Source organism: Pseudomonas sp. TE3911, from assembly GCF_054062775.1.
On record NZ_JBSSFP010000001.1, the window covers coordinates 2,518,280 to 2,575,043 of the forward strand.

Here is a 56,764-nt window from a genome sequence, read left to right on the forward strand (position 1 = left end):
TTTCCGGTGTGCGCCAGCTGTCGGTGCGCGCTTTGCGTTTATCACTCCAGTACAGGAAAAACGCGATCACGCTGACCACGCCATAGGCCACCAGCGGGATCACGGTTTCGCCGCGCTGCCACACCAGCACCGACCCCAACAGCGGCGCGGCGCACAGCAGCACAAAGATCGCCGCCTTCAAGCGCGGGTGCTGGATGATCATGCCGTTGCCGCCGCCCAGTCGATCCAACCGAACTGCCAAGTCGCCAGGATCAGTAGGCCAAACCCGATGCGGTACCAGGCAAACGCCGCGTAGCTATGGCTGGCGATGAACTTGAGCAGGCCCTTGACCGCGATCATCGCGAAGATGAACGAGGTGATAAACCCAATGGCAAAGACCGGCAGGTCCGCTGGCTGAAACAGGTCGCGGTACTTGTAGCCCGAGTACACCGCAGCACCGACCATGGTCGGCATGGCGAGGAAGAACGAGAACTCGGTAGCGGTCTTGCGCGACAGGCCGAACAGCAGGCCGCCGATGATGGTCGAGCCGGAGCGCGAAGTGCCCGGGATCATCGCCAGGCACTGGGCAAAGCCTACCTTGAGTGCATCTTTCCAGGTGATGTCGTCGACGGTCTCGGCATGCACTTCATGCTCGCGGCGCTCGGCCCACAGCATGATGACGCCGCCCACCACCAGCGCTGTGGCGACAGTGATCGGGTTGAACAGGTAGTGGTGAATCAAGTCGGCGAAAATCACCCCAAGGACCACGGCCGGCAGGAACGCAATCAGCAGGTTGATCGTGAAACGCTGCGCATTGCGCTGGGTTGGCAAGCCGGTGACAACGTCGAGAATCTTGCGCCGAAACTCCCAGACCACCGCCAAAATGGCGCCGAGCTGAATAATGATGTTGAAGGCCATCGCACGTTCACCGCCGAAATCGAGCAAGTCGGCAACGATGATCTGGTGGCCGGTACTGGAGATCGGCAGGAACTCCGTCAAACCCTCCACTACGCCGAGAATCAATGCCTGAATGGCGGTCCAAAAATCCATGCTTCCCCCAAAGGTCATGCGCTATGGCACGCCTTGTTAGTCTTTTTTAATGGTTCACTGACGACGAGCGCGCTGAAGGCCCAGTGTTGATGATGATCAACACCAGTCTGCAAAAATTCTGTGAAAATCAGGCAGTACTCAGGTTTTTCGATTACGGGCCGAAAGCCTATCAGACAAGGCGTAAAAGTCGATGCGACGCCCACAATTATAAAAAGCCCGGAGTGACAGGACGATGAACAGTTTGCGCAATATGTCGATCAGCCGACGCCTATGGCTGATCCTGATAGTCGCCCTGCTGATGCTGCTGGCCCTGGGTTTGCTGATGCTCAAGCAGATCCATGACGACCTTTACCAAGCCAAACGCCAACAGACCCAACACGTGGTCCAGACCGCCAGCGGGATCCTGACGTTCTATCACGGCCTGGAAACCACCGGTGTGATGACCCGTGACGCCGCCCAGAAACAAGCCCTGAGCGCGGTGCGGGGGTTGCGTTACGACCATGACGACTATTTCTGGATCAACGACCTCACGCCCGTGATGATCATGCACCCGGCCAACCCCAAGCTCGATGGCCAGAACCTTTCGGCTATCCGCGATCCCGATGGGTTTGCCGTGTTCAACGAGTTCGTCAGCCTGGCAAAAGCCAAGGGCGCCGGGATCGTCAACTATCGCTGGCCCAAGCCCGGCGCACAGGCCCCCGTGGCCAAGACTTCCTATATCCAGCTGTTCGAACCCTGGGGCTGGATTATCGGCTCCGGCGTCTATGTGGACGACGTGCAGGCCGAGTTCAGCGGCCAAGTGTGGAAAGCCTCCATGATCGGCCTGGGCATTGCGCTGGTGATGGGCCTGCTGGTGTCGCTGATTGTGCGCAGCATCGTGCGCCCGTTGCAGGCGGCGGTGAATGCCATGGGCAATATCGCCAGCGGTGAAAGCGACTTGACCCGCAGCCTCGACACCCACGGCCGTGACGAAATCACCCAACTGTCCCAGCACTTCAACAGTTTCACCGCCAAGCTGCGTCAGGTGGTAAGCCAGTTGCAGGTGTGCGCGAACGCCCTGGGCCAGTCCTCTACCGACCTGGGCAACAACGCCAGCTCGGCCCATGACCGCAGCCAGCAGCAGTCGCAGCAGATGGAGCTGGTGGCCACTGCCATCAACGAAGTCACCTACGGCGTGCAGGACGTGGCCAAGAACGCGGAACATGCCGCCAGCGAAATGCGCGATGCCCAGGCCCAGGCGCACCAAGGCCAGGTCAATATCGACAGCAGCCTGCAACAGATCGACCAACTCTCCAGCACCATCAGCCAGGCGGTGGAAGTGATCCGCACGCTGTCCAGCGAAAGCACCCAGATCGGTGGCGTGCTGGAAGTGATCCGCTCCATCGCCGACCAAACCAACCTGCTAGCGCTGAACGCTGCCATCGAAGCGGCTCGCGCCGGGGAGCAAGGCCGAGGGTTTGCGGTGGTGGCCGACGAAGTGCGCCTGCTCGCCCAACGCACGCAAAAGTCCACCGCCGAAATCCAGGTGATGATCGAGCGCCTGCAAGGACACTCGGAAGCGGCGGTCAAGGTGATCAGCGACAGCCACAGCGCCTCCCAACTGACCATTGAGCAGGCAGGTCAGGCCGGTGCCAGCCTCACTGCGATTGGGCAAGCCTTGCACAACCTCAACGGCCTGAACGCGTCCATCGCCAGTGCCACCCTGCAACAGGCCCATGTGGTGGAAGACATCAACCAGAACGTCACCCAGGCGGCGGGCTTGTCCCACAGCACGGCACTGGCAGCAGAACAGTCCAGTGTGGCCAGCGCGCATTTGCGCGGGTTGAGCGAGCAGCTCGACGGCCTCTTGCGCCAGTTCAAGGTCTAACACTGCTCCAAATGTAGGGGGGCTTGCCCCCGATGGCGATATATCAGTCTGCATAGGTGCAACTGACCTTTCGCTATCGGGGGCAAGCCCCCTCCTACATTTGCCCTACTGTGTTTTGAAGATTGCTGGCCTGTGGTTACAATCCCCGCCCTCTCCCACTCCCCCAAGGAACCGCCATGTCCGGGCTTGAATTGTTCGCCGCTGCCCTGGGGGTGATCGCTGTCTGGCTGACGGTCAAGCAAAACCCATGGTGCTGGCCCATCGGGCTGGTGATGGTGTTGCTGTACACCTGGGTGTTCTACGACGTGAAACTCTATTCCGACATGCTGCTGCAGGTGGTCTACGCCGCGCTGCAAGTCTATGGCTGGTGGCAGTGGACCCGCGCGGGCGAGGTCAAGCAAGGCCGCCAGGTCACGAGCCTGGGGGTGCCGGCAATCATGACCAGCCTCGCGATCGGCGCGGTGGGCAGCCTGCTGCTCGGTGCCGCCATGGCCCACTGGACCGATGCTGCGCAACCCTGGCTCGACGCGGCCCTCACCGGCTTCAGCCTGGTGGCGCAAATGTGGATGGCGCAGAAACGCGTGCAATGCTGGCCGTTGTGGATTGCCGTGGATGTGATCTTCGTCGGGCTGTTCCTCTATAAAGGCCTGTACCTCACCGCCGGGCTCTATGCCTTGTTCACCGTGATCGCCGTGCAGGGCTGGCGTGAATGGCGCGCCGATCCGGCGTTGCGCACATGAAAGTAGTGGTTTTGGCGGGGCCTGAATCCAGCGGCAAAAGCTGGCTCGCAGCGCAGTTGCACGCGCACTTTGGTGGGTTGATGGTCGGCGAGTATGTGCGCTATTTCATTGATCACCATCAGCGCGATACCTGCCTGGCGGATATCCCGGCCATCGCCCACGGCCAACTGGCCTGGGAAGACGCGGCCCGCGCCGAACAACCTCGCCTACTGGTTCTCGACACCCATCTGCTCACCAACAAGCTGTGGAGCCAGACCCTGTTCGGCGACTACCCGGCGTGGCTCGACGATGAGTTGTTGGCACGTCATTACGACCTGCACCTGTTGCTCTCCCCCGAAGATGTGGAGTGGACGGCCGATGGCCAACGCTGCCAGCCGGAACTGGAGGATCGTCGCGCGTTTTTCCAGCAAAGCCTGGACTGGATGCATCAGCATCAACAGCCGGTGGTGGTGATTCGCGGGAATTGGGAGGAACGCTACAAAGCCGCGTTTGCTGCGGTAAAACAGCTGTTGCAGTGAGCGAGCTTGTCGAATCGTCGCATCGCGCGAACCGGGTGGCGAAGCCGCCCAAAAACAAACACCGCGATCTGCCTGGCAGACCGCGGTGTTTTTTATTGGGAACCGAGGCGTTTAGTAGCCCAGGGAAAGCCCAGTATTACGACGCGGGTCGTTAGCCCCGTAGAAGCGATTGTTACCCACCGGCTTGCCACCCAGGGACGGCGCACCTACCAGGATCGCCGCCAAGTGGTTGGCATCCTGCGGCCCTGCAAACTTATGGCCCCAGCTTTCCAGAAGCTTCTGGGTATCCGGGCTGACCGCGAAGGTCTCAAGGTTGGTGGTTTCCGGCATCCACTGCTGGTGGAAACGCGGCGCATCCACGGCTTCCTGGATGTTCATCTTGTAGTCGATCACGTTCAAAATGGTCAGCAGGGTCGCGGTGATGATGCGGCTGCCACCCGGCGTGCCCACCACCATGACGGCCTTGCCATCCTTGGTCACGATGGTTGGGCTCATCGACGACAACGGCGCCTTGCCCGGGGCGATGGCGTTGGCTTCACCCTGCACCAGCCCGTACATGTTCGGCACGCCGACCTTGACGGTGAAGTCGTCCATTTCATCGTTGAGAATCACCCCGGTCTTGCTCGCCATCACGCCCGCGCCGAACCAGTCGTTGAGGGTGTAAGTGACGGACACCGCATTGCCCCATTTGTCGACGATGGAGTAGTGGGTGGTGTTATTGCCTTCATGGGGCGAGACACCTGGTTTGATCGCCTGGGAATCACCGGCCTTTTGCGGCTCGATAGCATCACGCAGCTTGGCGGCGTAGTTTTTATCCAGCAGATGCTCGATCGGGTTCTTCACGAAATCCGGGTCGCCGAGGTAGCTGTTGCGGTCCACATAGGCGTGGCGCATGGCTTCGATCTGGTAGTGCAGGCCTTGGGCCGAGTGATAGCCCAGGTCGGCCATCGGGTAGCCTTCGAGGATATTCATGATCTGGCAGATCACTACACCGCCCGAGCTCGGCGGCGGCGCGGAAACGACGTGGTAACCCCGGTAGTCGCACTCGATGGGCGCCAGTTCGCGGGTCTTGTACTTGTCGAGGTCGGCCTGGGTGATGATGCCTTTGCCTGCCTGGCTGGAATCTACCAGGGCCTTGGCGACCCAACCTTTATAGAAACCGTCCGAACCTTTGGCGGAGATTTCCTTCAGGGTCTTGGCCAGGTCTTTCTGCACCAGTTTCTGTCCGACCTGCATCGGCTGGCCGTTGTGCAGGAAGATGGCGCGCAGGTCCTTGTCTTTTTCGAACTCGCCGGTTGCGGTGTGCAGCAGGTCGATGTCGCCTTGTTCCAGGGCGAAACCGTTTTCTGCCAGCTTGATCGCCGGGGCAATCACCTGGGCGCGCTTGAGGGTGCCGTACTTGCTCAAGGCCAGTTCCATGCCCGACACGGTCCCCGGCACGCCGACAGCCAGGTGACCCTTGGCGCTGAGGCCTTCGATGACGTTGCCGTCCTTGTCCAGGTACATATTGGCGGTAGCCGCCAGCGGGGCTTTTTCGCGGAAGTCGAGGAAGGTCTTGCGCCCGTCCGCCAGTTGCACGGTCATGAAACCGCCGCCGCCCAGGTTGCCCGCCGCCGGGTACACCACCGCCAGCGCATAGCCTACGGCCACGGCCGCATCCACCGCGTTGCCCCCGGCCTTGAGCACATCCACGCCCACATGAGTTGCCAAATGCTGAGCCGTCACCACCATGCCATTTTCACCGGCCACCGGAGCTTGGGAAGCAGCTTGTACACCACTGACCGTCAACACCAGGGCAGTGGCAATCAAGGTACGGCTGAAGGGTTGGTATTTCATCCATGGCTACTCGGGTTGTTGAGATGCACCAAAATAGCTCGTCGGCAATTTAATCCCCAGCGCAATGGCGTTTTTATTACAGAACTTGTCGGTCATAGAACGGACCGGAAAAAACCAATCTTCAGCTGACCCACTGCAATCGTGGGACAAGCTCCCCTCCCACACTTTTTTAACCGCGTTTAATCAGTGAGTGCCGGGGTTGGCTCGCAGAGTTGCGGTGGTGCACACCAATATCCGCTACCATCCCGGCCACTTCGTCGAGGGCGGGATCTAGGTCAAGAAGGCCTCGGTGATGAAAGACATGGTCGAAGGCAACCCACTGGCAGCGTTCTGCGCCGAGGTGTTGCCTCTGGCGCATGAAGCGGTGATTACCAAGCAGTACGCCAGCGCGCAGCTCGCGCCTACAACAACTGCCGACTGTATAAAAACCATAAGTCACCGCCAGGAGACACCCAATGCCCAGTGCGAATCCAGTGCCCGCAAACACAGTCGCCGACCCGGTCAACACGCTTTACCACAAGATCACTTGGAAGCTGATTCCCTTCCTGTGCTTCTGTTATCTGGCCGCGTACCTGGACCGAATCAACATCGGCTTCGCCAAGCTGCAGATGCTCGACCAACTGCACTTCAGCGAAACCGCGTTCGGCCTCGGCGCTGGCCTGTTCTTTGTCGGCTACATCATCTTTGAAGTGCCGAGCAACCTGGTGCTGGAGCGGGTCGGCGCGAAGATCTGGATCGCACGCATCATGATCACCTGGGGTCTACTCTCGGCCTGCACCATGCTGGTTACGTCCACGACCCAGTTCTACATCCTGCGTTTTTTGCTCGGCGCCGCCGAAGCCGGGTTCCTGCCGGGCGTGCTGTACTACCTGACCACCTGGTTTCCCACCCATCGACGCGGGCGCATCATTGCGCTGTTCATGATCGGCCTGCCGCTGTCCAGCGTGATCGGCGGCCCGCTGTCCGGCTGGATCATGGGCCACTTCGACCACGTGGGTGGCCTGCGCGGCTGGCAGTGGCTGTTCCTGATCGAAGCGGTGCCCAGCGTGTTGCTCGGCGTGCTGACCTTCTGGGCACTGCCCAACACCTACCAACAAGCCAAATGGCTGTCGGATGAAGAAAAAGCCCTGCTGGAAAGCGAACTGCGCAAGGACGACGCCGATGGCGCCGGCAGCAAGCACAGCTTCCGTGACGGCTTCTTCAACCTCAAAGTGTGGATGCTCGGCGGTATCGACTTCTCGATCCTGCTCAGCGCCTATGCCATGGGTTTCTGGATGCCGACCTTTATTCGCAACGCCGGGGTCACCGACACCTTCCATATCGGCGTGCTCACCGCACTGCCGAGCGTGGCCGCGCTGCTGGGCATGCTCTTGATCGGCGCCAGCTCCGACAAACACCGCGAACGCCGTTGGCACATCATCGTGCCGTTTTTCATCGGCGCAGCGGCGATGGCCGCCAGCACGTTCTTCACCCATAACGTCGCGGCCACCGTCGCCCTGTTCGCGGTTGCCTCGGCCGCAATCATCGGCGCAGTGCCGGTGTTCTTCAGCCTGCCGGCGACCTTTCTCAAAGGCACTGCGGCAGCCACAGGTTTTGCCCTGGCGTGCTCGTTGGCGAATATCGCAGGTCTGGTGAGTAACTCGTTGATGGGGGTGGCGATCGACGTCACCGGCAGCAGCGCGGGCGCCTTGTGGTTCTTTGCCGGCTGCCTGATTCTCAGCAGTTTCCTGGTCATCGCCTTGCCGGCGAAACGGGTGAATCGTTGATAACACGGTCGCGTAATGCGCCACGCTAGGCACGCAAAACGCTAAAGCGGTGTTGAAATAGATCGACAGTGATTTCGGGCTGGCTGCCCTGACATGGATCACGCGGCCAATATCCTTAAAACCAGTGAAATAAAATGCATTTTAAACCGTAGGAACAACCCGAACTCTCGGACCACACAGGGAAGACTTCGCCTGTCAGAAGCCTCCCTACTTCTTATCCGAGAGATCAGTGTTCATGCCATCTACTTCCGCCGTCGTCGATCACACCTCCCGCGCCCAAGCACCTTTGCTGCATTCGCAAGCTGTGCAGCCTATTCAGCGTTTGCAGCAAGCACGCCCTGAAAATCAGAGCCCCCTAAGGCAGGAAAAATCGGAGGAACACGCCAACCTGGACGACCGAAAATCATTGCTGGATGCCTTGGGCAAAACCCTGAACAGCGCCTCAACTGATATGCCGGATCTTGGCCTGACCCGCTTTGCAGTCTCGCCAGACTCTTCGCTGGGTCGCGAACTTAAACTCATCAACCCGGCGCACGTCAGCTTGAACTGGTTTATCAAACACCAAGGCTGGATAGCCCCAACAAACAAAGAAGCGCTGCAGAATCTCTACGACGCAATCACCTACGCGCCCCCTCCACAACCCGCTCACCGGGACTATTGGGGAATGTTGTCGCGCGAGGTGCCCCTGACACTGGAGCAGCGCCAACGAATCAATGAGATTGTCGAGGGCTGGCTGGACAAAACCAAGGGCGGACTCATCGAGAACCTGGTGGGGCTTGCGACGACAGATGCACACACGCTTGACTCGTTATCCAAAATGACCGGTGTTCAAACCAGGATTGGGAGTACCACCCAAACCACAAAAACCTTCGGGCCCTACACCCAAACCGAAACATGCACCGAGTCCCCCCTATACGCCCAGACTTATCCCGCCTGGGTAATGGGCACTAGTCGGTCGTGCTCAAAGAAAATCACCGCTGAGCCACGCTACGCGTTGTATCGACTGCTGTTGGAGCCCAAAGCCATTGAGCTAGGCAAAAAGCTGGAGGCCGAACTCGGCGTCTTGCCCACAGTGACAAGTGCCGCTGAACTGGTCCTTAGCGCACTGGTGTTATCCGTGATGCCTCAGCTCCCCACCACACGCAACTTGATCGGCAATGATTTTGCCCTTGATGCGCCTGATCATTTACGCAAGTCACCAGAAGCCATCGTCGAAGCACTGGACCTCTACCTGCTGCGCACCCACCAACATCTGAAGGCCGATAACGTCCGCACAGTCAGCTACTTGATGCTGTCCCGTATCGCCCCACAGTTTCTAGTCAAAGACCTGCCTGACTCGTTGCTGTATGGAACCCATCAGTGGGCCACATTCAGCGCCGCTGTCTCACGCATCGAGCACTCCGCGCCTGGCACAAGCGCCACCATGAATTATCAACAAGTGATGAACTATGACGCGACGACACCGATCACGGAGCAGGACAAGGCCTTCGCCACCATTGCTCTAAGAGACGCCTTAGTGGATTGGGCGATTACCAACGGTCGACTCGACAAGCGCGCCGATAACAACTATTCAGAGTCCGAGATACAGCAGGCACACCAGGATTTTCAACATCAGCCCTCATCTCTGGTCCGAGCGGGCCAACAATTGGCCACCCCCCTCCCAAACCGCGAACAGATTGCCCTGGATGACCTTAAACGGGTCTTTGGCAATCAAATCGATTTTACCCGCAAAGTGCTGCAAGCCACGCCGGACAATCTGGAGTCCGACAAGAACCATTTCTACAGCCTGCTGGACGTGCATATGTCGGGAAAACTCCAGGCAGGTATGTGGCGATCAATCAGTTCCGACTTTTCCATGGCCCCCATCGAGAAGGAACTCCATCGGCTTCATAGCATTGAGTGGCTGTTCACCCAGACATTCAACAACTACTACACCGACCTGCTGCAGGGCCAAACCGCGGTGGTCCGAAACCTGCTTTCGCAGCTTCCAGAGGAACATCGAAGCAGCCTGCAATGGGGCGAGCAGAAATTTTATGCGTTGAGAAAAGCCGTTACCTCGCACTATGCCCACCTCATCCCCAAGGCCGAAAAAGAAGCCAGCAAAGGTCGACAAGGGTTCATCATTCGCTCCGAACACCAGTCAAAAGTCACCTACTATGAAGTCTTCCCACAGCAAGGGAAAATCCAGATCCGTACCGATCTTCCAGCAGAGTGGCCTGAAGGTATCAACACCAGGGCCGTGGGTAACGTGGAGAACAATATCCGGCAACCGTTTGATTGGGAGGCTTACAACAGTGGGACTCCCCCTCGCGAGAATGAATTTTCTGAGGTGGTGATCGAGCACATACCAACGCCGGATAAGTGGCAACGTGGCGCCAGCGACAAGACGCCCGACCTCTCCTTCCTCGGCGGAAAAAGTTTTGATCTGGCCAGGACAGCCGCGTCCAAACATCTGGCCTACGATGAGGAAACCCTGCGTCAACAGGCTAGTGGCGAAAGTGCCGTCGAATTAACAGAGCGCTATCAGAAGACCGGAGCGGCAGCGGTGCTGAGCTTGGTACCGTTTGCAAATACGTTGAAGCACGCGATCAATGGTGAAATAGCAGAAGCCTTCACCGGTTTTATTATCGACGGCGTATCGACCGCCATACCTGTTTCGCAACCACTTCGTGCATTCGCCCACAGCATCAAGTCCAGCAAAACCCTGTTTAACATGCTGAGAAAAGCCAGCCACTCTACAGATGATCTGGTCGGGTTGCTGGGCAGCGCAGGCAAGACAGCGAAACCCTTTTATTCCACCATTCCGTCGTTTGGCGGCTTGCGACCGACAAGCAATGGCCTAGTCCAGAGCTTGGGTGTCAGCACGGCGGTCAGGATCGGAAGAGCCGAGGGGGTGGACGCCGCCGGTGGTGGTGCACGTACCCTGGCCAAAATCATCGACGAGAAGTGGTACCCCGTGGACGCAGCCTCCGGTAAGGCTTACGGCACCCCCATCGAAGGCTTTGCACCGGAGGGTGGCATTGGCTTTTTTGAGCGACCCGCTTCGCCACAACGCGATCCGGATGCGCTGGCACAATATGAAGCCAACGTCATCAACGCTAAGTACTCGGAACCAACCAGCTTCCCGGAAGGTTTCAAACACCTGAGCCCCGATACGGTTCCTGGCTACAAGCCGTCCATGGGGGTACAGGAAATCGAGGACCTTGTTGCAACGTCCAACTTTTCAACAGAGCAAATCGGCAGTCTTGTGCGCCAGCGAGAAAGACTTTTGTTGGCCCATACTCAACGCAGCGCACAGATATTCCAGCGTGAAGTCACCGCCGCCGGTGGAACCACCCGAGGCATGCCGCAAACGTATTACCTGAGCCAGACCAGCCCTGACATTGCCGGTGAATGTGCGGCCCTTTCCACCGCCATGGGCCTGGCGCTGCTCGAAGGCAATGAAGACACGCTGCTCGACAACCTGGTATTTGCCATGGCAAACCCGGAAGCTGAAAACTCAGCCAAATTCATCAGAAACCTTTCAAGCCTGCAGTCCACCGTCGGCAACGAGCTGGGATTTCATAGCAGTGCCGTGGGTAACCCGATTTCTTATAAGTCGATCATTAAAGAATTGAGCGAAGCCACTTCCTCAAAGACGCTGATGATCAGCAGCACTAACCATGGAATGCTTGCGGGCGTGAAGATCGACCCCACGGGCATCACCCCAAAGAGCTGGTTTTTTTACGACCCCAACTACGGCAAAGCGATATTCCCCACACAAGAATCAATGGCCAAGGGCCTGGAAAAGACCCTTAGCAACGGCATCACCGGCAAAAACCTCGATGCATTTGGTACGATCCTGACCGGAAAAAAATACAAAGTCAGTGCCTTTGATGCCGACGTGGTTGCCAGCAAATTCAATATCGATCGTGTCAGGGGATTAACCCAGCCTATCTGATAAAAACCCGTCTATTTGCGCACGGCCAGGCAAAAGGTTTTCAACACCATGGCCGTCGCGCAGGGCATATGACTTGATTGGGAGAACCACGGCCTTTGGGCCCGGCCTCCATACAATTATTCAATTAATGGCGCTAGAATCAGCGCCATTCTTGCACCCGCCCCTCTGACACGAGCCCCTCCATGAGCTTTGATTTCGACACGATCCACCCTCGCCTCGGCACCGGCAGCACCAAGTGGAACCGCTACCCGGCCGACGTGCTGCCAATGTGGATCGCCGACATGGACATCGCAGCGCCGCCCGCCGTGCTGCAAGCCCTGCACGAGCGCCTGGACCAGCAGATCCTCGGCTACAGCGTGGCCGGCCCGGATGTGCGTGAAGCCGTCGTGGCCGACCTGTGGGCCAAGTACGCCTGGCGCGTGCAGCCCGAAGAGTTGCTGTTTTTGCCCGGCGTCGAACCCGGTTTCAATATGGCGCTGCATGCCTTTGTAAAACCGGACCAGCCGGTGGTACTGCAAACCCCAAATTATCGTCCGATTCGCTTGGCGCCAGGCAACTGGAACCTACCGCGCATCGAAGTGCCGTTCCAATCGACCGCCGGTGAATACATCACCCCAATGCCCGCCATGCGCGAAGCACTGACCGGCGCCGGCGCCTTGCTGTTGAGCAACCCGCACAACCCCATCGGCAAGGTTTTCCCCCGCGAAGAGCTGCTGGCCTTGGCCACTGCCTGTCTGGAAAACGACGCGCTGATCATCAGCGACGAAATCCACGCAGAACTGTGCTTCGACGGTCGTCGCCACATCCCCACCGCGAGCCTCAGCCCGGAGATTGCCCAGCGCACCATCACGCTGATGTCGGCGAGCAAGGCCTACAACGTGGCCGGCTTGAAGACCTGCTTTGCCGTGATCCAGAACGCCGAGATCCGCGAGCGCTTCAACCAGGCCCGCTGCGGCATGGTCGACAGCGTCAGCCCCCTGGGCCTGGAAGCCACCCGCGCGGCCTACAGCCAGTGCGGCCAATGGCTGGAAGCATTGAAGCAGTACCTGCAAGCGAACCGCGATTACCTGCTCGACGCCGTGCAAACGCGCTTGCCGGGCGTGGTGATGCATGCGCCGCAAGGCACCTTCCTTGCTTGGCTCGACTGCAGCGCCCTGGGCTTGGATGACCCGCAGCAGTTTTTCCTGGAACAGGCCAAGGTCGGGTTGAGTGCGGGTATCGAATTCGGGGATGACAGCCAGCAGTTCGTACGCCTGAACTTCGGTTGCCCGAGGGCGATGCTGGAAGAGGGTCTGCAGCGCATGGAGCGCAGTTTGCGCAACCGCTGAAGCGCGCAAAAAATGGCCCCCGCTGCAAAGGCGGGGGCTGACGTTTACAACTTGGCGATAGACACTTCAGTGGACTTCACGAAGGCAATCACTTCGCTGCCCACTTTCAATTCCAGGTCACGCACCGAACGGGTGGTGATAACGGACGTCACGATGCCGGACGCGGTTTGCACGTCGATTTCCGACACCACTTCGCCCAGCAGAATCTCTTTGATCACGCCCTTGAATTGGTTGCGCACGTTGATCGCTTTAATGGTCATGTCGGGTTTCCTTTTGGCTGTTGGGTCAATCCGCACGAATGCGCAGGCCCTCAAAGTGCGCTATCCGAGAGAACATTAAAAGGAATATATAACTCTTTATTTATTCCATAAAAACATATGAAAACTGTTGCTCAGGAAACATCGGTTCAACAATTTGCCACCTCCTGCAACAACCGCACATGCCCCTGACCCGGTAAATCCGGGCTCCTGCCCGATGGCACAGAGACTGCATATTCCTGTAAAGCATGATTGAGCGCACCCAATCAGTTTTCTGAATATAAGAAAAACCTTCTCTCAACGCCTTGTCCGGAGCTGTTCCATGAAACCCTTCACCCAACGTCTACTCGGCGCCTGCGCCCTCGCCTTATGCCTGCAACCGCAGGTATTCGCGGCCGAAACCGACCCCGCCGAAGTCAACCTCGACTACGCCTACTACTCGCCGGTCAGCCTGGTGCTCAAGCACTTCGGCTGGCTGGAACAGGCCCTGCCCCACAGCAAGGTCAGCTGGGTACTGAGCCAAGGCAGCAACCGGTCCCTGGAATACCTCAACAGCGGCGGCGTGGATTTCGCGTCGTCCGCCAGCTTGTCCGCCGTACTGAGCCGGGCCAACGGCAGCCCGATCAAATCGGTGTATGTTTACAGCCGCGCGGAATGGACCGCACTGGTGGTGCGCAAGGACTCGCCACTCAACAGCGTCAACGACCTCAAGGGCAAGAAAATCGCCGCCACCAAAGGCACCGACCCTTACCTGTTCACCCTGCGCAGTCTGCAACAGGCCGGGCTGAAAAAAGACGACGTCGAGTTGGTGCACCTGCAACACCCGGACGGCCGCACCGCTCTGGAAAAGGGTGACGTGGACGCCTGGGCCGGTCTCGATCCACACATGGCCGCCAGTCAAATCCAGGCCGGTTCGCGCCTGCTTTACCGCAACAAGGACTTCAACAGCTATGGCGTGGTGAGCGTCACCGAGAAGTTCGCCAAGGCGCATCCACAGACCATCACCAAGGTGTTGGGCGCTTATGAAAAAGCGCGTGACTGGGCAGTGAAGCACCCGGATGAATTCGCCAAGTTGCTGGCCGACGAATCCGGGCTGCCATTGGAAGTGGCCAAGCTGCAATTGTCGCGCACTGACCTGAGCACGCCGTTGTTGAGCGCCAAGGATGTGCAGTCTTCCAAGGCGGCGGCGCCGATTCTGGTGTCCGAGGAATTGGTGCGCCGTGGGGTGAATGTGGACCAGGTGATCGATCAACTGATCGACCCTTCGTTTGGCCAAACCCTGCCGCAGCAGTAAGGGGCGTTTGATGAGCAGCAAAAGCCAAGCATTGCCCCTGCCGGCGCCCGTGGTCAGCCAGCGCAGCGCCTGGCCACGGCGGTTAAAAGGCCTGGTCTTGCCGGTGCTGATCCTCTTGATCCTGGAAGTGGTCGTACGGGTGGGCTGGCTGCCTTCCTACCAGATGCCTGCGCCCAGCGAGATCGCCGTGACCCTCACCGACCTGGCCGAAGGCGTGTTGTGGAAACACATCAGCGCCAGCCTCGCACGGGTGCTGCTGGGCTTTGCCATCGGCGCTAGCCTGGCCCTGGTGTTCGCCGCCTGGGTCGGTTTGAGCCGTGAAGCCGAAGCCTACCTGGAGCCGACCTTTGCCGGCCTGCGTTCGATCCCGAGCCTGGCCTGGGTACCCCTGTTGCTGCTGTGGCTGGGCATCGATGAAACCTCCAAGGTTGTGCTGATTGCCATTGGCGCGTTTTTCCCGGTGTACCTCAATGGCGTCGCGGCGATTCGCGACATCGACCGCAAGCTGGTGGAAGTCGGGCAAATGTACGGTTTCAGTCGCCGCCGCCTGGTGCGGCGCGTCCTGCTGCCCGCCGCCCTGCCCGGCCTGTTCACTGGACTGCGCAGTGGTTTGAGCCTGGCGTGGATGTTCCTCGTGGCGGCCGAGCTGATAGCGGCGACTAAAGGTTTGGGTTACCTGCTCAGCGATGGGCGGGAAACCTCGCGACCCGACATTGTGCTGGCCGCCATTATCGTGTTGGCGCTGCTGGGCAAGGTCAGCGACGGCCTGCTCGCGGCGCTGGAGAAACGCTGCCTGGCCTGGCGCGACACCTTCACTGGCCAAGGAGCGGAACAATGAGTGCGCCGTCGCTATTGGACATCCATGTGGTGCGTAAAAGCTTCGCCAGCACCACCGTATTGAAAGACGTGCGCCTGGCCTTGCAGCCTCGCGAAGCGGTAAGCCTGCTGGGTCCCAGTGGCTGCGGCAAAAGTACCTTGCTGCGGATCGTCGCCGGTTTGGAAACGGACTTCCAGGGCGAACTGCGCAGCCCCGACGGCCAAGTGGCCTTTGTGTTCCAGGAACCGCGGCTGATGCCATGGCTCACGGTAGAACAGAACATCGGCTTCAGTGATGACAACCACTACGACAAAGCCTGGGTCTCACAGTTGATCGAGGAAGTCGGCCTTAAGGGCTTCGCCCAGGCGCTACCCAAAGCGTTGTCAGGTGGGATGGCGCAGCGGGTGGCGATCGCTCGCGGCCTGTATTCACGCCCCCAGGTGTTGTTGCTGGATGAGCCGTTCAGCGCGGTGGATGCCTTCACCCGCATGAAACTGCAGGACTTGCTGCTGCAACTGGCGGCGCATCACGCCATCGCTTTATTACTGGTGACCCATGATGTGGACGAGGCGCTGTACCTGAGTGACCGGGTGCTGGTGATGGACAACCGGCCCAGCAGCATTCGCCAGGAACTGGCGGTCGACTTGCCGCACCCGAGGGATCGGCGTGACCCGCTGCTGGCGCAGCTCAAGGCGCTGGCCTTGACCGAGTTGCAGCGGGCCCATGTGATCTGAGGACTACTCGTAACCCGAGACGAGCGAGGTTTTCATGGCCCACAGGTTGTTGTGGCGAGCCCGCTCGCCACAACGCGCATCACGCCTTGCGCAGGCTCACCCAATAACGCGTTCGGTATTGCACGTCCAGCGCCAGGGTCGAGGCCAGCAGGTTGAGAATGCGGTCGGTGTCATCCAGGCGGAAACTGCCGATCACCCGTAGCGTTTCCAGGCGCGGCTCCCAGCGCAACACGCCAGGGCGATAGCGCTCCAGCTCCCTGAGGAAATCCCCCAGTGGCTGGTTCTGCGCGGTCAGTACACCGTCGCGCCAGCCCAGTTGCAGCACATCAAACAACGCCCGGGCACCCAGGCCGCCGGCCTTGAGCGGCGCTTGCTGGCCTGCTTGCAAGGTCGCCATCTGGCCGCTCAGGTCGCGCACCTGAACCGTGCCCTTGAGCACCGAGACCAGACAACCGGACGCCAGTTGCCGTATGCACACGTCAGCCTGACTGACGAGCAATTGGCCGTAGCGGGTTTGCACCGTCATTGCCGCCGCGCCCGGCACCGTCAGCGCCAGTTCACCGTCGACCAAGCTGACCCGTCGCTGGGCCATATCTACGTCTACCGCCGTGGCGGTGTTGAGTTGCAGACTGGCACCATCGGCCAGCGGCAGGCGCTTGCGCTCGCCAGTAGCGGTACGCAGGTCGGCACGCCAAGTGTCGATGGGTAATTGCCGGCTGATCAGCCACGCCGTCGGCAACAGTGCCGCCACACCCAACGCACGCTTGAGCACCGCACGCCGGCCCGGTTGCGGGCGGTCGAGGCTGGCCATGGCCAGAGCCTGGGGCAAAGCGCTGAAGCGTTGGCGCAGGGATTGGGCTTTCTGCCAAGTCTGTTCATGCTGGGGATGGCTGTCGCGCCAGTGCTGCAGCGCGGCATGATCACGCTCGGTGGCGGCGCCGGACTCCAGCAGCGCCAGCCACTGGGCAGCAGCGCGGGCGACGTCGCGGCTCAAAGCTCCACCAGCAGGCAATGTTCATACGCCTGGGCCATGTAGCGCTTGATCGTGCGTTCGGACACCTCAAGCCGTTCGGCAATCTCGCGATACCCCAGACCCTCCAACTGGCTCCATAGAAAGGCGCGGCGTACAAGCACCGGCAAGCCATCGAGCAACTCATCCAGGGCTTGCAGGGTTTCCAGCATCAGCCAGCGCTGTTCGGGGGACGGCACGCAAGCTTCGGGCAAGTTGGCCAGGGCGTTCAGATACGCCTGTTCCAGGCTGCGGCGCTGATGGAAGTTCACCAGCAGGCGCTTACCGACCGTCACCAGGTACGCCCGCGGCTCCTGCATCTGTGCAATCGGCTGCGCACTGGCCAGTACGCGCAGAAACGTATCCTGGCTCAGGTCGGCCGCATCCCAGGCATTGCCCAGGCGCCGCCGCAGCCAGCTTTCCAGCCAACTGCGATGGTCGCGGTATAGGCTCGATAGCGTCAGTTCGGGGGCGTGCGTGGGGACAACAGCATCATTCATGGCAACAACCTGCACGGCGCGATTGAGTCTCAAATGAGATTCATTCTATTTAATATCGTGCCGGGACACCATGATCTTTTCAACCTCGCGTTTACAGCATCGCCGCCCTCTGCCGCAGCAGGTCAATAAACAAGCCCAGTTCGCGGCTCACCCCCTCGCCCTTGCGCAACAAGATGCCAAACGGCGCCAGCCGCACGTCCAGGGCCACCGGCAGCGCGACCACCAGGCCCATTTTCAGATAATCACGCAAGGCACTTTCCGACAGCACCATCACCGCGTCCGTCAGTTGGATCAACTGCTGCATGGAGTACACCGAGCTGCATTCGATGATGTCCGCCGGGCTTGGCAGCGCCAGGTCTTGCAGGGCCTGGTCGAAACCGATGCGCGCCGGGCTTGTTTGCGGTTGCAGGATCCACGGCCAGTCGCGCACCAGCTCTGCCAGGGATAGCCGGCCGCGTCGGACCAATGGGTGGCCGGCATGCACCACCACCAGCAGGCGCTCGTTGCCCAGGGGTTCGAAGCTGTAGTGCTCGCTGTCGGTGGCGGCGGTGCGCCGGGAGATGGCCAGGTCGATGCGCCCCTGCTCCAGCAGTTGGATCACCTGGTCGCTGGTGTCGCCCATGATGCGGATACGCAGTTGCGGATTGAGCGCCTTGATCTGCGCAATGCAGTCCATCACCAAGTCCGGCGCGGCGCCCATGATGGTGCCGATGGACAAGTAGCCATACCCGCCCTGCTGGCGCGCCATCAGGTCTTCGGCGCAACGGTCGAGGCCACTCAGCGCCGACTCGGCAAAGTTGATCAGTTGCTGGCCCAGCGCCGTTGGCCGCATCCCCCGTGGCAAGCGCTCGAACAGGTCGCAGCCGAACATATCTTCAATCTCGCGCAGCATGCGCGTGGCCGCCGGTTGCGACATGTTCAGGGCCTGGGATGCACGGTGCAGGTTCTGACTGGAACTGAGCGCTACCAGCATATGCAGATGCTTGTAGCGCAGGCGGTTGAACAAGCTGCGGGAGAGGACGGGACTACTCATAAATTCCTTATTACCGATACCCTGAGGGTATCACTTGTAAGCGAGATTCGATTTGTAGCGTATTGCTCGGCCGCCGTACAGTCCGTTCCATAAGAACAAAACAACGGACTCCATCATGAAAACCCTGCCCGCGCCCCTGCTCGCCAAGATTTCCTGGCGACTGCTGCCCTTCCTGCTACTGATGTACATCATGGCGTTTCTTGACCGTGCCAACGTCGGCTTTGCCAAACAGGCCTTCCAGGCCGATACCGGCTTGAGCGATGCCGCGTTTGCCTTCGGCGCCGGTGTGTTCTTCGTCGGCTACGCGCTGCTGGAAGTGCCGAGCAACCTGATCCTGCACCGTGTCGGCGCCCGTCTGTGGATGTGCCGCATCATGGTCAGTTGGGGCCTGATTTCGGCGGCGATGGTGTTTGCCCATAACGAAACCAGCTTCTACGTGCTGCGTTTTTTGTTGGGCGTGGCCGAAGCCGGATTCTTCCCCGGCGTGATCCTCTATCTCACCTACTGGTTCCCCCAGGCCGTGCGCGGCAAGGCCATGGGCTTCTTTTACTTCGGCGCCCCCCTGGCATTCATTGTCGGCAGTCCGTTGTCCGGCCTGCTGCTGGAGATGGACGGTTTCGGCGGTATTCACGGCTGGCAATGGCTGTTCGCCGTGGAAGGCTTGATGGCCAGCGCCGTGGGGATCTGGGCCTACTGGTACCTGGACAACCGCCCCGCCGACGCCAAGTGGCTGAGTGTGGATGAACGCCAGCAAATCCAGACCTTGCTGGACACGGAAGACCAACACAAAACCTCCCACGGCCGCAGCCTGCTCAACGTGCTGTGCCAGCCGTCGGTGCTGTACCTGTGCCTGGTGTATTTGCTGATCCAGGCCAGCGTGTACGGCGTGGTGTTTTACCTGCCAACCCAAGTGGGCGGCCTGCTCGGCACCAAGGTCGGCTTGATGGTTGGGCTGGTCTCGGCGATTCCCTGGATCTGCGCACTGTTTGCCGCCTGGTGGATTCCCGGTTATTCCGACCGCACCGGCGAACGCCGCCGCACCGCTTGCCTGACCTTATTGATGGCCGCCGCCGGCATTGCTTGCTCGGTGACCTTCGCCAACCCGCTGCTGGGCATGCTCGCCTTGTGCTTTGCCGCCTCGGGTTTTATCGCGGTGCAGCCGGTGTTCTGGACCTTTCCTTCCAGCTACCTGGCCGGCAGTGCCGCTGCTGCGGGCATTGCGCTGATCAACTCATTCGGTGCCCTCGGCGGCTTCATCGCGCCGGTCATCAAGCACTGGGCCGAAGGCGCCTTCCATTCTCCGGCAGCCGGTTTGTACCTGCTGTCCGCCACCACGGTACTGGCTGCATTGCTGGTACTGGGCATCCATTCACCCGGCCGCACTGCATCGAACACGCAGGCCACTGTTTAACGTCAGGAGTCACACCATGGGTCATCTCACCATCAAACACGTGCGCGCCTTTGTATTGCGAGGCGGCGGCGCCGATTACCACGACCAGGCCGACGGCCACTGGATCGACGATCACATCTCGACGCCCATGAGCAAATACCCCGAGTACCGCCAGAGCCGCCGCAGTTTCGGCATCAACGTACTCGGCACGCTGGTGGTGGAGATCGAAGCCAGCGACGGCACTGTCGGGTTTGCCGTGACCACTGGCGGCGAACCGGCGGCGTATATCGTCGAGAAACACCTGGCGCGCTTTATCGAAGGCGCCCGCGTCACTGATATCGAAAAGATCTGGGACCAGATGTACCAGTCCACCCTCTACTACGGTCGCAAGGGCCTGGTGATCAACACCCTTTCCGGCGTCGATCTGGCGTTGTGGGACTTGCTCGGCAAAATCCGCCAGGAGCCCGTGCATCAGTTGCTCGGCGGTGCGGTACGCGACGAATTGCAGTTCTACGCCACCGGCGCCCGCCCGGACTTGGCGCAGAAGATGGGTTTTATCGGCGGCAAGATGCCCCTGCACCACGGCCCCAGCGAAGGCGAAGAAGGCCTGCGCAAAAACCTCGAACAATTGGCCGACATGCGCGAAAGGGTCGGCCCGGACTTCTGGCTGATGCTCGATTGCTGGATGAGCCTGGACCTCAACTACGCGACCAAACTCGCCATCGGTGCCCATGAACACGGGCTCAAATGGATCGAAGAAGCCCTGAGCCCGGACGATTACTGGGGCTACGCAGCCCTGCGCAACAATGTGCCCAAGGGCATGCTGGTGACGACCGGCGAACACGAAGCCACTCGTTGGGGCTTCCGCATGCTGCTGGAAATGGGCTGCTGCGACATTATCCAGCCGGATGTCGGCTGGTGCGGCGGCCTCACCGAGCTGGTGAAAATCTCGGCCTTGGCCGATGCCCATAATGCGATGGTCGTGCCCCACGGCTCGTCGGTGTACAGCTACCACTTCGTCGCCACCCGCCATAACAGCCCGTTCGCCGAATTCCTGATGATGGCGCCGAAGGCCGATGAAGTGGTGCCGATGTTCCACCCGCAACTGCTCGGCGAACCGGTGCCGGTGAATGGCCGCATGCGCTTGTCGGTGCTCGACAAGCCCGGTTTCGGCGTAGACCTGAACCCGGATTGCCAACTGCACCGTCCGTACAATCGCTGAGGAAAACGCCATGAATATGCCCCGTAATGGCTTCAAGGCTGCCCTGGCCAAGGACGCCACCCAATACGGCATCTGGGCCGGTTTCGCCACCGGCTACGCCGCCGAGATCGTCGCTGGCCTCGGTTATGACTGGATGCTGATCGACGGTGAACACGCGCCCAATACCGTGCCCAGCGTGCTCAACCAACTGCAGACGGTGGCGCCCTACGCTACCGCGCCGGTGGTACGCGCGGTGAATGGCGATGCCAGTCTGATCAAGCAACTGCTCGACGTCGGCGCCCAGACGCTGATGATCCCCATGGTGGAAACCGCCGAACAGGCTCAAGCCCTGGTGCGCGCCATGCGTTACCCACCCCATGGCATTCGCGGCGTCGGCGGCGGTTTGACCCGCGCCACACGCTGGGATGGTGTGGCGAACTACCTGCAAACCGCCCACGAGGAGCTGTGCCTGATCGTCCAAGTGGAATCACGCCTGGGCGTGGAAAACGTCGCAGCCATTGCCGCCGTGGAAGGCGTGGACGCGGTGTTTATCGGCCCCGCCGACCTCTCCATCGGCCTCGGCCACGCCGGTAACCCCGGCCATCCCGAAGTTCAGGAACGCATCAAATACGCGGTGAACGCCACCCTCGCCGCCGGCAAAGTCAGCGGCATCCTGGCGCCTAACGAAGACGACGCTCGCCGTTACCAAGCCTGGGGTTGCCGTTTTATCGCAGTGGCCATCGACATCAGCCTGTTACGCCAGAGCGCGTTGGCCACCCTCGCCCGCTATCGCCCGGTTGCCGACGCGCCCACACCATCACGTACTTACTGAGGAGCTGCCCATGTCATCCGTTCCCGTGTACCAGAACTTCATCAATGGCCGCTTCGTCCCCAGCGAAGCCCATCTGGATGTACTCAATCCGGCCAGCGGCGCCTTGCTGTCCAAGGTGCCCGCCTCTACCGCCGCTGACGTCGACCAAGCCCTCGCTGCGGCGCGCGGTGCGCAAAAAGCGTGGGCGCGCAAGCCGGCCATCGAACGCGCCGGGCACTTGCGCCGCATCGCCGCCAAGCTGCGGGAAAACGTCGCGCACCTGGCGCGCACCATCACCCTGGAACAGGGCAAGGTCACTGGCCTGGCCGAAGTCGAAGTGAATTTCACCGCCGACTACCTCGACTACATGGCCGAATGGGCGCGGCGCATTGAAGGCGAGATCATCACCAGCGATCGGCCCAACGAAAACATCTTCCTGTTCCGCAAACCCTTGGGCGTAGTGGCGGGCATCCTGCCGTGGAATTTCCCGTTCTTCTTGATCGCCCGAAAACTGGCCCCGGCGTTGCTCACCGGCAACACCATCGTGATCAAGCCCAGCGAAGAAACCCCGAACAACTGCTTTGAGTTCGCCAAGCTGGTGGCCGAGACCGACCTGCCCGCCGGTGTGTTCAACGTGGTCTGCGGCGACGGCCAGGTCGGCGGCGCACTCACCGCCCATAAAGGCGTGGACATGATCAGCTTCACCGGTAGCGTCGCCACCGGTTCGCGCATCATGGCCGCCGCTGCGCCAAACATCACCAAGCTCAACCTGGAACTGGGCGGCAAGGCTCCGGCCATCGTGCTGGCAGACGCCGACCTGGAGCTGGCAGTTAAAGCCATTCGCGACTCGCGCATCATCAATACCGGGCAAGTGTGCAACTGCGCGGAGCGGGTATACGTGGAGCGCAAGGTCGCCGACCCGTTCATCGAGCGCATCAGCGCGGCCATGTCAGCCACGCGCTACGGCGACCCGATGGCCATGGCCGACGCGGAAATGGGCCCACTGATCAACCGCCAGGGCCTGGAAAACGTCAACCGTAAGGTGCGCACCGCACTGAGCCAGGGTGCCACGCTGATCAGCGGCGGACAGATTGCCGACCTCGGCGCGGGCTTTCACTTCCAGCCGACGGTATTGGCCGGGTGCCGCGCCGACATGGAGATCATGCGCGAAGAAATTTTTGGCCCGGTGCTGCCGATCCAGATTGTCGACGACCTCGACGAAGCCATCGCCATGGCCAATGACTGCGACTACGGCCTGACCTCATCGATCTACACCCGCGACCTTGGCAAGGCCATGCACGCGGTGCGCGAGATCGACTTTGGTGAAACCTACGTCAACCGCGAAAATTTCGAGGCCATGCAGGGCTTCCATGCCGGGGTGCGTAAATCCGGGATCGGCGGCGCCGATGGTAAGCATGGCCTGTACGAATACACCCATACCCATGTGGTGTACCTACAGAGCTGAGGTGGTGAAGCGGGCCAGTGCGCGTTAGCGTGCTGGCCCTTCCTGAGAAAATCCCACAAGGATTGCGCAATGCCTCTGATGCCTTACAGCGGCCCCATCATCGATAGCCACTTGCACCTGTTCGACCCGCGTCGCCCCCAAGGCATTCCGTGGCCCGAGCCGGGCAATCAACTGTATGCCGCCCATTTACCGAGCGATTATTGGGCCTTGGCCAGCTCACACAATGTGGTCGGCGCCATTGCTGTGGAAGCCAGCCCATGGCGTGACGACAACCGCTGGTTGCTCGAAACCCTACGCAGCGACCCGCGTATGCTCGGGTTCGTTGGCAATCTGGACCCACTGCACGCCGACTTCGCCGCCGACCTCGATGCCTTGGCGCAAGAGCCGCTGTTCCTCGGCTTGCGCTACGGCAACCTGTGGGACCGCGACCTGCTGCAAGACCAGACGCGCCCCGGTTTTATCGACGGTCTGCGCCAACTGGCCGCCTGTGGTCGGGGCCTGGACAGCGCCAACCCGAACCCGCGTTTGATCAAGGGTTTGTTGCACCTCAGCGATACGCTGCCCGAGCTGCGCATCATCGTCGACCACTTGCCCAATGCTCAGGTACCGGCCGGTGAAGAGGCGGCGTATCACGCCGACCTGTTGCGCCTGGCGCAGCGGCCGAACGTGTTCGCCAAACTCGCGGAAATCCCACAGCTCGGCCCCCAAGGTCTGATCGTCGATACGGCGTTCTACAACGACCGCCTGGCGGTGTTGTGGGAGGCGTTTGGTGACGAGCGCTGCTTCTTCGGCAGCGACTGGCCCAACAGCGATCACCTGGCCGATTTCGCCACCACCCTGGGGCTCGTAAAAAGCTGCATGGCGGACAAATCCGAGGCGGTGCAAGGCCAGTTTTTTCTGCACAACGCAGTGCGTATCTACACCCCGACCCATGGAGCGCCGTGATGCAGACCCGTGCCTTTCGCATGAACCTCAACCCGGGCCAGGCCGATGAATATCGCCGACGCCACGACGAAATCTGGCCGGAACTGGCCCAAGCCCTGCTGGACGCCGGCGTGGTGGACTACCGGATTTTTTTTGACGAGCCCGCCAACACGCTGTTCGCCGTCCTCACCCATGAAGACGCCCACGGCCTGGATGAGCTGCCCGGCACCGCGCTGATGCAACGCTGGTGGACTTACATGCAGGACATCATGCCCAGCCACGCGGATGCCTCGCCGATCAGTGTCGACCTGCTGCCCATGTTCCACCTGGCCCGCCCCTGATCTAACTGACCCACACAACAATAAAAAGGATTCGACTACGTGGAAATCATTCTCCTCGGTGTGATTCTGCACTTCATCGGCGGCTTCGCCTCCGGCAGTTTTTACATCCCCTACAAGAAGGTCCGCGGCTGGGCCTGGGAAAGTTATTGGATCACCGGCGGCCTGGTGTCCTGGTTGATCGTGCCGCTGATCGCCGCGCAACTGACGGTGCCGGGCTGGGTGGACATTCTGCGCAATGCCGACACCAGCACGCTGTTGTGGACCTATATGTTCGGCGTGTTGTGGGGCATCGGCGGGCTGACCTTCGGCCTGACCATGCGCTACCTGGGCCTGTCCTTGGGCATGTCGCTGATCATGGGCCTCACCTCGGCCCTCGGAGCGTTGATGCCGGCGCTGTACCGCGACCTGTTCACCGATGCAACCGAAGGCACCTTGACCTCGATGCTGGCCTCCCAGGGCGGGCATTGGGTGTTATGGGGCGTGGCGGTGTCACTGGTCGGTATCGCAGTGTGCGGCAAGGCTGGATTGATCAAGGAACGGGAAGTGTCCCAGGCGGTGAAGTTCGCCAGTGTCAGCGAATTTTCCCTGGGCAAGGGCATGCTGGTGGCAGTGATTTCCGGGGTGCTCAGCGCCTGTTTCAGCTACGGCATTTCTGCCGGACGCCCGCTGGCCGCCGCGGCGGTGGAACATGGCGCCAACAGCCTGTTCCAGAACAACGTGACCTTTATGGTGATCATGTGGGGCGGCCTGACCACCAACGGCATCTGGTGCCTGTGGCTGAACTGGCGCAACCGTACCTTTCATAACTACACCGATCGCAGCACGCCGCTGCTGGGCAACTACCTGCTGGTGGCCATCGCCGGCACGCTGTGGTTCTTGCAGTTTTTCTTCTACGGCATGGGCGAAAGCCGCCTGCAGAACGACGCCAGTTCCTGGGTGCTGCACATGTCATTCATCATCATCGTGTCCAACTGCTGGGGCCTGTATTTCCGTGAATGGCACGGCACCAGCGCCGCTAACAAGGGCGTACTGGTGGCCGGGATCGCGGTGATCCTCGGCGCCATCGCCATGGTCGGTTACGGCAATTACCTCGGCTGATGCCGCTAATTTTTGAAGGAGTGTTTTTATGTTGCTTGCAGACAAAACCGTGATCATCACCGGCGCCTCCCGTGGCATCGGCCGCGCCGCCGCCCGTGAATGTGCGCGCCAGGGCGCCCGTGTGGTCATCGGCCACAGCGGCAGTAGCCAAGGCACCGAGGCGGCGTATTCGCTGATTGAAGAGATCAAGGCGTTTGGCGGCAAGGCCGTTGAAGTGGGAGGCGATGCGGCCGACCCGGACACCGGCGACAAGCTGGTGGCCGGCGCCGTGCAAGCCTTCGGCAGTGTCGACGTGTTCGTCAACAACGCCGGCATCTGCCCGTTCCACTCGTTCCTGGATATGCCCCGCGAGGTCTATCTGAAAACCGTCAACACCAACCTCAACGGCGCCTACTTCGCCGTGCAGGCGGCGGCCAACCAAATGAAAAACCAGGGCCGTGGCGGCGCGATCATTGCCGTCAGCTCCATCAGCGCGCTGGTCGGCGGCGGCATGCAAACCCACTACACGCCGACCAAGGCTGGCCTGCATTCGTTGATGCAGTCCTGCGCAATTGCACTGGGGCCCTATGGCATTCGCTGCAACTCGGTACTGCCGGGGACCATTGCCACCGACATCAACAAGGAAGACCTGGCCGACGAGGAAAAGCTCGCCTACATGACCTCGCGCACGCCGCTGGGTCGCTTGGGCGAACCGGATGATGTGGCAGGGCCGATCGTGTTCCTCGCCTCGGACATGGCGCGCTATGTGACCGGCGCCTCGTTGCTGGTGGATGGCGGGTTGTTCGTTAACCTCCAGTAAAACCGCACTCTCAAACACCCAAGAACCAATGTGGGAAGGGACTTGCTCCCTCCCACAGGGGGTCTCTGTGTGCCTGAAATTTGTGTTGTACCTGATAAAAACAACAATCCCAGGAGTACTTCCATGCGCACCACCCTCCCCCTGGCCCTGCTCTGCAGCGCCATGTCCACCTGTGCCTTCAGCGCCGGCCTGCTCGATCCCAACTCCCCGGCCATGCTCGGCGACTGGAGCGGCCTGCGCCCCCAATTGGCCGAACAAGGCTACGACTTCACCCTCAAATACGTCGGCGAAGTCGGCTCCAACCTGGGCGGTGGCTACAACTCCCACACCACCGCGCGCTGGAGCGACCAGTTGATCCTGGGCGTGAACATGGACCTGCAAAAACTCCTCGGCTGGCAGGACGCGACCTTTCGCATCGGCATCGGCGAGCGCCATGGCAAGGACATCACCAACGACCGCGTGCACCAACCCAACGCCACGGGCCTGACGTCCACCATGGAAGTGTTCGGCGGCGGCAACGCCTGGCGGCTGTCGCAGTTCTGGTACGAGCAAAAGTTCTTCAACCGGAAATTCGCCCTCAAACTCGGTCGCTTTGGCCATGGTGAAGACTTCGATCAGTTCCCCTGCGAATTCCAGAACGTCACCCTGTGCGGTTCCCAGGAAGGTAACTGGAACGGCGTGTGGAACAGCTTCCCGATCAGCCAGTGGGCAGTGCGCGCCAAGTACCAATTCACCGATGAGTTCGCCATGCAGGTCGGCGCCTACGATAAGAACCCTGGCAACGCCGAGGCCAGCAATGGCTTCAAACCGTTTATCAGCGGCTCCCAGGGCACCAGTTTCCCTATCGAAGCCATCTGGAAAGGTCAGATCCAAGGCCTGAATTCGGAGTACCACGCCGGTTACTACTACGCCAACGCCGACACCAAGGACATGCTCAAGGACGCCGACGGGAACTACGCTGCCAGCTCGAAAAAGCCCTATCGGATGTATTCCAGCAACAGCGGCTGGTGGCTGTCGGGACAGCAACAATTGACCACCGTCGACGGCAACAGCGCGCGCGGGCTCAACGTATTCGCCAACCTGACGGTGAATGACCCGGACAAAAGCGTGATCAAGAACCTGATCCAAGTCGGCCTGATCTACCGTGGCCCGTTCGATTCACGCCCGAACGACACCATCGGCCTTGGCGCGTCGAAGTTGCAGGTCAGCGACCGCTATACCCGCAACACGCAGACGCTCAACGCGGCCAATGGCGTCAGCGATATCGACGATCCGCTTTACGTGCCCGAGCAGCGCCGCGAGTACAGCTACGAGATCAACTATGGCGTGCAGGCGACCCAATGGCTGATGGTGCGGCCTAACCTGCAATACGTGAAATACCCCGGCGGGCTCACACAAACCCGCGGCGCGGTGGTCGGTGGCGTGCAGTTTATTGTTGATTTCTAGATACCCGTGCCAGCGCGCCCCTCAAAGACCGCGCTGGCGAAGCCATTGCAAAAAGCCCTTCTTGACCGGTACCACTGGCGCGTCTTGGGTCAGCACCTGAGCGGCGTGCAAGCGGAAATCCAACAGGGTTTTCATGGCGTCGGCGATGTCGTGCCGCGCGTCCAGGCACGGCGTCAGGTACGCCTTCTCGATGCGGTACAACGTGCAGAACGTCTTGGCGGTGAAGTCCGCCAAGGCCGCTTGCTCAGTCAGAATCCCCGCTTCGCCGATCACCTCGCCGGGGCCCATGCGCCCGGCTTCGAACGCGTGGCCGCCCTTGATCAGCATCACCGACACCACACCCGACTCGACGATAAACAAATGATCGCTGACCTCCCCCGCCGGCAGGATCATCTCGCCGGCGCGATAGGTGTGCAGGGTCATGTTCTGGCTGAAGATGTCCTTTTCCTCCTGGCGCAAAGTGGAGAAAATCGACGAACTGTCCAACAGTGCCCGCGCCGGAGAGGTCGGCACTGGGGTCGCGCTTTCGACGGCGGACAACAGGCTCACGCCCGCTGCCTGCAGGTGCCGGAACGCCAAGTCGTAGAGTTGGTTGCGCACTTCGCGCTTGAGGGTCATGGTCGGCACGAACCCGCTGATTTCATACTCCACGCCGCCACTGGCGGAAGTCTTGAACGCCACACTCGGCGCCGGTTTGGCCAGCAGCGGACGGCAACCCTGCATGGCCCGCTCCAGCGCTTCGATCACCGTTTGCGGCCGTGCATGGGGGCTGACCTGCAGGCTGACCGCCAGGCCAAACATATCGGCCGGGCGCGAAAAGTTGATGATCTTGGCCTTTGCCGCCAGGGAGTTGGGAATCACCGCCATGCTGCCCTGGGAGGTTTGCAGGCGCGTGGCGCGCCAGTCGATGTCCGTGACCCGGCCTTCAGTGCCGTCGATGGAAATCCAGTCATCCAGTTGATAGGGCTTGGTGGTATTGAGCACGATCCCGGAAAACACATCACTCAAGGTGCTTTGCAACGCCAGGCCGACAATGATCGCCACCGCGCCGGACGTGGCCAACACGCCCTTGACCGGCAGATCGAGCACATAGGCCAGCGCGGCAATGATCGCGATCAGGAAAATCACCGCGCCCATCAGATCCTGCAACAGCCGCCCGGTGTGGCCAACCCGCTGCATCATCAACGCACCGAGCAACACCGTCAGCGTACGCGCCGCGAACAACCACCAACCAATCTGCAACGCCGTGGCGGCCATGTGCAACGCGGTGTTGTCGGCGTAGGGCGCGACGAGCATGGGGTTCATGCCGTCGTTGAACAGCACGGCACTGAAGACTGCAAAGATCACCAACCGCGCTGCGAGTTTCCAATTAGCCAGGTTGGCGGAGATAAGTCGCCACACGGCGATGTCGATAAGGATCAGCGCCAGGGCGCACAGCATCGGGTGATCGGAGATAAATGAGGGCATCCAGGCGACTCCAGGGCGAATGACGGGAAGATCGCATGAATTGAGAACACTGGAAAACAAAATGTAGAAGCCGGCTTGCCAGCGAAAGTATCGACTCGGTGTGCCAGGGACACCACGGTGATGCTATCGCCGGCAAGCCGGCTCCTACCCTTTTGTTTACGGCTAACTGTCAGGCATGCATCTGCCCAAATTTACCCGATTGGAAATCCGCAAACGCCTGATGAATCTCCTGCTCGGTGTTCATCACAAACGGCCCGTGCCCGACGATGGGCTCGTCAATCGGTTCGCCGCTGAGCAGCAGCACCTTGGCGGCGTCGTTGGACTCCAGGACCAGTTGCGTGCCATCGCGCTCAAACAACGCCAGTTGGCCTTGGCGCGCGACTTCTTCGCCATTGACCAGCACAGTGCCGCGCAGGATCACCAGGGCGGTGTTGCGCCCGGCGTGCAAGTCCAGGGTCACGGGCTTGCCGGCGTTAAGACGCAGGTCCCACACGTCAATCGGCGTGAAGGTGCGTGCGGGCCCTTTGGCGCCGTCGAACGCTCCGGCGATCAGGCGCAGGTGCCCGGCGTCATGGGGCAGCGCAAGCACGGGAATATCGCCATCGACAATGGTCTGGTAACCGGCGTCGGCCATTTTGTCCTTGGCGGGCAAGTTGACCCACAGTTGCACCATCTCCAGCGCGCCGCCTTTACGGGCGAACGCTTCGGAGTGGAATTCTTCATGGAGAATGCCTTTTGCGGCCGTCATCCATTGCACATCGCCGGGGCCGATGGTGCCGCCTGCGCCGGTTGAATCACGGTGCTCGACTTCACCGTCGTAGACGATGGTCACGGTTTCAAAGCCGCGATGGGGGTGTTGGCCTACGCCGCGACGTTGTTCGGTGGGGGTAAATTCGGCCGGACCGGCGTGGTCCAGCAGCAGGAATGGGCTGATGTGTTTGCCCAGGTTGTCGTAGGAAAACAGTGTGCGCACCGGGAAACCGTCGCCGACCCAATGGGCGCGAGGGCTGGTGTAGATGCCGATGAGTTTTTTCATGGTGATCCTCCAAAGTGCATACACCTTAAAACCGATAACAATTGAGCGGTAGACGGCTAAAACACCCTAGAGCGTCCTACTGATGGAACGGAGTACCAGTGCCCCACCATAAAAACCGCGTTAATGATAATGACTCGTAGTAATATCCGCCCTCTCCCGCTCAACCTCCCGAGGGCTGCAATGCCGTTTGCCCCTGCGCCTGTCGCACCGCGCGTGCTGGTGGTGGATGACCACCGCAAAATCCGCGAACCCTTGGCCACTTACCTGCGTCGCCACACCTTCGATGTGCGCACCGCCGAAGACGCGGCTGGGATGTGGCAATTGCTCAAGACCCAGGCGTTCGACGTCGTAGTGCTCGACGTGCTGCTACCGGATGGCGATGGTTTCGAGCTGTGCAACCAGTTGCATCGGCGCAGCAATACCCCCGTGATTCTGTTGACCGCCCGCGATACCGCCGCCGACCGCATCCGCGGCCTGGACCTCGGCGCGGACGATTACGTGACCAAGCCCTTCGAACCCCGCGAACTGGTCGCACGCATCAACAGTGTGCTGCGCCGCCAAGGCCGCAACACCGGGCCGGCCGCGCCCAGCGGAGGCCCACAGGCTTACCGGTTCGCTGGCTGGCAGTTCAGCGTGAGCAGCGCCACGTTGTGCCGCGACGCCAGCCCGGCAATCCAGCTCAGTACAGCGGAAAGCCGTTTGCTGCAGGTGTTCCTTGCCCACCCCAATACGTTGCTGCCCCGCGAACGTTTGATCGACCTCACCGCTGCCGCCGACAGCGACGTCAGCGACCGCGCCATCGACCGCCAGGTCAGCCGCCTGCGCCGCAAGTTGGCCCACGGCGATGCCACGCCGGACCTGCTGCGCACTATCTGGGGCGGCGGCTATCTGTTGGCGGCCGAGGTCAGTGAATGCGCGCCCTGAACAGGCTGTGGCCGCGCACCCTGGCGCGGCAATTGAGCCTGTTGTTGCTGCTGGCCTTGCTCGCATCCAACGGCATCGCGATGTTGTTTTTGCAACGCACCGGCAGCCTGATCCACCCACTGTCGCGCAGTTTCAGCCTGGAGCGCCTGGGGATTGCCCACCACACGGCAATCGACCTGACGCCCACTGAAACCGAGCACCTGCTGGCCGGGATGAGCCACGACGACACGCGCTTCTGGATTGCACCGACGCCCGAAGTGGCGCCGTTTGAACTGCGCCCGGAGGAGCAGAGACTGGCCAGTGAGCTGCGTCGCCAATTGCACCTGGATGACGCGGCCGCCATCGGCATGCAGTTGGAACGCATCAGCGGTGCCGACGCCCGCACCCATGTGTTCAGTCCCGCCGGCTGGGCGCCGTTGCGCTTGCGCAGCAGCGTGCCACTGCCGAACGGTACCTATCTGAATGCCGTGCAATACCCCGCCGGCGCCTATGAATGGGGCCGCGTTCTGGCCTACAGCCTGCCGGTGACAACGCTGCCAGTGCTGCTGATCGTGATGTTTTTCATTGCCCGCGTGGTGCGCCCGATCAAAACCCTGGCCCAGGCCACGGAGCGCGTCAGCCGTGGTGAATGGATCGCTCCGCTGCCGGAAATCGGCCCACAGGAAGCCCGCGACCTCACTGCCGCTTTCAACACCATGCAGGCCAATCTTGCCCGGCATGTCGAAGGCCGTACGCGGATGCTTGCAGCGGTCAGCCACGACCTGAACACGCCGATCACCGAACTGCGCCTGCAAGTGGAATTGCTGGAGCCCGGCGACGCCCGGGATGACATGCTCGAAAGCATCGCGCAATTGAGTGCGATGGTGCGTGAAACCCTGAATTTCGTGCGCGATGACGCGGTCCAGGAAGCGACCGCCACGATGTCGATGAGCGGCCTGCTGGATGACCTGGCCAAGCGTTATCAGCGCATGCGGCAACCTGTCAGTTGGGCGGGTGCGCCACACCTGATGCTGACCTGCCGGCCTCTGGCGCTCAAGCGCGCGTTAACCAACGTGATCGACAACGCCCTGCACCACGCTGGGGATGCCCACCTGAGCTTGATCCAAGAAGATAACGGCTGGCTGCGCATCGAGGTGCTCGACCACGGCCAAGGCTTGCCCGAGGCCTGGCTGGACAAAGTCTTCGAACCCTTTGTGCAACGCGGCGTCAGTGACGGTGGCGTGGGGTTGGGCCTGGCGATTGCACGTTCGTGCATCCAGGCCCATGGCGGCGAACTGGTATTGCAGAATCGCCCACCGGCCGGCCTGTGCGCGGTGGTGCGATTGCCGGCGGCACTTTAGAAGTTGAGCGTGGCCCCCATCCACAGCGTACGACCGTAGTTCACCGTGCCGTAGGTTTCATCGTCCAAACGCTTGTCGGTGAGGTTGTTGAGGGAGGCGTTGAGGGTCAGCGAGTCGCTCACGTCGTAGGAGCCGCCCAGGTCGGCGGTGGTGTAGCCCGGTGCGGGTTCGTCGGTGATGGTGTTGCCGGTTTCTTCGCCGTAGTAACTCAGCGACGCCCAGGCCTGGGTGCGGTCGTTGATGCTCCACTCGGTGCGCACATTGGCTTTCTGCTTCGGCGTGAGAGCCAATGGTGCACCTTTGTTGGCGCCGCTTTTCTGCTCGGAATCGGTGTAGGTGTAGTTGGCCTTGAGCAGCACGCTGGCGTTGATATCCCATTGGCCGTTGAGCTCGACGCCCTGGATGATCGCTTTGTCGACGTTGACCCGTTCCATGATGGTGTAGCCGTTCCAGCGCTGGTCGGTGGTGACGGTAGAGAGCTTGTCCTGGAAGTCGTTGTAGAACAGCGTCACGCCGCCCGACAGGTCATCGCGGTTGCTCCACAGCGCAGAGACTTCGTAGTTGGTGCTGGTTTCGGGCTTGAGGTCCGGGTTGCCGAACATCACGAAGCGGTTGCGGCGCAGGTAAGCGTAATCCTCGACCACGGCACGCAGTTCCGGCGCCTTGAAGCCACGGGCGATGCCGCCCTTAAGGGTCCACTGATCGGTGGCGCGCCACACGCTGTAGATCCGCGGGCTCAGGTGCGCGCCGTACTCTTCGTGCTCATCCAGACGCAGGCCGGTGGTCAAGGCGAAGCTGTCGGTGACTGACCATTCGTTTTCGGCGAACAGGGCTTTTTGCACCACCGAGAATTTATAGTCGACGCGGTCACCCAGGCCCTGGTTCCAGTCGGTCAGCTCGCTTTCGTTCCATTGCACGCCCACGGTGCTGACGTTATGGGCGGTGGGCACCACCAGTTTGGCGTCGAATACGGTGTTCTTGATTTCGGGTTTGCGCCCGTAGATATCGGTCTGGGCCGGGGTGGCCTTGCCTTCGCGGGTCGAGGTTTCCTGGGACAGGGCGATGTCCGAGGTTGCCCAGCCCCAGCGGCCTTGATGGGACAAGGACCAGTGATCGCGGTTGTTTTCCTGCTCGCGAGTGGCCCAGTTGGCGCTCATGCCGTCGCCGTTCTTCAGGCGCGTGGCACCCGCTTCCAGCAGGATGTCGTGGTCAATATTAGGAGTGAAAGCCAGGCGCGCGGTGAGGTCGCGGTGGTCGGCCTTGCTGAAGCCATTGGTCTGTTCGATGTCATCGTCGGCCTGGCGATCGAGGTAACGGCCCCACACCTGCAAGCCAAGGAAATCTTCCTTGAGCGGGCCGCTGAGGTAGAACTGCGTCTGGCGCGCATTGCCCTGGTCGCTGTGCTGGCGGGCCGAGTAGTCATAGCCGATGGAACCACCCCAGGTCGGTGAAACCTTGCGGGTGATCACGTTGATCACACCGCCGATCGCATCCGAGCCGTACAGCGACGACATCGGGCCCCGCACCACTTCGATCCGCTCGATGGCGGCGGCTGGCGGTACAAAGCTCTGTTCATAGCCACTGTTGCCGTTGACCCGTGACTCCCGCGCGCTCTGGCGTTTGCCGTCGACCATGATCAAGGTGTAATCGGCCGGCATGCCACGGATGGAGATGTCGGTTTCATTCGCCCCACCGTTGACCGTCACGCCCTCCACATCCCGCACCGCGTCGCCGAGGTCGCGGTAGGACTTGCGGCGCAATTCCTCGCCGTCGATCACCGTCACCGAGGCCGGCGCATCCTCCACACTCTGGGCATAACCGGCGGCCGTCACCACCACGTCGTTGAGTTCCAGGGCAACAGGTTCGTCGGCATGGGCGCTGAAGCTGCTGGCGACCAGCAGAGCCAGGGGCGTAACGCGAAAGGCAGGAAGCATGGGCGTAGACCTTAGGATTAGACTCAAAAGAGAATCGTAATCATCTAGCCCCGATTAAATTGGACAAAGTGTGACAGCTCAAGCCACCGGCACCAGTGCCACACGCCGTTCACGCAGTAGATGAAACGCCACAAACGCCATCACCGCAAAACCCGCCTGGATCATGATCATCGGTAAGGCACTGCCGTCGCGCAGTTGGCTCAGCAGCAGGCCACTGCAGGTGGCGCCGAACATCTGCGCAAAGCCCATCAGGCCTGCCGCCAACCCGGCTCGGTGCGCGTTGGGCATCACCCCGCCCGTGACCGCGCCGGGCAACACCAGCCCGCCGCCGAGCGTCGCCAGGGCAATGGGAATATCCAACCCCAACACCGACAAGCCGAACAGCCCGTAAATCACCGCCGCCAATACCCCGCCGAGGGCTACCAGCGTTACCCCCATCGCCACAATCCGCTGCGCCCCCAGGCGTAGGATATTGCGCCGGGTGTAGGTGGACCCGACGATCAGCATCGAGACGATCACGCCAAAATTGATGCCGTACTCCAGGCTGCTCAAGCCGAGCAGGTTGATAAACACCGCAGATGATCCGGCAATCACCGCGAACATCGCGCCGTAAGTGCACGCCAACGCCACGGCGAATGCGCGGTATGGGCGGCCCTTGAGCAAATCCAGGTACTGCCCGCCGAGGGTGCGCCAGTGGCCGGCCTTGGGGTCGAGGTAAGGGTTGCTTTCGCGAAAGAACAGCAGCACCAGCAGCAACACCACACTGCCGATCACCAGCGCCAGTAGGATCGGCGCACGCCAGCCCACCACGTTGATCAGCAGTCCGCCGACCATTGGCGCGACGACGATCGCGTAGAGCATGCCGATCATCGTCAGCGCCAGGGCCGGCCCCGCTTCGACCTTCCACACATCGCGCACCACCGTGCGCGCCAACACCAGCGCCGCACAGGCGCCGAGGCCTTGCAGCACGCGGGCGGCGATAAATTGATGCATGTCGCTGACCAGCAGCATCGACATAGTCGCCATCACATACAGCACTAACCCGCCGATCAATACCGGACGCCGGCCGATGCGATCCGACAATGGCCCAAACAGTAATTGCCCCAGTCCAAACGCTGCGACAAAGGCAGACAGCGCCATCAGTGCCGACCCCGGCGGCGCCACCAGCGCCTGCTCAATGGCGCCGAGGCCGGGGATGATTAATTGGGTCGAGACTTCGCCGAGTGCCGTTAAGGCCACCAGTAGCAACAGCAAGCTTCGCGACGGAACCGAGGCATTCGACATGGGGATTATCCGGGGCTGGCTTAATTTATATTTCGACCATAATATGCGTAAAAAATTATGTCCATAATTTTTTGCCCACTGGTCAGCCCCTGGAGCCCGACATGAACCCTCTCCCCCTGCGTCTTTTCTCGCCCCTGGCTTTGCTGATGATCCTCAGCGGCTGTAACAGCCAGGCCGACACCGCCGCCCAAGCGCCCCAACCGCGCCCGGTACTCGTCGCCAAGGTCGAAGCTGCCGGCACGCAACAAAGCGCCTACACCGGTGTGGTCGCGGCGCGTACGGAAAGCGACTTGGGCTTTCGCGTCAGTGGCAAGGTGATCGAGCGCAAGGTCGATCCCGGCCAGCATGTCTCTCGTGGCGACACCTTATTGGTACTGGATATCGGCGACTTCGAATTGGCCCTGCGCTCGGCCAAGAACCGCGTGAATGCCGCCCAGGCACAACTGCGCCAGCGCCGCGATGATGCCAACCGCTATGAACGTCTGGCGAGTACCGGTGCTGTGTCGCGGCAGATCTTCGACCAATCGGCGACCAACCTGCGCGTCGCCGAAGCGGAATTGGCCTCGGCCCAATCCGACGCCAGCCAAATCGAGAACCGCCGCACTTACTCAGTGCTCAAGGCCGACGGCGACGGCATCATCACCGACGTACGCGTCGACCGCGGCCAGGTGGTCGCCGAAGGGCAGATCGTCGCGCGTCTGGCCCGTGATGGCGCCCGCGAAGCCATCGTTAACCTGCCGGAAAACCAGCGCGACCTGGCCTCGCAAAAAGCTCTGGCCTTCCCGTTCGGCGCCCCTGACCAGGCGGTAGCGGCCACGCTGCGCGAACTCTCCGCCAGTGCCGATCCCGTCACTCGTACGTACCGTGCGCGCTATGTGCTGCACGGCGCCGTCGACCGCTTCGCCCTCGGCTCAACCATCACCGTGCGCCTTCAAGGTAACGGCCAGATGCAACAGACCCGCGTGCCCATTGGTGCGCTGCACGATACAGGGCAAGGCACCGGAGTGTGGGTGGTCGGCGCCGATAACACAGTCGCCTTTGCCCCCGTCAACGTCGCCAGCCTCGGCCAGGAAGATGCGTTGCTCAACAGCGGCGTGAACCCGGACACCGTCATCGTCGCCCTTGGCGCCCACCTGCTGCACAGCGGGGATGCGGTGCGCCTGCTGCCCGCCCAGGCGCTGGCCCTCAACCGCAAACAGGACCAATGAGCATGCGCGGCATCAACCTCTCTGAACTAGCGGTCAAGCACCGTGCGGTCACGTTGTTCCTGATCATTGCGATCCTTGCCGCCGGCATTTTCTCGTTCGGCAAACTGGGGCGAGCCGAAGACCCATCCTTCACCGTCAAGGTGATGACCATCACGGCCGCCTGGCCCGGCGCCACTGCCCAGGAAATGCAGGAGCAAGTCGCCGACCGCCTGGAAAAACGCCTGCAGGAGTTGGATTACTACGACCGCGTCGAGACCATCGCCCAGCCAGGTTTTGTGTCGATGCGCATGACGTTCCTCGAATCCACCCGCCCCGGCGAGATTCAGGACTTGTTCTACCAGACCCGCAAAAAGCTCAGCGATGAAGCGTCGAGGCTGCCCAAGGGAGTGATCGGACCGTTTTTCAACGATGAATATTCCGATGTGTACTTTGCGCTGTACGCCCTGGAGGCCGAACACCTGCCCCATCGCCAGCAGGTGCAAATGGCTGAAGAGCTGCGCCAGGGTTTCCTCAATCTGCCGGGGGTGAAGAAGGTCAATATCCTCGGCGAGCAGGCCCAGCGGATTTTCGTCGAGTTTTCCTATGAGCGCCTCGCGACCCTGGGCATCAAGCCCGACCAGATCTTCGCCGCCCTCGCTGCGCAAAACGCTGTGGCGCCGTCGGGCTTTGTGGAAACCGCCGGTGCCCGCGCCTATATCCGTATCGACGGTGCCTTCGACAGCCTGGCGCTGATTGAAAACGTGCCCCTGGAAGTCAACGGCCGACTGCTGCGCATTGCCGATGTGGCGACCGTCAACCGAGGTTATGAAGACCCGCCCAGCTACCGTATCCGCCATCAGGGCGACCCGGCGCTGATGCTCGGTGTGATCATGGAGAAACACTGGAACGGCCTGGAACTGGACAAGCGCCTCAAGGACCAGGAAGCCCGGATCCAGGCAGACCTGCCACTGGGCGTGAATTTCGCCAAGGTCTCCGACCAGGCGAAAAACATCAGCCTGGCGGTCAATGAATTCATGCTGAAATTCTTCGTCGCCCTGGCAGTGGTGATGATCATCAGCCTGTTGGCCTTGGGCTTTCGCGTGGGCCTGGTGGTGGCGGCGGCAGTGCCACTGACGTTGTCCATAGTGTTCGTGATCATGCTGGTCACTGGGCGTGAGTTCGACCGCATCACCCTCGGCGCGCTGATTATCTCCCTCGGCCTGCTGGTGGACGACGCGATCATCGCCATCGAGATGATGGTGGTGAAACTGGAAGAAGGGTTTGACCGCATCCACGCCGCCACTTACGCCTGGAGCTCCACCGCCGCGCCGATGCTGACCGGCACACTGGTGACCATCATCGGCTTTCTGCCGGTAGGATTTGCGCGCTCGGGCGCCGGGGAATACGCCGGCAATATCTTTTGGATCGTCGGCTTCGCGCTGATTTCATCGTGGCTGGTGGCGGTGGTGTTCACCCCGTACCTGGGCGTCAAGCTATTGCCGAACATCAAACCGGTGCCCGGTGGCCACGACGCCATCTATGCCGGGCGCTACTACCAGAAACTGCGTGCGGTAGTAGAGCTGTGCGTGCGCAGGCGCTGGTTGGTGACCGGGCTGGTGGTGACGGCGTTTGTGCTGTGCGGGCTGGGCATGGGGGTGGTGAAGAAGCAGTTCTTCCCCAACTCCGACCGATCCGAGCTGATTCTGGAGGTGTACATGCCGCCCGGCAGCGCCTTCAAAAGCACTGAGGCAGTCGCGGCGCAACTGGAAAAAGCGCTGATGCAAGAACCCCAGACGAGCATGGTCGACACCTACGTGGGCGGCGGCGCGCCACGGTTTTTCCTGTCGCTGAACCCTGAATTGCCCGATCCGGCCTTCGCCAAACTGATCGTGCAGACCCCTGACTCCCACGCACGCGATGCCCTCAAACTGCGCATGCGTGAGCGTATCGCGGCAGGCGAATTCCCTGCGGCGCGGGTGCGCGTCACGCAATTGCTGTTCGGTCCACCGGTGCCCTTCCCGGTGGTATTCCGCGTGTCCGGCCCGAATCTGGAGGTGTTGCGCGGCCTGTCAGAAGACGTGCGCAAAGTCGTCGCCGCTAACCCGTTGACCAAGGACGCCTTCCTCGATTGGGGCGAGCGCACCAGCGGTTATCGCCTGGTACTCGATCAAGACCGCCTGCGCCTGCTGGGCTTCACGCCCAACGAGGTCAAGTCCCAGCTCAACGCCCTGCTCAGCGGCAACCCGATCACCGAGGTGCGTGAAGGCAACCGCACCGTGTCCGTGGTGGCCCGCGCCCAGGGCAACCAACGCGAGAACCTCGGCAACCTCAACAACATGACCCTGACCAACAGTGCCGGCACCTCAGTGCCGCTGGCCCAGGTCGGGCATTTCCAAGCGGTGATGGAAGAGCCGATCCTCAAGCGCCGTAACCGAGCGACCACCGTGGAAGTGCGCGCCGACATCATCGACGGCGTGCAACCGCCCGACGTCGAAATGGCCGTCTACAAAGACCTGCAACCGCTGATCGCCAAGCTGCCAGCCGGCTATCAACTCAACATCGGCGGACCGGTGGAAGAAAGCGCCAAGGCCAACGTCGCCCTGGCCGCACTGTTTCCGATCATGATCCTGCTGACCCTCACAGTGATCATGTTCCAGGTGCGCTCCTTCGGCGTGATGTTCATGGTCTTCGCCACCGCGCCCTTGGGCTTGATCGGGGCTGTGCCGACGCTGCTGCTGTTCAATCAGCCGTTCGGGTTCAACGCGATATTGGGGCTGATCGGCATTGGCGGCATTCTGATGCGCAACACATTGATCTTCACCGACCAGATTCGCCAGAACCAGGAACACGGCATGGCGATTCGCGAAGCCATCGTCGAAGCCACGGTGCGACGTGCCAGGCCCGTGATCTTGACCGCACTGGCCGCGGCGCTGGCGTTCATTCCGCTGACGTTGTCGGTGTTCTGGTCATCCCTGGCCTACGTGCTGATCGGCGGAGTGCTGGTGGGCACCGTGTTGACGCTGCTGTTTTTACCAGCGCTATGCAGTTTGGTACTGGGGCGGCAGAAGATAAAAGCTGTCGAAACTTCCCACGCAAGCGCCGGATAAGCGCTACTCCCCGCTGCGGAAAACGCCTGCAAAGTCCCTCGCCTGAATACACAGTGCGAGGGATTGCAGATGGTTTTTTTCGTTAAGGCCCTGATTATTGCGACGACTCCTCCAATGGATACACACTATTGCACCCCCAGAGGGAACACCCATGAAGTCACGTGAAATAACCATTATCAATAACGGTATACGTGAATGCGCAGTCGTCGAATACGCGGGAGGAAAGCCAACGCTTAGTCTATTACTGAGTAATGGCGAACGGAAAACGTACACCGCATTAGACCTGTTCGAAAGCTTTGGCTTATTGAGAGCAGACTTGAAAGATATTAGATTTTTGTGCAAAGGCGCAAAAATCAATGTTCACACGTCTGGAATGTCTTCACAGATGTCGAATGGTCTTGTTGCCTACGAGATGACTATGGGAACCCCTGATGGTGAACTCACCAGTATTTTTGCTTATGAGGAAAGCGACCTCACCAACGATATTCAGGAGCAACGCGATTTCTGCCAGCGCTGGTCCGAGTCAATTAAAGACTAAAAGCCCCCAACCCCTGTGGTGAGCAGGCTTGCCCTGCGCAGGGCAAGCCTGCTCACCACAGGGGTTCACTCATTAAAATGAACCCTTTGCGTGGCAGTCCGAGCTTGAGGGAGGTGGTTACTTCAGTTCCGGGATCAGATTATTCGCGCAAACTCGTATCAGGTTTTTCTCGATCTGCTCAAACAAAAAAATTCGCTGCCTATCATAAAATATGACCCTGAAGACATTTCGGACGTAACGCCTTTTAAGTTCGGCGGACGTTATTTAGGACATTCAGTGCCTAACCCAAACAGGAAATAAAATGGACGCGCAAGTGATAAAGGTAGTCATCGGCGAGCAGAAATTGGAGGTCACGGTAAAATACGACCTCGACAAACGGGTAATGACATTTTCTGAAGCCGATAACTTTAATAAGGTTTACCGTGAAAAAGACATTTATGCTTGCTTTGCTAAAGTCAGAACCGATTTCCCTCATATCGTATTTCTCTGCAAGGGCGCAAAGATAAACGTTATGCCATCGAGGATGGCGTCTCAAATGAGTGCCGGGCTTGTCGCCTATGAAATGACACTGGGCAAACAGGCATCTCGTGAAGACATCGTTCATATATTCGACTATGAGGAAAACAATCTTACGAACAACCCAAAAGAGCAAATCGATTTTTTTAAAATGTGGTTGGCGTCCTTAAATTCGCAAGACTATGAAAAATTCAACTGAGCTTTTTTCCATCTGGCCACTCACATTTCAGGTATCGCAGCCACTCTCTGGTGAGCAGGGGTTCACCGATCAAAATGAACCCCGTACCGGGTCAAATCAACGCTTCGCCAACTCCATAATCATCCGACTCAACAAGTAAACCCGAGGCGCCACGCTCTCCACCTCCGCGTACTCGTCCGCCGTATGGATATTGCCTCCCACAATCCCAAACCCATCCAACGTCGGCGTCCCTACCCCGGCTGACAAACTCGCGTCCGCTGCGCCGCCGCTGCCCTCAATCGTCAGCTTCTTACCCAACTCCCCATAAATCCCTTGGGCAATCGCTACCAGCTTGTCCGACTCCGCCGTCTGCGGCATCGGCGGCAGGCCGCGTTTGAGGGTGGTGGTCACTTCGGTTTCCGGGATCAGTTTGTTCGCGGAAACCCGCACCAGGTCTTTCTCGATCCGATCAAACTCTTCCGGCAATGCTGCGCGGACATCTGCCTTAGCGGTGGCTTGGTCAGGAATCACGTTGGTGCGGTCGCCAGACTTGATTACGGTGAAGTTGATGGTGGTTTTCTTTTCTTCATCACCGAGCTTGCCCAGTTGCAGGATCTGGTGCGCGGCTTCCATGGCGGCGTTGCGGCCCAGTTCGGGGGCGACGCCGGCGTGGGCGGCTTTACCTTTGACTTCGACCACCGCGGTGGCGCTGCCTTTGCGCCACACCACCAGGCCGTCGGCGGGGCGGCCGGGTTCCAGGTTCAGCGTGACGTCGTGGGCCTTGGCGGTGTTGCGAATCAGCTCGGAGGCGATGTCGGAGCCGGTTTCTTCGCTGGCGTCGAGGAGGAAGGTGATGCGCTCGTAGTCTTTGAAGCCCTGATTCTTCAGGACTTTGAGCGCGTAGATGCCGGCGACGATGCCGCCCTTGTCATCCATCACGCCAGGGCCATAGGCGCGACCGTCTTTGATATGAAACGGGCGCTCGGCCGCGGAGCCTTCCTTGAACACGGTGTCCATGTGGGCCATCAGCAGAATCTTCGCTTTGCCGGTGCCTTTGAGGGTCGCGATCACATGGCTACTGTTGGCGGCGGCATCCGGTATGCGTTCGATGTTGAAGCCCAACTGCTTCAACTCATCCACGGCAATGTCGCTGACCTGGGTCAGGCCCGGTCCGTAGCCGGAGCCCGAGTCGATATTCACCAGGCGCTCCAGCAGTTTCAGGGCCTCGGCCTTGTACTGTTCGGCATCCGCCTGGATCTGTTTGTGGGGTTCGGCGCTGTAGGCCGGAAGTGCGAAGGACAAGGCCAGCGTGGCGGCCAGGAGGGTACGGGGGAAGGCGAAGCGCATAGACCGATCCTTGTTTTTTGTTGAGGTGCAGCCACCCTACCCCACTAAACGGAGCGCAACCAACTCCCGTGCACCGCGCTGACACGGTTGCGCCCGCTGCTCTTGGCTTCATACAGGGCCTGGTCGGCATCGTTGAGCCAGCCGGTGGAGTCGACATGTTCCGGTTGATACCGCGACAGGCCGATGCTCAAGCTGGCACGCAGAGTTGGGTCCTGGGCGTACGCCAAGGCATTGAAGCGGTCACGCAAGGCATCCATCACTTCGGTGGCATGGTTGAGCGGCATTCCCGGCAGGATCACGCAGAACTCATCGCCGCCATAGCGCCCGGCCAGATCGGTGGCGCGCAGGTTCTGGCGCAGTATTTTGCTGAGTTGGCGCAGGACGATATCGCCCGTGACGTGGCCGTAAGTATCGTTAATGGTCTTGAAGTGGTCGATGTCGATCAACGCAATCGCGGCGCCCTGCTGCTCGCGACGGCAGCGTTGGAACTCGATTTCCAGATGATCTTTCCAAGCGCCATGGTTGAGCAGACCGGTCAGGCTGTCGGTGCGACTCAGGGCGAGTAATTCACGTTTGTGCTGGGACAGATTCACGGCCTGGCGGTAGCAGATCCAGCCAAGCGCCAGGGGATAGAGCATCAAAATCGGCAAGCATGCATAGACTTGAGCTTGGGTGGTCGTGGCTACAAAGGCCGGCGCGAAGATCAGCAACGAGGTGCCGATGCCAAGCGCTTGCGCCACCCACCCCGCCAACATAAGGCGCGGGCCGCCGAGGGCGACATTGTTCATGGTCATCATCGACAGCGTGGTTATGCTGGGCAGTGGGTTGAAGTGCATGGCCCCAACCCAGAACCCGCCGCAGAACGAATCGAACAACACGTTGCGGTGTTCACTGCGCAGCATGTTGGCGGTTCGTAGAGACAGTCGGTACGCCAGATGGGGCCAGACGACGGCGTTAATCAGCATCCACGCCCATACCCACGCAGAGGGGTTAAGTGGATACATGCCAAACACCACACACACTAAACCGAGCGTCAGCCCCAACGTGCGGGATTTATACAAGCGGGTAGCAAGCGGAAGTCCCTTTCCTCCGGCGGCTGGCATGGTTGGGTGTCATCCTGGATGAATGCCTGGAGTCTATCAGGGCGCCAGTAATTCGCCACTACCACTCATAAGCTCATTCCACGGCGCAAATGCACGAGCCAAAGCGCTTAGTGAGAAAAGCCCCGGGCCAGCATCAACGCCACACCCAGCAGTAACACCGCCGTGACCCGCTGCAACAACACGCGGCGCTTGGGGTTTTCCAAGACGTGCTTGATGCGTTGGCCGAAGTAGCAATACAGACAGCCACTGGCAAATTGCAGCATCAGGAACGTCGCGCCGAGGATCGCGATATCCGCCGCCGAACTGTGCTCCCCTGCCCCGGCAAACTGCGGGAACACAGCGCTGAACATGATGATGGTCTTGGGGTTGGAAAACCCGGTCAGCAGCCCTTTGCCGAACAGGCTGCGTGAGCCCTCCACGGCGCCGGCCTTGCCGATCGCCACACCGCTGCTGGTCCACTGCTTGTAGGCCAGGTAGAGAATGTAGGCCACACCGACAAACTGGATGGTCTGGGTAATGGCAAGGTTGCCCTTGATCAGCTCCGAGAAGCCCACGGCAAAGATCAGGATCGAAATCAGGTAAGACACGCTGGCGCCGATCTGCGCCGGGATCGAGCTGCGCAAACCGTCCTTCAAGCCCAGGCTCAGCAGCAACAGGGTCATGGGGCCAGGGCTGAAAGTCATGGTGGCGCAGAACAGCAGGAAATAGAGAAACGAAGACAGCGTTAACGCAGTGGTCATGGGCCAGGGCCTTGAGTAGGTAGAAACGAAAGCCGTGGGACGGGCACACCGGCGCCCGCCCCGGTATCCATCAGGCGACAGCGATCTCGGTGGTCAGGGATTCGCGGTACATCACCGCCAGCTCACCAAGGGCGGCCTTTGCGGTCTGGTTGCGGGTTTCGAAGGCCACCAGGCCTTTCCAGTTGGTTTCGACAATGGCTTGCACCACGTCGGCGTAATCGCAGTTGCCGTCATGAATACCAAAGTGCTGGTCCTGCACACCATTGTTATTGCTGAAGGAAATACCCTTGATCAGGTGGTGATACTTACGCACCACCTCGGCCGGCAGACCGTTTTCGATATTGGCGTGGCCCGCATCCAGGAAGAAGTACACGTTGGGGTGGGCTTGCAGACGCTCGAACACAAAGGCGTATTCCGCTTCATGGGTGAAGATGTAGTGGAACGGCCGGTAATTGACGTAGTTCGACAGGTTCTCAAGGTAGATATCCACGCCCTTGGACTCGGCGTAACGCGCCAGTTCCTGGACCGACTTGAGGTAGTGCTCCAGGGCGACTTTCTTGGCCATCAGCACCATTTTCGGTTCGACGATGCAGCCACCGTGGATGATCAGCGGCGCGCCCAGGCGGCTGGCAATATCAACTTCTTTCTTCACGTATTCGACGGCCGCCACGCGAAAGGCGTCCACATCACTGCCCAGCGGCGCCTTGAAGTTGCCGTGGTACACCGGTTTCACACCAGTGGCCGCGATCTGCTCCTGCAGGCTGGCGATGCGCTCATCGGTCCAGTCATCGACCATTTCGCCGAACAGGCTGCCATCGATATACCAGTGGGTGCACCCGCCTTCAAGGGCAGTGTCCAGGCCCTTCTCGGCGGCCAGGTATTTCTGGTGGGCCACACCGGTACAGAACGGCACGGCGGCGTTAATCAGTTTGCTTTCCATGAAGCGATTCCTTTCGTGATGGAGCGTTACAGTTCAATGGCCATGAAATCGGCCTTGGTCACGCCGCAATCCGGGCATGTCCAGTCTTCCGGCACCTCTTCCCAAGGGGTACCGGCCGGGATTCCGTCTTCAGGAATGCCCAATTCTTCTACGTACATAAATCCGCAGGGCGCACACATATAAGTCTTCATGAGAATGCGAAATCCATGGTTCGCTGGTAGGAAAGTTCGCCAATTCCGGGCGAGATGGCGCGCAGTCTAGGGGAGCGGCATTGCACAAGGCAGGTGAAGTGATGCCTAATCCGGCCTAACTTCACCGGTAAAATCACCAGCAAACACAAGGAAGGTTTATGTTTGTATCCGCCATCGCCTTTGTGGACGGCACGCCGAAGGTGCAGCAGATCGTCGAGGCGTTCAGCCAAGCCATCGAAAACGGCGAATGGGCGCCCGGCAGCAAATTACCGTCGGTGCGCGAACTGACCCAGACCCTGGGCGTCAGCAAGTTCACCCTCAATGAAGCTCTGGACCGCCTGCGCGGGCGCCACCTGCTCACCTCCAGCCAGGGCCGTGGCTACTTCGTGGCGATGGACAGCGCGCGCCCGGCTTCGGTGGCGTGGGTCGACCTGCTGCCCCAGGACCTGCTTAGCGTGTTGCGTCGCCCGTTGGTCACCGCAAGCGGTGAACTGCGCCCTGGCGGCGGCCACCTGCCGGAAGAATGGCTGGACGCCGACGCTATCCGCCAGGCCATGCGCAGCGTGGTGCGCGCGCCGTCGCTGCGCATCGCCGGGCTGGGCACACCGGCCGGACTACTGCCGTTGCGCCAGGCCCTGCAACAGAAGCTGCACGGCGAAGGTTTGTCGGTGCCGGTGGAGCAGATCATCACCACGCCCAACACCGTGCAGGGCCTGGACATGCTGATGCGCCTGCTCGCCCGTCCCGGCGACACGGTGCTGCTCGACGCGCCGTGCTACTTCAACTTTCACGCCAACCTGGCGTTGCATGGGGTCAAGGTGGTGACGATCCAGCGCCGTCCCGATGGTTTCGATTTCGTCGCCCTCGAACAGCTATTGGCCGAACACCGTCCCAGCCTGTACCTGACCACCAGCGTGCTGCATAACCCGACAGGTCACTCCTTCAGTCCCAGCCAGGCGTTTCGGCTGTTGCAACTGACCCAGCAGTATCACTGCCATATCGTCGAGGATGACCTCTACGGCGACCTGCACCCCAACCCGCCACCGCGCCTGGCTGCCGTCGCCGGCCTGGAGCAAGTCACCTATCTGTCGGGTTTCTCGAAGATTCTGAGCGCCAACACCCGCGTCAGTTTTGTGGTGGCCGCACCGCAACTGGCGGCCAACCTGACCAATATGAAGTTAATGAGCGGCGGCGTGACTTCGGAGCTGTTCGAGCAGATCGTCTACCGCATGCTCAGCGAAGGCAGCTACGCCAAGCACCGCAAGCGCATGGTCCAGCGCTTGATGGAAGCCGGTGGCCGCGTCGAGCAATGGCTCAAGCGTTGCGGGTGTGAATTGCCGATGGCGTATGAAGGCGGGATGTTTATCTGGGCGCGGCTGCCGCCGGGGGTCAACGGCGAGCTGTTGGCTCAGGAGGCCTTGAAACGCAGCATGGTGCTGGCGCCGGGCGCGCTGTTTGGCTACGACCCGGCCCATCGCGATTCGATGCGTTTCAACGTGGCCCACAGCGATGAGCCACGGGTGCAACGGGTGTTTGAAGCGCTGTTGCGCCAGAGTATCGGGCAGGATCACGCCCCTGCCTGAATCAACCTACGATATCGCCGCGTTGCAGTTTGCCCTCCACGACAAGGACAAAGTTCGCCTCACCAGGCTTGCCGGTAATCTGTAACGCGCTCATTTCCAGAACCGGGTCATACACAAGCTTTGCCTCACCGACGGCGCCGGAAAATTCGCTGACAAAGCTCAGCGCTGACTTGCCCAGCGCTGCCGTAAGGCCAGACACATCGACCCGGTCTTCGCCACTGACAAAGTCCATGATCCGGTCGAGGGCGACCTCAGTAGACTCACGGGTATGCCCATAGACGAATACGTCCTTGCCCTTTTCTCCCCACAGTATGTCGGCCCCTTCTGCTCCGTATAATCGGTCGTCGCCCTCGCCGCCTTTCAGCGTGTTGGCAACTTCATTGCCCACCAACAAGTCATTGCCGCCACCGCTGATGACGTTCTCAAGGGTTGTCCCGTACGCGATAGCGATATTGCCCTTGAGGCCGCCCACATCGGAGAAGGTCCCTTCTTTCAAGCTGATTTGCTGATCTTGCCTGTAGCCGGAGAAGTCCAGCGTATCAACACCACCGCCATCCCAAATGGCAGCCACCATCTTGTCTTCAGGGGCATGAACACTCAGGAAGTCTCGATCCGAATTGGCGTTGAAACCATAGGTAGTGTCATTTTTGCGGGTGTCACGGTTGGCACCGTATTTCTTCTGGTAAGCGCTGATATCGTCCAGTTGCGGCGCCGACGACATAAAGCCGCGGTGGTGCATGTAAGTACTGCGCTCGCCTCTGTAGCTCATGACGGTATGGCTACGAGAGTCCTCTGAGGAATCGACCTGCCCTGGTTTCAACCCCGCGGCACCGTACGCCCCTGGATGGCTAAGGCCCATAGCGTGTCCCAGCTCATGAACAACGGTGCGCCGACCGGAATTGCCAAGGGCCGCGTTGGCCACCGCAGACTGGGTTTTTGTGTTCACAAACCAGACATCACCACTGTTTTTATTGCCGGGATAAGGCAAAAAAGCATGGTTGGTGTAGGAATAGGGACGGCCATTGCGATCGATCATATGGCCGTAATTGCCGATCGTGATATGCCCCTCGCTGCTGGGACTTCTCGCCCCTTGGGTAAACCTGACGTTGGCGACATCCTCGATAGATTGCAGGCTGAGCCGGGTCTGTTGCCGCTGGTGCTCGCCAATCGGAGTAAACCCGACTCTGCCGAACCGTCGTGTATCCGCGCCGGCAGGCGGGACACGAAACTCGTAGGTCACATCGGTACGACCGTCACCATTCTTGTCCGGCCAACCAGGGCTCTGTCGCCAGAGCTGTTGGGTGGCGTCCTCCGACGACTTGGACGGCAATCCGTTGTGTTCGATGCCCTCACCGCGTTTATCGCGCTGCAGGAAGTGTTGGAGGTTCTGGAAGGTAGTGCTGGTGTGGGGGGAAATAGTCGTCATGCTCATACTCTGATCAGGCGAGGAAGGTCCCCGGATCATCAGCATTGCGCCTGAGCTGCGATGTCAGGCTTGTGCGCAACCACCAAGCGTTCGCGCTGATAACAGCCTGGCAATCGACGCTCCAGACGGTAGGAAATAATCACCGCCCCGCGCATCCCTTGAGCATGCAGTGATTGACCCGCACGACGCTGGCGTGCGGCACACCCTACCCGGCGCAGCACCTCTATCGGCGATGGGCCAATGACCGCACGCAACGATCCCCCAGGCTCTGCACGCCCTGCACCAACACCACCAGCACAATCACCGTGACTACCATGATCTGGTTGTTGAAGCGCTGGTAACCGTAGCGGATAGCGAGGTCGCCCAAGCCGCCACCGCCGATCACCCCGGCCATGGACGAAAAACCGATCAGCATCACCAGGGTCAAGGTCACTCCGGCCACCAGTGCCGGCAAGGCTTCGGGCAACAGGACCTTGAGGATCACATGGCGAATATCACCGCCCATGGCCACGATGGCTTCGATACGACCCTTGTCCACTTCATCCAGGGCGGTTTCGACAATGCGCGCAAAGAACGGAAACGCGCCAATGGTGATCGGCACCACGGCGGCGGTGCTGCCCAGGGTGGTGCCGACGATCAGGCGCGTCAGTGGGATCAGCGCGATCAACATCACCACGAAGGGCAATGAACGCCCCAGGTTGATCACCCCGCCCAATACCCGGTTGAGGCGCGGCAACGGTAACAAGCCATCGCGTCGGCTGATAAACAGCAACACGCCCAGGGGCAGGCCGATCAACAGGGTGAATAGCCCGGCCAGCAGCACCATATAGAGGGTTTCGCCGGTGGCGTTGAGCAGCAACTGCAGGATGTCGTTCCAATCGGTTTTCATACGGCCCTCACCACTTGCGGGCTCGGCGTCAGCGAGCGGCCCAGGCGCGAGGATGGGTCGGCCTGCAACTGCAGCAGCGTGCCACTTTCCACCACGCGGCCATCCGCCAGGGACACCGCGCTGTCACAGATCGCCTTGACCACGTCCAGTTCGTGGGTGATCAGCACGATGGTCACGCCGAGCTGTCGGTTGATGTCGCGCAACAGCTCAAGAATCGAGGTGGTGGTTTCCGGGTCGAGGGCGCTGGTGGCCTCATCCGACAGCAAATACGCCGGCCGCGCCGCCAATGCACGGGCAATGCCCACGCGCTGCTTCTGTCCGCCAGACAACTGTGACGGAAACGCCTGGGCCTTGTCGCTCAACCCCACCAACGCCAGCAGCTCTGCAACTCGCGCCGCACGTTCGGCCTTGGGCACATTGGCGATTTCCAGCGGCACCGCGACGTTATCCGCCACGTTGCGCGAATGCAGCAGGTTGAAGCCTTGGAAGATCATGCCGATGCGTTGGCGTTGCTGGCGCAGTTGCTTGTCGTTCAGCAGGGTCAGGTCCTGGCCATCCAGTAGGATGCGCCCGGATGTCGGCCGTTCGAGCAGATTCAGGCAGCGCAGCAAGGTGCTTTTACCTGCGCCACTGCGCCCCACAATGCCAAAAATCGCGCCGTCGGCGATCTGCAACGACACGTTATCCAGCGCCGCTGGCTGGCCGTCGGCGTAGGTTTTGCTGACGCCCTCGACAACGATCATTCGACGGCCACCGGAATCACCGAACCGGCGTATTTCTCAGTAATGAACTTGGCCACCGCTGGCGAACGCAGATCGTTGGCCAGTTGTTGGATGCGCGGGTCTTGCAGCAGCTTCGGTGTGGTCACCAGGATATTGGCGTAGGGGTTGCCCTTGGCCTGCTCCAGGCCCAGTGCATCCTTGGCCGGTTCCAAGCCAGCTTCGAGGGCGAAGTTGCCATTGATCACAGCCAGGTCTACATCGTCCAGAGCCCGAGGAATCTGCGGCGATTCGATTTCCAGAATCTTCAAATGCTTGGGGTTTTCAGCAATGTCCTTAGGTGTGGCCTGGTCCTTGGAAGCGTCGTTGAAACCGGGCTTGAGCTTGATCAAGCCATTGGCTTGCAGCAGGTACAGGGCACGGCTGAGGTTGGTGACATTGTTCGGCACAGCGACGGTGCCTTTGTCCGGCACCTGAGCGAAGTTGGTATGGCGGCGGGAATAGATGCCCAGTGGCTCGATATGCACGGTGGCGGCCACCGCGAACTTCTGGCCCAGAGCCTGCTCCTGGGAATTGAGGTACGGCAAGTGCTGGAAGTAATTGGCGTCCACATCGCCATGGGCCAGCAATTCGTTGGAATTCACGCCGCTGGGGATTTCGATGATCTTCAGGTTCAGGCTCGGGTCGAGCTTCTGCACGTATTCAAGGATCTGTGCATGGGGAATCGGGTCAGCGGCCACGCGCAATGCATCAGCGGCCGACACACTGAATGAGGCCAGCAACGCCGCCAGGGTAAGGGTGGTGGTTTTCAACATGGATGATCTCCTGATCAGGCGGACAGTGCGTGGGGTAACGTGGCGTCGGCGTAGAAGCGTTGGGCGACATCGGGGTGGGAGCGCAGGCGGCCCTTGAGGTAATTCCAGCCCACGTCACGCAGCAACGGGTTGCGCGGATCGCTCTCCGGGCCATGGGCGTCGCGCAACAGTTCGGGCGTCAGTTGGTACACCGGCACCACCGCGTCCAGTTGCGCACCAAGGAAAAACGCCAGGGACAAGCGCTCGCTGCCCACCGGCGGCGACACCACCCGGTGCACGGTGGCGCGCAGGTAACCGTTACTGGCCAGTTCAAGCAGCTCACCGATGTTGACCACGAGGGTGTCGGGGCGCGGCGCGGCATCGATCCAACGGCCCTCTTCCACTTCCACCTGCAAACCGGCCTGCTGGTCTTGCAGCAGAAAGCTGAGGAAACCCGAGTCCTTGTGTGCGCCCACGCCTTGGCGACTTTGCTGGGCGTGGCGGCCGGGGTAGCGGATCAGCTTGATGTGTTCGTTGGGTTTGTCGCCATACAACGCGTCGAAAGCGTTTTCCGGCAGGGACAAGGCCTGGGCGAAGGCGCGCAGCAGGCGCAGGGCCATTTGTGTCATCGCCTGTTGCCAGCCCAGTACCAGCGGTTTGAGTTGGGGTAACGCGGTCGGCCATTGGTTGGGGCCTTGCAGGCGTGCCCAGGCGGCCGGGTATTGACCCAGCGCCAACGGCTCTCGTTCTGCGCCGACGTCGAACTGTTCACGCAGGTCCGGCTGGCCACGGGTGATCTCGGACGCCGCGCGGTTGTAACCGCGAAAATGCGGCGAATTGAGCATGCCCACCGCCAGCTTGTCGGCCTCGGGCAAGGCAAAAAATGCGCGCGCCTGCTGCTGCACCTCGGCCAGCAGCGACGGGTCGATGCCGTGGCCGGTGAGGTAGAAAAATCCGATATGCCGCGCTGCCAGGCGCAGCTCATCGAGAAACTGCTGGCGCTGCTGCGGGCTGCCGTCGAGTTGCGACAGGTCCAACAGCGGCAAGGTGGTGATTGACTGCACGTGGGCCATCGGCGGCTCGCTCCTTGAACAGAATCCGTTAGAAGCATCCAAGCTAAACGATCTTAAAAACCTCCAATAAATATCTTTTTGGAATTAGCTTAGGCGCGCCGTAGAGCCTTCCCGCGCCCCATGGCCCCTGCGACAGTCAAGCCATTGTTGTTCGTTGACCAACCTTGTTACACACCATATAGTGTGCCCACAAACAGAACAGACCACTACATAGTGTGCAGTATCGGTATTTACCGACCACACTATGCGCACTATTTCAATGCCTAGTAGCCTGCAAATCGCATATTTTTTGGACGGCTTTACAGGCCGTCAAAACAGAACAGAAGGGAGTATTTCAATGCTGAGTTGGGATGAAGTCGACAACGAAGACACCGGTGCAGCGGTGATCAAGGGCGCCAACGCCGGCCACGCCAGTGAAGCCAACATGGACCGCCTCGACGGTGCAGGCGCCGCTGCCGCGCTGGAAGCACGCCATGTGACTGCCAACGACTCCGCCGCCATCGTGCGCGCCAAGGCTGCCCTGGACAAACTCGACGTCGCCGAAGGCCTCGCCGAACTCGAAGGCGCCTCCGCCCGCGTCGCCGTTGACGAAAAGCGCATGATCAACTGCCGCGCCGACCTCAACCAACTCGTGCCCTTCAAGTACGACTGGGCCTGGCAGAAATACCTCGACGGCTGCGCCAACCACTGGATGCCGCAAGAGGTCAACATGACCGCCGACATCGCCCTGTGGAAAAACCCCGAAGGCCTGACCGACGACGAACGCCGTATCGTCATGCGTAACCTGGGCTTCTTCTCCACCGCCGACTCCCTGGTTGCCAACAACCTGGTGCTGGCCGTGTACCGCCTGATCACCAACCCGGAGTGCCGCCAGTACATCCTGCGCCAGGCCTTCGAAGAAGCGATCCACACCCACGCCTACCAGTACTGCATCGAATCGTTGGCCATGGATGAAGGCGAGATCTTCAACATGTACCACGAGATCCCATCGGTCGCCAAAAAGGCAGCCTGGGGCCTGAAGTACACCCGTTCGATCTCCGATCCGAAGTTCGAAACCGGCACCGTTGAGACCGACAAAGAACTGCTGCGCAACCTCGTTGCTTACTACTGCGTGCTGGAAGGCATCTTCTTCTACTGCGGCTTCACCCAGATCCTCTCCATGGGCCGCCGCAACAAAATGACCGGCGTGGCGGAACAGTTCCAGTACATCCTGCGCGATGAGTCGATGCACCTGAACTTCGGTATCGATGTGATCAACCAGATCAAAATCGAAAACCCACACCTGTGGGATGCCGAGATGAAGGAAGAAGCGACCCAGATGATCCTGCAAGGGACTCAGCTGGAGATTGAATATGCTCGCGACACCATGCCGCGCGGCGTATTGGGCATGAACGCGGCGATGATGGAGGATTACCTCAAGTTCATCGCGAACCGTCGTCTGTCGCAGATCGGTCTTAAAGAAGAGTATCCAGGGACCACTAACCCGTTCCCGTGGATGAGCGAAATCATGGACTTGAAGAAAGAGAAAAACTTCTTCGAAACCCGTGTGATCGAGTATCAGACTGGCGGCGCGCTGAGCTGGGACTAATTAACAGCACAGATCCAATGTGTGGGAGGGGGCTTGCTCCCGATAGCAGTGGCTCAGTTAAAACACCTTTGACTGATACACCGCATTCGGGAGCAAGCCCCCTCCTACATTGGGAACGCGGTGTTCCATCAACTTTGCAAATTGCCTTTTATGCCCAACCAAACCATTAAAACCCCGTGCGTCGGCCTGTGCTCTACCGTTTACGGTGACCTGGTCTGCCGAGGCTGCAAGCGTTATCACCATGAAGTGATCCAGTGGAATGGCTACAACGCCGAGGAAAAGCAGGCGGTATGGCTGCGCCTTGAGCAGTTGCTGGTGCAAGTGATGACCAGCAAGCTGGAAGTGTTCGATCCGCAGCGCCTGCGCCAGCAACTCGAAGACCGCAAGATTCGGTTCATGCCGCATCAGTCGCCGTATTGCTGGGCTTACCAGCTAATTGCCCGGGGTGCGCGGGTGATTTCCAAGCTGGACGCTTACGGGTTGGCGTTGTTGCCGGAGTTTCGTGAGCGACACCTGGCGGATTTGCGCGATGCGATCGACCGCGAGTTTTTTCTGCTGTCAGAAGCGCATTACGAGCGGTATATCGCCCCGGGTTTTATCCGCGAGGCATTTGGTCCACCGTTGATCGCTGCCTTTTAAACCCTCAATTGTGGTTAAAATGCCGCCCGCTCAACGACCGACGCTCAACGATGACCCCAGACGCACTTGCCACTCTGCACGCCCACCTGCCTACCGCCCTGGCCAGCGCACCGGCTGAAACCCGACGCCTTTTCCATGGCCGTGGCCGCTGCTGGCCTGGGCTGGAACAGTTGACGGTGGACTGGCTGCAAGGGGTTATTCTGGTCGCGCTGTTCAAGGAGCCCGAGCCGGCGCACCTGCAGGCGTTGCAACAGCTGCTGATCGACTTCGACTGGGCTCGATTCGGCGCCCACACCGTCGCGCTGCAACACCGCTACCTGCCGCAAAGCACCACCGAATGGCTGGTGGGCGAGGCCATCGACGAATTGACCATCACCGAAGGCGGCCTGCGCTACCTGATTGACTTGGGCAAAAAGCAGAACAGTGGGCTATTCCTCGACATGCGCTACGGCCGCAACTGGGTGCGCGAACAAGCCAAGGGCCAGCGCGTGCTCAATCTGTTTGCCTATACCTGCGGTTTCTCAGTGGCAGCCATCGAAGGCGGCGCCGACCACGTGGTTAACCTCGACATGGCCCGTGGCGCCCTGAGCCGCGGCCGTGACAACCATCGCCTGAACGGGCATGACTTGAGCAACGTCACCTTTCTGGGCCACGACTTGTTCAAGTCTTGGGCCAAGGTCACCAACAGCGGTCCCTACGACCTGGTGATCATCGACCCGCCGTCCTTTCAGAAAGGCAGCTTCCTGCTGACCAAGGACTACCAGCGAGTACTACGCCGCCTGCCGGATTTGCTCACGGCGCAGGGCACGGTGCTCGCCTGCATGAACGACCCGGCCTTTGGCGAAGACTTCCTGATCGACGGCGTTACCCGCGAGGCTCCAGGCCTGCGATATGTAGAACGCCTGGAAAACCCGCCGGAATTTCCGGATATTGACGCGCAAAGTGGCCTCAAGGCCCTGGTGTTCCGTCAAGGCTGATGCCGAAACGTCCTACGCTTGCTACGCTAAGTGATACGCCGGGCGGTGAACCTTATGACCCCCTTCCCGGTCGATACCTGCATTCCCCGGCCAGACTCGACGGCGTCACGTTGTCGGCTGCCCCGTTTCACCCTTTGGAGAACCGCCCGTGATATCGACCCTGCATGTAGCCAGAATCAAAGCCTGGGGCGCCCACGGCTTCACTGCCACCGGCGTGGTGCTGGCGTTTTTGGCCACTCTGGCGCTGCTGGAGAACTCACCCAAGGCTTGCCTGCTGTGGCTGGGCCTGGCGCTGGTGGTGGACGGCGTCGACGGCTCCCTGGCGCGACGGTTGAATGTCAGCACGGTACTGCCCAGCTTTGACGGCTCGGTACTGGACCTGGTGATCGACTACCTCACCTATGTGTTTATTCCGGCACTGTTCATCTACCGCTACATCGACCTGCCGGAATTCACCCATCTGTTCACGGTGTCGGTGATCCTGGTCTCGTCGCTGTTCTGCTTCTGCAACGTCAACATGAAGAGCAAGGACAACTACTTCGTCGGCTTCCCCGCCGCCTGGAACGTGGTTGCCCTGTGCGTATACATCATCCAGCCGGAGGCCTGGGTCACGCTGCTGACCGTGATCGGCCTGGCCCTGCTGACTGTGACGCCGATGAAGTTCCTGCACCCGTTCCGGGTCAAGCGCTTCATGCCTATCAATATCGCCGTGACCACGATCTGGTTGCTGTGCAGCTTTTTGATGGTGGTGGATTACCCCAATACCAACCCGTGGACGTTCGGGCTGTGGTCGCTGATGTCGGCGTATTTCCTGGGGATTTGCATCTGGCGCACGGCGCTGGAATGGTTGGGCACCCACAAATAGCCAACCGGACACGGTAAAACATGTGGGAGGGGGCTTGCCCCCGATGACGGTGCATCAGTGACAGATAAGCTGACTGGCACACCGCAATCGGGGACAAGCCCCCTCCCACATTTGGTTCTGCGTCCCTCTGGGAGGTAAGATGGCGGCCCTTCGCACAGCGCTTTGCTGCGCACTGCCAACCATAAGCCCTGCCCAATGCCTTTCGAACTTAGCGTAGACCTCACCACCCTCGCCAT

At 60.4% G+C, this 56,764-nt stretch carries 51 protein-coding genes and 1 pseudogene (2 of these 52 cut by a window edge); 31 read left to right on the forward strand and 21 right to left on the reverse strand.

The features are described 5' to 3' along the window. Positions 1–202 carry the 5' portion of a DUF1294 domain-containing protein gene (locus ACVWXD_RS11530; RefSeq protein ID WP_032891498.1) on the reverse strand. 182 nt of this gene lie to the left of the window's left edge, so the window shows 202 of its 384 coding nt (coding positions 1–202); its start codon is at positions 200–202; its stop codon lies off the left edge, out of view. Further along, entirely contained in the window at positions 199–1,029 is an 831-nt protein-coding gene (locus ACVWXD_RS11535) for an undecaprenyl-diphosphate phosphatase (protein WP_032891138.1), read from the reverse strand. The genes ACVWXD_RS11530 and ACVWXD_RS11535 overlap by 4 nt, the downstream gene beginning before the upstream one ends. A 232-nt stretch (positions 1,030–1,261) precedes the next feature. On the opposite strand from ACVWXD_RS11535, the gene ACVWXD_RS11540 reads away from it, so the two are divergent. The 3 genes from ACVWXD_RS11540 to ACVWXD_RS11550 all read left to right on the forward strand — a co-directional run bounded on the left by ACVWXD_RS11540 (position 1,262) and on the right by ACVWXD_RS11550 (position 4,154). Next, the gene (locus tag ACVWXD_RS11540; protein WP_122754009.1) at positions 1,262–2,896 is read left to right on the forward strand and encodes a methyl-accepting chemotaxis protein; all 1,635 of its coding nucleotides are present in this window, start codon (positions 1,262–1,264) and stop codon (positions 2,894–2,896) included. 176 nt (positions 2,897–3,072) lie between these two features. After that, the gene (gene pnuC, locus ACVWXD_RS11545; protein WP_032891136.1) at positions 3,073–3,636 is read left to right on the forward strand and encodes a nicotinamide riboside transporter PnuC; all 564 of its coding nucleotides are present in this window, start codon (positions 3,073–3,075) and stop codon (positions 3,634–3,636) included. Continuing rightward, a complete protein-coding gene (locus tag ACVWXD_RS11550; protein WP_122757172.1) occupies positions 3,633–4,154 on the forward strand; it encodes an AAA family ATPase in 522 nt (173 codons plus the stop codon). Before pnuC ends, ACVWXD_RS11550 begins: the two co-directional genes overlap by 4 nt. A gap of 111 nt (positions 4,155–4,265) precedes the next feature. Here ACVWXD_RS11550 and ggt read toward each other — a convergent pair whose 3' ends face one another. Then, on the reverse strand, positions 4,266–5,990 hold the full coding sequence (ggt, locus tag ACVWXD_RS11555; protein ID WP_032891134.1) for a gamma-glutamyltransferase: 1,725 nt from the start codon (positions 5,988–5,990) through the stop codon (positions 4,266–4,268). Between the two features lie 217 nt (positions 5,991–6,207). Between ggt and ACVWXD_RS11560 the strand changes: the two are divergent. The 4 genes and pseudogenes from ACVWXD_RS11560 to ACVWXD_RS11575 all read left to right on the forward strand — a co-directional run. Beyond that, positions 6,208–6,423: pseudogene (locus ACVWXD_RS11560) on the forward strand (isochorismatase); the annotation flags it as partial. A gap of 22 nt (positions 6,424–6,445) precedes the next feature. After that, the gene (locus tag ACVWXD_RS11565; RefSeq protein ID WP_099602837.1) at positions 6,446–7,756 is read left to right on the forward strand and encodes an MFS transporter; all 1,311 of its coding nucleotides are present in this window, start codon (positions 6,446–6,448) and stop codon (positions 7,754–7,756) included. A 235-nt stretch (positions 7,757–7,991) separates the two neighbouring features. Then, positions 7,992–11,696, forward strand: a complete 3,705-nt coding sequence (locus ACVWXD_RS11570) for a hypothetical protein (RefSeq protein ID WP_457371040.1) — start codon at positions 7,992–7,994, stop codon at positions 11,694–11,696. A gap of 182 nt (positions 11,697–11,878) precedes the next feature. Beyond that, positions 11,879–13,024 (forward strand): MalY/PatB family protein, encoded by a 1,146-nt coding sequence (locus tag ACVWXD_RS11575; protein WP_122763750.1) that lies wholly within the window; start codon positions 11,879–11,881, stop codon positions 13,022–13,024. A 44-nt stretch (positions 13,025–13,068) separates the two neighbouring features. Here ACVWXD_RS11575 and ACVWXD_RS11580 read toward each other — a convergent pair whose 3' ends face one another. After that, the gene (locus ACVWXD_RS11580) at positions 13,069–13,284 is read right to left on the reverse strand and encodes a TOBE domain-containing protein (protein WP_003173733.1); all 216 of its coding nucleotides are present in this window, start codon (positions 13,282–13,284) and stop codon (positions 13,069–13,071) included. Positions 13,285–13,603: 319 nt separating this feature from the next. Between ACVWXD_RS11580 and ACVWXD_RS11585 the strand changes: the two genes are divergently transcribed. From ACVWXD_RS11585 to ACVWXD_RS11595, 3 genes are read left to right on the forward strand one after another with little or no spacing between them, the layout of a single operon-like run. Then, on the forward strand, positions 13,604–14,575 hold the full coding sequence (locus ACVWXD_RS11585) for an aliphatic sulfonate ABC transporter substrate-binding protein (protein WP_095184988.1): 972 nt from the start codon (positions 13,604–13,606) through the stop codon (positions 14,573–14,575). A 10-nt stretch (positions 14,576–14,585) separates the two neighbouring features. Continuing rightward, the gene (locus ACVWXD_RS11590) at positions 14,586–15,413 is read left to right on the forward strand and encodes an ABC transporter permease (protein WP_339484192.1); all 828 of its coding nucleotides are present in this window, start codon (positions 14,586–14,588) and stop codon (positions 15,411–15,413) included. Continuing rightward, complete coding sequence (locus tag ACVWXD_RS11595; protein ID WP_095184990.1) at positions 15,410–16,126, forward strand: ABC transporter ATP-binding protein; 717 nt, start codon at positions 15,410–15,412, stop codon at positions 16,124–16,126. The genes ACVWXD_RS11590 and ACVWXD_RS11595 overlap by 4 nt, the downstream gene beginning before the upstream one ends. Before the next feature lie 79 nt (positions 16,127–16,205). Here ACVWXD_RS11595 and ACVWXD_RS11600 read toward each other — a convergent pair whose 3' ends face one another. From ACVWXD_RS11600 to ACVWXD_RS11610, 3 genes are all read right to left on the reverse strand, one after another. Then, positions 16,206–17,120, reverse strand: coding sequence for a FecR domain-containing protein (locus tag ACVWXD_RS11600; RefSeq protein WP_457371041.1), 915 nt, complete (start codon positions 17,118–17,120; stop codon positions 16,206–16,208). Further along, positions 17,117–17,635 (reverse strand): sigma-70 family RNA polymerase sigma factor, encoded by a 519-nt coding sequence (locus ACVWXD_RS11605; protein WP_457371042.1) that lies wholly within the window; start codon positions 17,633–17,635, stop codon positions 17,117–17,119. Before ACVWXD_RS11605 ends, ACVWXD_RS11600 begins: the two co-directional genes overlap by 4 nt. A 91-nt stretch (positions 17,636–17,726) precedes the next feature. Beyond that, complete coding sequence (locus ACVWXD_RS11610; protein WP_032891124.1) at positions 17,727–18,668, reverse strand: LysR family transcriptional regulator; 942 nt, start codon at positions 18,666–18,668, stop codon at positions 17,727–17,729. 115 nt (positions 18,669–18,783) lie between these two features. Between ACVWXD_RS11610 and ACVWXD_RS11615 the strand changes: the two genes are divergently transcribed. From ACVWXD_RS11615 to ACVWXD_RS11655, 9 genes are all read left to right on the forward strand, one after another. Beyond that, positions 18,784–20,079 (forward strand): MFS transporter, encoded by a 1,296-nt coding sequence (locus ACVWXD_RS11615; protein ID WP_099602831.1) that lies wholly within the window; start codon positions 18,784–18,786, stop codon positions 20,077–20,079. Positions 20,080–20,095: 16 nt separating this feature from the next. Beyond that, the gene (gene rhmD, locus ACVWXD_RS11620) at positions 20,096–21,280 is read left to right on the forward strand and encodes an L-rhamnonate dehydratase (protein ID WP_095184994.1); all 1,185 of its coding nucleotides are present in this window, start codon (positions 20,096–20,098) and stop codon (positions 21,278–21,280) included. A 10-nt stretch (positions 21,281–21,290) separates the two neighbouring features. Continuing rightward, the gene (locus tag ACVWXD_RS11625; RefSeq protein ID WP_181643643.1) at positions 21,291–22,091 is read left to right on the forward strand and encodes an aldolase/citrate lyase family protein; all 801 of its coding nucleotides are present in this window, start codon (positions 21,291–21,293) and stop codon (positions 22,089–22,091) included. Between the two features lie 10 nt (positions 22,092–22,101). Continuing rightward, positions 22,102–23,535, forward strand: coding sequence for an aldehyde dehydrogenase (aldA, locus tag ACVWXD_RS11630; protein WP_032891120.1), 1,434 nt, complete (start codon positions 22,102–22,104; stop codon positions 23,533–23,535). Positions 23,536–23,604: 69 nt separating this feature from the next. Beyond that, complete coding sequence (locus ACVWXD_RS11635) at positions 23,605–24,480, forward strand: amidohydrolase family protein (protein ID WP_122754017.1); 876 nt, start codon at positions 23,605–23,607, stop codon at positions 24,478–24,480. Continuing rightward, the gene (gene rhaM, locus ACVWXD_RS11640; protein ID WP_177326465.1) at positions 24,480–24,800 is read left to right on the forward strand and encodes an L-rhamnose mutarotase; all 321 of its coding nucleotides are present in this window, start codon (positions 24,480–24,482) and stop codon (positions 24,798–24,800) included. The genes ACVWXD_RS11635 and rhaM overlap by 1 nt, the downstream gene beginning before the upstream one ends. 39 nt (positions 24,801–24,839) lie before the next feature. After that, positions 24,840–25,898 carry an L-rhamnose/proton symporter RhaT gene (rhaT, locus tag ACVWXD_RS11645; RefSeq protein ID WP_032891118.1) on the forward strand — a complete coding sequence of 353 codons (1,059 nt, stop codon included), beginning with the start codon at positions 24,840–24,842 and terminating at the stop codon, positions 25,896–25,898. A 28-nt stretch (positions 25,899–25,926) separates the two neighbouring features. Then, positions 25,927–26,697 carry an SDR family NAD(P)-dependent oxidoreductase gene (locus ACVWXD_RS11650; protein WP_181643644.1) on the forward strand — a complete coding sequence of 257 codons (771 nt, stop codon included), beginning with the start codon at positions 25,927–25,929 and terminating at the stop codon, positions 26,695–26,697. A 123-nt stretch (positions 26,698–26,820) separates the two neighbouring features. Next, complete coding sequence (locus ACVWXD_RS11655) at positions 26,821–28,143, forward strand: carbohydrate porin (RefSeq protein ID WP_260367195.1); 1,323 nt, start codon at positions 26,821–26,823, stop codon at positions 28,141–28,143. Positions 28,144–28,164: 21 nt separating this feature from the next. Here the strand turns inward: ACVWXD_RS11655 and ACVWXD_RS11660 are convergent, their stop codons facing one another. Both ACVWXD_RS11660 and ACVWXD_RS11665 read right to left on the reverse strand, forming a co-directional pair. Then, complete coding sequence (locus tag ACVWXD_RS11660; RefSeq protein WP_181643646.1) at positions 28,165–29,610, reverse strand: mechanosensitive ion channel family protein; 1,446 nt, start codon at positions 29,608–29,610, stop codon at positions 28,165–28,167. Between the two features lie 169 nt (positions 29,611–29,779). Beyond that, a complete protein-coding gene (locus ACVWXD_RS11665; protein ID WP_457371043.1) occupies positions 29,780–30,646 on the reverse strand; it encodes a pirin family protein in 867 nt (288 codons plus the stop codon). 180 nt (positions 30,647–30,826) lie between these two features. Here ACVWXD_RS11665 and ACVWXD_RS11670 point away from each other — a divergent pair, with 180 nt between their 5' ends. Together ACVWXD_RS11670 and ACVWXD_RS11675 are read left to right on the forward strand one after the other, a co-directional pair. Further along, positions 30,827–31,570: a response regulator gene (locus tag ACVWXD_RS11670; RefSeq protein WP_032891113.1), complete on the forward strand. Its 744-nt coding sequence runs from the start codon at positions 30,827–30,829 to the stop codon at positions 31,568–31,570. Positions 31,571–31,590: 20 nt separating this feature from the next. Then, positions 31,591–32,910 carry an ATP-binding protein gene (locus ACVWXD_RS11675; RefSeq protein ID WP_401383153.1) on the forward strand — a complete coding sequence of 440 codons (1,320 nt, stop codon included), beginning with the start codon at positions 31,591–31,593 and terminating at the stop codon, positions 32,908–32,910. On the opposite strand, the gene ACVWXD_RS11680 is transcribed toward ACVWXD_RS11675, so the two are convergent. Both ACVWXD_RS11680 and ACVWXD_RS11685 read right to left on the reverse strand, forming a co-directional pair. Beyond that, positions 32,907–34,844: a TonB-dependent receptor domain-containing protein gene (locus tag ACVWXD_RS11680; protein ID WP_122681667.1), complete on the reverse strand. Its 1,938-nt coding sequence runs from the start codon at positions 34,842–34,844 to the stop codon at positions 32,907–32,909. The genes ACVWXD_RS11675 and ACVWXD_RS11680 overlap by 4 nt on opposite strands. Positions 34,845–34,922: 78 nt before the next feature. Then, a complete protein-coding gene (locus ACVWXD_RS11685; protein ID WP_032891111.1) occupies positions 34,923–36,128 on the reverse strand; it encodes an MFS transporter in 1,206 nt (401 codons plus the stop codon). Positions 36,129–36,229: 101 nt separating this feature from the next. Here ACVWXD_RS11685 and ACVWXD_RS11690 point away from each other — a divergent pair, with 101 nt between their 5' ends. The 4 genes from ACVWXD_RS11690 to ACVWXD_RS11705 all read left to right on the forward strand — a co-directional run bounded on the left by ACVWXD_RS11690 (position 36,230) and on the right by ACVWXD_RS11705 (position 41,675). After that, positions 36,230–37,336 carry an efflux RND transporter periplasmic adaptor subunit gene (locus ACVWXD_RS11690; protein ID WP_122681669.1) on the forward strand — a complete coding sequence of 369 codons (1,107 nt, stop codon included), beginning with the start codon at positions 36,230–36,232 and terminating at the stop codon, positions 37,334–37,336. A 2-nt stretch (positions 37,337–37,338) separates the two neighbouring features. After that, complete coding sequence (locus ACVWXD_RS11695) at positions 37,339–40,422, forward strand: efflux RND transporter permease subunit (protein ID WP_401383104.1); 3,084 nt, start codon at positions 37,339–37,341, stop codon at positions 40,420–40,422. A gap of 151 nt (positions 40,423–40,573) precedes the next feature. Then, positions 40,574–40,960 (forward strand): hypothetical protein, encoded by a 387-nt coding sequence (locus ACVWXD_RS11700; RefSeq protein ID WP_457371044.1) that lies wholly within the window; start codon positions 40,574–40,576, stop codon positions 40,958–40,960. Positions 40,961–41,261: 301 nt separating this feature from the next. Further along, complete coding sequence (locus tag ACVWXD_RS11705) at positions 41,262–41,675, forward strand: hypothetical protein (RefSeq protein ID WP_457371045.1); 414 nt, start codon at positions 41,262–41,264, stop codon at positions 41,673–41,675. A gap of 96 nt (positions 41,676–41,771) precedes the next feature. Here the strand turns inward: ACVWXD_RS11705 and ACVWXD_RS11710 are convergent, their stop codons facing one another. The 5 genes from ACVWXD_RS11710 to ACVWXD_RS11730 all read right to left on the reverse strand — a co-directional run bounded on the left by ACVWXD_RS11710 (position 41,772) and on the right by ACVWXD_RS11730 (position 45,975). Continuing rightward, the gene (locus ACVWXD_RS11710) at positions 41,772–43,001 is read right to left on the reverse strand and encodes a M20/M25/M40 family metallo-hydrolase (protein ID WP_032891104.1); all 1,230 of its coding nucleotides are present in this window, start codon (positions 42,999–43,001) and stop codon (positions 41,772–41,774) included. Positions 43,002–43,045: 44 nt separating this feature from the next. Then, positions 43,046–44,104 (reverse strand): diguanylate cyclase, encoded by a 1,059-nt coding sequence (locus tag ACVWXD_RS11715; protein WP_099602819.1) that lies wholly within the window; start codon positions 44,102–44,104, stop codon positions 43,046–43,048. Between the two features lie 107 nt (positions 44,105–44,211). Further along, a complete protein-coding gene (locus ACVWXD_RS11720; protein WP_032891099.1) occupies positions 44,212–44,844 on the reverse strand; it encodes a LysE family translocator in 633 nt (210 codons plus the stop codon). Positions 44,845–44,914: 70 nt separating this feature from the next. After that, on the reverse strand, positions 44,915–45,784 hold the full coding sequence (locus tag ACVWXD_RS11725; protein WP_457371046.1) for a sugar phosphate isomerase/epimerase family protein: 870 nt from the start codon (positions 45,782–45,784) through the stop codon (positions 44,915–44,917). 26 nt (positions 45,785–45,810) lie between these two features. After that, positions 45,811–45,975 carry a rubredoxin gene (locus tag ACVWXD_RS11730; RefSeq protein ID WP_016968943.1) on the reverse strand — a complete coding sequence of 55 codons (165 nt, stop codon included), beginning with the start codon at positions 45,973–45,975 and terminating at the stop codon, positions 45,811–45,813. A 158-nt stretch (positions 45,976–46,133) separates the two neighbouring features. Here ACVWXD_RS11730 and ACVWXD_RS11735 point away from each other — a divergent pair, with 158 nt between their 5' ends. Then, positions 46,134–47,558: an aminotransferase-like domain-containing protein gene (locus ACVWXD_RS11735; RefSeq protein ID WP_095185845.1), complete on the forward strand. Its 1,425-nt coding sequence runs from the start codon at positions 46,134–46,136 to the stop codon at positions 47,556–47,558. A gap of 1 nt (position 47,559) precedes the next feature. Here ACVWXD_RS11735 and ACVWXD_RS11740 read toward each other — a convergent pair whose 3' ends face one another. From ACVWXD_RS11740 to ACVWXD_RS11760, 5 genes are all read right to left on the reverse strand, one after another. Beyond that, positions 47,560–48,984 (reverse strand): M10 family metallopeptidase C-terminal domain-containing protein, encoded by a 1,425-nt coding sequence (locus tag ACVWXD_RS11740; RefSeq protein ID WP_457371047.1) that lies wholly within the window; start codon positions 48,982–48,984, stop codon positions 47,560–47,562. A gap of 223 nt (positions 48,985–49,207) precedes the next feature. Further along, entirely contained in the window at positions 49,208–49,873 is a 666-nt protein-coding gene (locus ACVWXD_RS11745) for a methionine ABC transporter permease (protein WP_032891095.1), read from the reverse strand. Beyond that, on the reverse strand, positions 49,870–50,616 hold the full coding sequence (locus ACVWXD_RS11750) for a methionine ABC transporter ATP-binding protein (RefSeq protein ID WP_081797886.1): 747 nt from the start codon (positions 50,614–50,616) through the stop codon (positions 49,870–49,872). Before ACVWXD_RS11750 ends, ACVWXD_RS11745 begins: the two co-directional genes overlap by 4 nt. After that, positions 50,613–51,407: a MetQ/NlpA family ABC transporter substrate-binding protein gene (locus tag ACVWXD_RS11755; RefSeq protein WP_032891093.1), complete on the reverse strand. Its 795-nt coding sequence runs from the start codon at positions 51,405–51,407 to the stop codon at positions 50,613–50,615. The genes ACVWXD_RS11750 and ACVWXD_RS11755 overlap by 4 nt, the downstream gene beginning before the upstream one ends. A gap of 14 nt (positions 51,408–51,421) precedes the next feature. Continuing rightward, on the reverse strand, positions 51,422–52,459 hold the full coding sequence (locus ACVWXD_RS11760) for an isopenicillin N synthase family dioxygenase (RefSeq protein ID WP_401383094.1): 1,038 nt from the start codon (positions 52,457–52,459) through the stop codon (positions 51,422–51,424). Positions 52,460–52,796: 337 nt separating this feature from the next. On the opposite strand from ACVWXD_RS11760, the gene ACVWXD_RS11765 reads away from it, so the two are divergent. The 5 genes from ACVWXD_RS11765 to ACVWXD_RS11785 all read left to right on the forward strand — a co-directional run. After that, entirely contained in the window at positions 52,797–54,047 is a 1,251-nt protein-coding gene (locus tag ACVWXD_RS11765; protein WP_122681677.1) for a ribonucleotide-diphosphate reductase subunit beta, read from the forward strand. A 150-nt stretch (positions 54,048–54,197) separates the two neighbouring features. Beyond that, complete coding sequence (locus tag ACVWXD_RS11770) at positions 54,198–54,686, forward strand: DUF1289 domain-containing protein (RefSeq protein WP_032886826.1); 489 nt, start codon at positions 54,198–54,200, stop codon at positions 54,684–54,686. A gap of 50 nt (positions 54,687–54,736) precedes the next feature. Continuing rightward, complete coding sequence (locus tag ACVWXD_RS11775) at positions 54,737–55,663, forward strand: class I SAM-dependent methyltransferase (protein ID WP_457371048.1); 927 nt, start codon at positions 54,737–54,739, stop codon at positions 55,661–55,663. Between the two features lie 148 nt (positions 55,664–55,811). Next, positions 55,812–56,528, forward strand: coding sequence for a phosphatidylcholine synthase (gene pcsA, locus ACVWXD_RS11780; protein ID WP_181643657.1), 717 nt, complete (start codon positions 55,812–55,814; stop codon positions 56,526–56,528). Between the two features lie 195 nt (positions 56,529–56,723). Next, positions 56,724–56,764, forward strand: the beginning of a protein-coding gene (locus tag ACVWXD_RS11785; protein WP_032886830.1) for a TSUP family transporter. It continues 739 nt past the right edge of the window; only the first 41 of its 780 coding nucleotides appear in the window; the start codon lies at positions 56,724–56,726; its stop codon lies off the right edge, out of view.

Bases quoted from the DNA above. Each gene is read 5' to 3' on its own strand.
- ACVWXD_RS11535 (WP_032891138.1), bottom strand. From the start codon at position 1,029: ATGGATTTTTGGACCGCCATTCAGGCATTGATTCTCGGCGTAGTGGAG.
- ACVWXD_RS11540 (WP_122754009.1), top strand. From the start codon at position 1,262: ATGAACAGTTTGCGCAATATGTCGATCAGCCGACGCCTATGGCTGATC.
- pnuC (WP_032891136.1), top strand. From the start codon at position 3,073: ATGTCCGGGCTTGAATTGTTCGCCGCTGCCCTGGGGGTGATCGCTGTC.
- ACVWXD_RS11550 (WP_122757172.1), top strand. From the start codon at position 3,633: ATGAAAGTAGTGGTTTTGGCGGGGCCTGAATCCAGCGGCAAAAGCTGG.
- ggt (WP_032891134.1), bottom strand. From the start codon at position 5,990: ATGAAATACCAACCCTTCAGCCGTACCTTGATTGCCACTGCCCTGGTG.
- ACVWXD_RS11565 (WP_099602837.1), top strand. From the start codon at position 6,446: ATGCCCAGTGCGAATCCAGTGCCCGCAAACACAGTCGCCGACCCGGTC.
- ACVWXD_RS11570 (WP_457371040.1), top strand. From the start codon at position 7,992: ATGCCATCTACTTCCGCCGTCGTCGATCACACCTCCCGCGCCCAAGCA.
- ACVWXD_RS11575 (WP_122763750.1), top strand. From the start codon at position 11,879: ATGAGCTTTGATTTCGACACGATCCACCCTCGCCTCGGCACCGGCAGC.
- ACVWXD_RS11580 (WP_003173733.1), bottom strand. From the start codon at position 13,284: ATGACCATTAAAGCGATCAACGTGCGCAACCAATTCAAGGGCGTGATC.
- ACVWXD_RS11585 (WP_095184988.1), top strand. From the start codon at position 13,604: ATGAAACCCTTCACCCAACGTCTACTCGGCGCCTGCGCCCTCGCCTTA.
- ACVWXD_RS11590 (WP_339484192.1), top strand. From the start codon at position 14,586: ATGAGCAGCAAAAGCCAAGCATTGCCCCTGCCGGCGCCCGTGGTCAGC.
- ACVWXD_RS11595 (WP_095184990.1), top strand. From the start codon at position 15,410: ATGAGTGCGCCGTCGCTATTGGACATCCATGTGGTGCGTAAAAGCTTC.
- ACVWXD_RS11605 (WP_457371042.1), bottom strand. From the start codon at position 17,635: ATGAATGATGCTGTTGTCCCCACGCACGCCCCCGAACTGACGCTATCG.
- ACVWXD_RS11610 (WP_032891124.1), bottom strand. From the start codon at position 18,668: ATGAGTAGTCCCGTCCTCTCCCGCAGCTTGTTCAACCGCCTGCGCTAC.
- ACVWXD_RS11615 (WP_099602831.1), top strand. From the start codon at position 18,784: ATGAAAACCCTGCCCGCGCCCCTGCTCGCCAAGATTTCCTGGCGACTG.
- rhmD (WP_095184994.1), top strand. From the start codon at position 20,096: ATGGGTCATCTCACCATCAAACACGTGCGCGCCTTTGTATTGCGAGGC.
- ACVWXD_RS11625 (WP_181643643.1), top strand. From the start codon at position 21,291: ATGAATATGCCCCGTAATGGCTTCAAGGCTGCCCTGGCCAAGGACGCC.
- aldA (WP_032891120.1), top strand. From the start codon at position 22,102: ATGTCATCCGTTCCCGTGTACCAGAACTTCATCAATGGCCGCTTCGTC.
- ACVWXD_RS11635 (WP_122754017.1), top strand. From the start codon at position 23,605: ATGCCTCTGATGCCTTACAGCGGCCCCATCATCGATAGCCACTTGCAC.
- rhaM (WP_177326465.1), top strand. From the start codon at position 24,480: ATGCAGACCCGTGCCTTTCGCATGAACCTCAACCCGGGCCAGGCCGAT.
- ACVWXD_RS11650 (WP_181643644.1), top strand. From the start codon at position 25,927: ATGTTGCTTGCAGACAAAACCGTGATCATCACCGGCGCCTCCCGTGGC.
- ACVWXD_RS11655 (WP_260367195.1), top strand. From the start codon at position 26,821: ATGCGCACCACCCTCCCCCTGGCCCTGCTCTGCAGCGCCATGTCCACC.
- ACVWXD_RS11660 (WP_181643646.1), bottom strand. From the start codon at position 29,610: ATGCCCTCATTTATCTCCGATCACCCGATGCTGTGCGCCCTGGCGCTG.
- ACVWXD_RS11665 (WP_457371043.1), bottom strand. From the start codon at position 30,646: ATGAAAAAACTCATCGGCATCTACACCAGCCCTCGCGCCCATTGGGTC.
- ACVWXD_RS11670 (WP_032891113.1), top strand. From the start codon at position 30,827: ATGCCGTTTGCCCCTGCGCCTGTCGCACCGCGCGTGCTGGTGGTGGAT.
- ACVWXD_RS11680 (WP_122681667.1), bottom strand. From the start codon at position 34,844: ATGCTTCCTGCCTTTCGCGTTACGCCCCTGGCTCTGCTGGTCGCCAGC.
- ACVWXD_RS11685 (WP_032891111.1), bottom strand. From the start codon at position 36,128: ATGTCGAATGCCTCGGTTCCGTCGCGAAGCTTGCTGTTGCTACTGGTG.
- ACVWXD_RS11690 (WP_122681669.1), top strand. From the start codon at position 36,230: ATGAACCCTCTCCCCCTGCGTCTTTTCTCGCCCCTGGCTTTGCTGATG.
- ACVWXD_RS11695 (WP_401383104.1), top strand. From the start codon at position 37,339: ATGCGCGGCATCAACCTCTCTGAACTAGCGGTCAAGCACCGTGCGGTC.
- ACVWXD_RS11700 (WP_457371044.1), top strand. From the start codon at position 40,574: ATGAAGTCACGTGAAATAACCATTATCAATAACGGTATACGTGAATGC.
- ACVWXD_RS11705 (WP_457371045.1), top strand. From the start codon at position 41,262: ATGGACGCGCAAGTGATAAAGGTAGTCATCGGCGAGCAGAAATTGGAG.
- ACVWXD_RS11710 (WP_032891104.1), bottom strand. From the start codon at position 43,001: ATGCGCTTCGCCTTCCCCCGTACCCTCCTGGCCGCCACGCTGGCCTTG.
- ACVWXD_RS11715 (WP_099602819.1), bottom strand. From the start codon at position 44,104: ATGCCAGCCGCCGGAGGAAAGGGACTTCCGCTTGCTACCCGCTTGTAT.
- ACVWXD_RS11720 (WP_032891099.1), bottom strand. From the start codon at position 44,844: ATGACCACTGCGTTAACGCTGTCTTCGTTTCTCTATTTCCTGCTGTTC.
- ACVWXD_RS11725 (WP_457371046.1), bottom strand. From the start codon at position 45,784: ATGGAAAGCAAACTGATTAACGCCGCCGTGCCGTTCTGTACCGGTGTG.
- ACVWXD_RS11730 (WP_016968943.1), bottom strand. From the start codon at position 45,975: ATGAAGACTTATATGTGTGCGCCCTGCGGATTTATGTACGTAGAAGAA.
- ACVWXD_RS11735 (WP_095185845.1), top strand. From the start codon at position 46,134: ATGTTTGTATCCGCCATCGCCTTTGTGGACGGCACGCCGAAGGTGCAG.
- ACVWXD_RS11740 (WP_457371047.1), bottom strand. From the start codon at position 48,984: ATGACGACTATTTCCCCCCACACCAGCACTACCTTCCAGAACCTCCAA.
- ACVWXD_RS11745 (WP_032891095.1), bottom strand. From the start codon at position 49,873: ATGAAAACCGATTGGAACGACATCCTGCAGTTGCTGCTCAACGCCACC.
- ACVWXD_RS11750 (WP_081797886.1), bottom strand. From the start codon at position 50,616: ATGATCGTTGTCGAGGGCGTCAGCAAAACCTACGCCGACGGCCAGCCA.
- ACVWXD_RS11755 (WP_032891093.1), bottom strand. From the start codon at position 51,407: ATGTTGAAAACCACCACCCTTACCCTGGCGGCGTTGCTGGCCTCATTC.
- ACVWXD_RS11760 (WP_401383094.1), bottom strand. From the start codon at position 52,459: ATGGCCCACGTGCAGTCAATCACCACCTTGCCGCTGTTGGACCTGTCG.
- ACVWXD_RS11765 (WP_122681677.1), top strand. From the start codon at position 52,797: ATGCTGAGTTGGGATGAAGTCGACAACGAAGACACCGGTGCAGCGGTG.
- ACVWXD_RS11770 (WP_032886826.1), top strand. From the start codon at position 54,198: ATGCCCAACCAAACCATTAAAACCCCGTGCGTCGGCCTGTGCTCTACC.
- ACVWXD_RS11775 (WP_457371048.1), top strand. From the start codon at position 54,737: ATGACCCCAGACGCACTTGCCACTCTGCACGCCCACCTGCCTACCGCC.